Origin of the sequence: Pantoea sp. CCBC3-3-1, assembly GCF_007981265.1 — a bacterium.
Classification (GTDB): domain Bacteria; phylum Pseudomonadota; class Gammaproteobacteria; order Enterobacterales; family Enterobacteriaceae; genus Erwinia.
This window is the reverse complement of the sequence record NZ_CP034363.1, coordinates 4,359,339-4,416,539: the sequence shown is the minus strand read 5'-3', so window position 1 is coordinate 4,416,539 and position 57,201 is coordinate 4,359,339. Positions and strand designations below refer to the sequence as shown.

The 57,201-nt window shown below is 53.2% G+C and carries 54 protein-coding genes, 2 tRNA genes and 2 pseudogenes (2 of these 58 running past the window's edge); 35 read left to right on the top strand and 23 right to left on the bottom strand.

The genetic code is table 11. The annotated features are described in order from the left end of the window. Positions 1-53, bottom strand: partial view of an octaprenyl diphosphate synthase gene (gene ispB / locus EHV07_RS20640; protein ID WP_147199999.1) — the 5' end (the start) only. Its footprint begins 919 nt before the window's first position; only the first 53 of its 972 coding nucleotides appear in the window; it begins with the start codon at positions 51-53; its stop codon lies beyond the left edge, outside the window. 255 nt (positions 54-308) lie between these two features. On the opposite strand from ispB, the gene rplU reads away from it, so the two are divergent. The 5 genes from rplU (at position 309) to EHV07_RS20615 (ending at position 6,150) form a co-directional block, all read left to right on the top strand. After that, positions 309-620, top strand: a complete 312-nt coding sequence (gene rplU / locus EHV07_RS20635; protein WP_125287102.1) for a 50S ribosomal protein L21 — start codon at positions 309-311, stop codon at positions 618-620. Between the two features lie 15 nt (positions 621-635). Next, entirely contained in the window at positions 636-893 is a 258-nt protein-coding gene (gene rpmA / locus EHV07_RS20630) for a 50S ribosomal protein L27 (RefSeq protein ID WP_013204035.1), read from the top strand. 328 nt (positions 894-1,221) lie between these two features. Further along, on the top strand, positions 1,222-2,400 hold the full coding sequence (gene cgtA / locus EHV07_RS20625) for an Obg family GTPase CgtA (protein ID WP_147199998.1): 1,179 nt from the start codon (positions 1,222-1,224) through the stop codon (positions 2,398-2,400). A 179-nt stretch (positions 2,401-2,579) separates the two neighbouring features. Continuing rightward, positions 2,580-3,548 (top strand): Fe2+-enterobactin ABC transporter substrate-binding protein, encoded by a 969-nt coding sequence (fepB, locus tag EHV07_RS20620; protein ID WP_147199997.1) that lies wholly within the window; start codon positions 2,580-2,582, stop codon positions 3,546-3,548. A 379-nt stretch (positions 3,549-3,927) separates the two neighbouring features. Continuing rightward, positions 3,928-6,150, top strand: coding sequence for a TonB-dependent siderophore receptor (locus EHV07_RS20615; RefSeq protein WP_147200689.1), 2,223 nt, complete (start codon positions 3,928-3,930; stop codon positions 6,148-6,150). A gap of 105 nt (positions 6,151-6,255) precedes the next feature. Here EHV07_RS20615 and dacB read toward each other — a convergent pair whose 3' ends face one another. Further along, positions 6,256-7,689 carry a serine-type D-Ala-D-Ala carboxypeptidase gene (gene dacB / locus EHV07_RS20610; protein ID WP_147200688.1) on the bottom strand — a complete coding sequence of 478 codons (1,434 nt, stop codon included), beginning with the start codon at positions 7,687-7,689 and terminating at the stop codon, positions 6,256-6,258. 246 nt (positions 7,690-7,935) lie between these two features. Here dacB and greA point away from each other — a divergent pair, with 246 nt between their 5' ends. After that, entirely contained in the window at positions 7,936-8,412 is a 477-nt protein-coding gene (greA, locus tag EHV07_RS20605; protein WP_147199996.1) for a transcription elongation factor GreA, read from the top strand. 120 nt (positions 8,413-8,532) lie between these two features. Here greA and yhbY read toward each other — a convergent pair whose 3' ends face one another. Further along, positions 8,533-8,826, bottom strand: a complete 294-nt coding sequence (gene yhbY / locus EHV07_RS20600; RefSeq protein WP_125287107.1) for a ribosome assembly RNA-binding protein YhbY — start codon at positions 8,824-8,826, stop codon at positions 8,533-8,535. 127 nt (positions 8,827-8,953) lie between these two features. Here yhbY and rlmE point away from each other — a divergent pair, with 127 nt between their 5' ends. From rlmE to glmM, 4 genes are all read left to right on the top strand, one after another. Beyond that, entirely contained in the window at positions 8,954-9,583 is a 630-nt protein-coding gene (rlmE, locus tag EHV07_RS20595) for a 23S rRNA (uridine(2552)-2'-O)-methyltransferase RlmE (protein ID WP_147199995.1), read from the top strand. Between the two features lie 55 nt (positions 9,584-9,638). Next, positions 9,639-11,546 (top strand): ATP-dependent zinc metalloprotease FtsH, encoded by a 1,908-nt coding sequence (ftsH, locus tag EHV07_RS20590; protein WP_147199994.1) that lies wholly within the window; start codon positions 9,639-9,641, stop codon positions 11,544-11,546. A 109-nt stretch (positions 11,547-11,655) separates the two neighbouring features. Next, on the top strand, positions 11,656-12,489 hold the full coding sequence (gene folP / locus EHV07_RS20585; protein WP_147199993.1) for a dihydropteroate synthase: 834 nt from the start codon (positions 11,656-11,658) through the stop codon (positions 12,487-12,489). 4 nt (positions 12,490-12,493) lie between these two features. Further along, positions 12,494-13,828 carry a phosphoglucosamine mutase gene (gene glmM, locus EHV07_RS20580; RefSeq protein ID WP_147199992.1) on the top strand — a complete coding sequence of 445 codons (1,335 nt, stop codon included), beginning with the start codon at positions 12,494-12,496 and terminating at the stop codon, positions 13,826-13,828. A gap of 28 nt (positions 13,829-13,856) precedes the next feature. Here glmM and EHV07_RS24615 read toward each other — a convergent pair whose 3' ends face one another. Beyond that, positions 13,857-14,000 carry a hypothetical protein gene (locus EHV07_RS24615; protein WP_168199655.1) on the bottom strand — a complete coding sequence of 48 codons (144 nt, stop codon included), beginning with the start codon at positions 13,998-14,000 and terminating at the stop codon, positions 13,857-13,859. A gap of 90 nt (positions 14,001-14,090) precedes the next feature. Here EHV07_RS24615 and secG point away from each other — a divergent pair, with 90 nt between their 5' ends. The 14 genes from secG to EHV07_RS20510 all read left to right on the top strand — a co-directional run bounded on the left by secG (position 14,091) and on the right by EHV07_RS20510 (position 28,287). After that, entirely contained in the window at positions 14,091-14,420 is a 330-nt protein-coding gene (gene secG, locus EHV07_RS20575; RefSeq protein WP_147199991.1) for a preprotein translocase subunit SecG, read from the top strand. A gap of 56 nt (positions 14,421-14,476) precedes the next feature. Then, positions 14,477-14,563: transfer RNA gene (locus tag EHV07_RS20570), tRNA-Leu, on the top strand. Positions 14,564-14,622: 59 nt separating this feature from the next. Next, positions 14,623-14,699: transfer RNA gene (locus EHV07_RS20565), tRNA-Met, on the top strand. Positions 14,700-14,911: 212 nt separating this feature from the next. After that, the gene (rimP, locus tag EHV07_RS20560) at positions 14,912-15,364 is read left to right on the top strand and encodes a ribosome maturation factor RimP (protein WP_147199990.1); all 453 of its coding nucleotides are present in this window, start codon (positions 14,912-14,914) and stop codon (positions 15,362-15,364) included. 24 nt (positions 15,365-15,388) lie between these two features. Next, positions 15,389-16,876, top strand: a complete 1,488-nt coding sequence (nusA, locus tag EHV07_RS20555; protein WP_147199989.1) for a transcription termination factor NusA — start codon at positions 15,389-15,391, stop codon at positions 16,874-16,876. 24 nt (positions 16,877-16,900) lie between these two features. After that, positions 16,901-19,591, top strand: a complete 2,691-nt coding sequence (infB, locus tag EHV07_RS20550; RefSeq protein ID WP_147199988.1) for a translation initiation factor IF-2 — start codon at positions 16,901-16,903, stop codon at positions 19,589-19,591. 65 nt (positions 19,592-19,656) lie between these two features. Further along, the gene (rbfA, locus tag EHV07_RS20545) at positions 19,657-20,058 is read left to right on the top strand and encodes a 30S ribosome-binding factor RbfA (RefSeq protein ID WP_147199987.1); all 402 of its coding nucleotides are present in this window, start codon (positions 19,657-19,659) and stop codon (positions 20,056-20,058) included. Further along, entirely contained in the window at positions 20,058-21,002 is a 945-nt protein-coding gene (truB, locus tag EHV07_RS20540; RefSeq protein WP_147199986.1) for a tRNA pseudouridine(55) synthase TruB, read from the top strand. Before rbfA ends, truB begins: the two co-directional genes overlap by 1 nt. Positions 21,003-21,110: 108 nt before the next feature. Further along, a complete protein-coding gene (rpsO, locus tag EHV07_RS20535) occupies positions 21,111-21,380 on the top strand; it encodes a 30S ribosomal protein S15 (RefSeq protein ID WP_024966694.1) in 270 nt (89 codons plus the stop codon). Positions 21,381-21,686: 306 nt separating this feature from the next. Continuing rightward, entirely contained in the window at positions 21,687-23,816 is a 2,130-nt protein-coding gene (gene pnp / locus EHV07_RS20530; RefSeq protein ID WP_147199985.1) for a polyribonucleotide nucleotidyltransferase, read from the top strand. Positions 23,817-23,940: 124 nt separating this feature from the next. Beyond that, positions 23,941-24,825, top strand: a complete 885-nt coding sequence (gene nlpI / locus EHV07_RS20525) for a lipoprotein NlpI (RefSeq protein ID WP_147199984.1) — start codon at positions 23,941-23,943, stop codon at positions 24,823-24,825. A gap of 104 nt (positions 24,826-24,929) precedes the next feature. After that, complete coding sequence (gene yrbN, locus EHV07_RS25235) at positions 24,930-24,986, top strand: protein YrbN (protein WP_098053093.1); 57 nt, start codon at positions 24,930-24,932, stop codon at positions 24,984-24,986. A gap of 16 nt (positions 24,987-25,002) precedes the next feature. After that, entirely contained in the window at positions 25,003-26,937 is a 1,935-nt protein-coding gene (locus EHV07_RS20515) for a DEAD/DEAH family ATP-dependent RNA helicase (protein WP_147199983.1), read from the top strand. A 195-nt stretch (positions 26,938-27,132) separates the two neighbouring features. After that, positions 27,133-28,287: an MFS transporter gene (locus EHV07_RS20510; RefSeq protein ID WP_168199654.1), complete on the top strand. Its 1,155-nt coding sequence runs from the start codon at positions 27,133-27,135 to the stop codon at positions 28,285-28,287. 74 nt (positions 28,288-28,361) lie between these two features. On the opposite strand, the gene EHV07_RS20505 is transcribed toward EHV07_RS20510, so the two are convergent. From EHV07_RS20505 to EHV07_RS20495, 3 genes are all read right to left on the bottom strand, one after another. Continuing rightward, the gene (locus EHV07_RS20505; RefSeq protein ID WP_147199982.1) at positions 28,362-29,369 is read right to left on the bottom strand and encodes a luciferase-like monooxygenase; all 1,008 of its coding nucleotides are present in this window, start codon (positions 29,367-29,369) and stop codon (positions 28,362-28,364) included. 208 nt (positions 29,370-29,577) lie between these two features. Then, positions 29,578-30,456: a U32 family peptidase gene (locus EHV07_RS20500; RefSeq protein WP_147200686.1), complete on the bottom strand. Its 879-nt coding sequence runs from the start codon at positions 30,454-30,456 to the stop codon at positions 29,578-29,580. An 8-nt stretch (positions 30,457-30,464) separates the two neighbouring features. Beyond that, the gene (locus EHV07_RS20495; protein ID WP_147199981.1) at positions 30,465-31,460 is read right to left on the bottom strand and encodes a peptidase U32 family protein; all 996 of its coding nucleotides are present in this window, start codon (positions 31,458-31,460) and stop codon (positions 30,465-30,467) included. A 207-nt stretch (positions 31,461-31,667) separates the two neighbouring features. On the opposite strand from EHV07_RS20495, the pseudogene EHV07_RS20490 reads away from it, so the two are divergent. Together EHV07_RS20490 and EHV07_RS20485 are read left to right on the top strand one after the other, a co-directional pair. Further along, positions 31,668-32,191: pseudogene (locus EHV07_RS20490) on the top strand (SCP2 domain-containing protein). After that, the gene (locus EHV07_RS20485) at positions 32,185-32,688 is read left to right on the top strand and encodes a GNAT family N-acetyltransferase (protein ID WP_147199980.1); all 504 of its coding nucleotides are present in this window, start codon (positions 32,185-32,187) and stop codon (positions 32,686-32,688) included. The pseudogene EHV07_RS20490 and the gene EHV07_RS20485 overlap by 7 nt, the downstream one beginning before the upstream one ends. On the opposite strand, the gene EHV07_RS20480 is transcribed toward EHV07_RS20485, so the two are convergent. After that, complete coding sequence (locus tag EHV07_RS20480) at positions 32,675-32,977, bottom strand: GIY-YIG nuclease family protein (RefSeq protein ID WP_147199979.1); 303 nt, start codon at positions 32,975-32,977, stop codon at positions 32,675-32,677. The genes EHV07_RS20485 and EHV07_RS20480 overlap by 14 nt on opposite strands. A 122-nt stretch (positions 32,978-33,099) precedes the next feature. Between EHV07_RS20480 and EHV07_RS20475 the strand changes: the two genes are divergently transcribed. Then, positions 33,100-33,540 (top strand): YhbP family protein, encoded by a 441-nt coding sequence (locus EHV07_RS20475; RefSeq protein ID WP_147199978.1) that lies wholly within the window; start codon positions 33,100-33,102, stop codon positions 33,538-33,540. Positions 33,541-33,776: 236 nt separating this feature from the next. Here EHV07_RS20475 and EHV07_RS20470 read toward each other — a convergent pair whose 3' ends face one another. Further along, positions 33,777-34,298, bottom strand: a complete 522-nt coding sequence (locus tag EHV07_RS20470) for a type 1 glutamine amidotransferase domain-containing protein (RefSeq protein ID WP_147199977.1) — start codon at positions 34,296-34,298, stop codon at positions 33,777-33,779. A 166-nt stretch (positions 34,299-34,464) separates the two neighbouring features. Between EHV07_RS20470 and EHV07_RS20465 the strand changes: the two genes are divergently transcribed. Continuing rightward, positions 34,465-35,097 (top strand): NAD(P)H-binding protein, encoded by a 633-nt coding sequence (locus EHV07_RS20465; protein WP_147199976.1) that lies wholly within the window; start codon positions 34,465-34,467, stop codon positions 35,095-35,097. Here the strand turns inward: EHV07_RS20465 and nrdG are convergent. From nrdG to EHV07_RS20450, 3 genes are all read right to left on the bottom strand, one after another. Beyond that, the gene (gene nrdG, locus EHV07_RS20460; protein ID WP_147199975.1) at positions 35,088-35,558 is read right to left on the bottom strand and encodes an anaerobic ribonucleoside-triphosphate reductase-activating protein; all 471 of its coding nucleotides are present in this window, start codon (positions 35,556-35,558) and stop codon (positions 35,088-35,090) included. The two genes, EHV07_RS20465 and nrdG, sit on opposite strands and share 10 nt — an antisense overlap. Continuing rightward, the gene (gene nrdD / locus EHV07_RS20455) at positions 35,555-37,690 is read right to left on the bottom strand and encodes an anaerobic ribonucleoside-triphosphate reductase (protein ID WP_147199974.1); all 2,136 of its coding nucleotides are present in this window, start codon (positions 37,688-37,690) and stop codon (positions 35,555-35,557) included. Before nrdD ends, nrdG begins: the two co-directional genes overlap by 4 nt. A gap of 157 nt (positions 37,691-37,847) precedes the next feature. Beyond that, positions 37,848-38,588 (bottom strand): 3-oxoacyl-ACP reductase family protein, encoded by a 741-nt coding sequence (locus EHV07_RS20450; protein ID WP_147199973.1) that lies wholly within the window; start codon positions 38,586-38,588, stop codon positions 37,848-37,850. A gap of 105 nt (positions 38,589-38,693) precedes the next feature. On the opposite strand from EHV07_RS20450, the gene EHV07_RS20445 reads away from it, so the two are divergent. Both EHV07_RS20445 and EHV07_RS20440 read left to right on the top strand, forming a co-directional pair. Further along, positions 38,694-39,302, top strand: a complete 609-nt coding sequence (locus tag EHV07_RS20445) for a TetR/AcrR family transcriptional regulator (RefSeq protein ID WP_147199972.1) — start codon at positions 38,694-38,696, stop codon at positions 39,300-39,302. Between the two features lie 121 nt (positions 39,303-39,423). Next, positions 39,424-41,994, top strand: a complete 2,571-nt coding sequence (locus EHV07_RS20440; protein WP_147199971.1) for a DEAD/DEAH box helicase — start codon at positions 39,424-39,426, stop codon at positions 41,992-41,994. Positions 41,995-42,022: 28 nt separating this feature from the next. Here EHV07_RS20440 and treC read toward each other — a convergent pair whose 3' ends face one another. The 7 genes from treC to argF all read right to left on the bottom strand — a co-directional run bounded on the left by treC (position 42,023) and on the right by argF (position 47,760). After that, complete coding sequence (gene treC, locus EHV07_RS20435) at positions 42,023-43,693, bottom strand: alpha,alpha-phosphotrehalase (protein WP_147199970.1); 1,671 nt, start codon at positions 43,691-43,693, stop codon at positions 42,023-42,025. Between the two features lie 230 nt (positions 43,694-43,923). Further along, entirely contained in the window at positions 43,924-44,460 is a 537-nt protein-coding gene (cybB, locus tag EHV07_RS20430) for a cytochrome b561 (protein ID WP_147199969.1), read from the bottom strand. 164 nt (positions 44,461-44,624) lie between these two features. After that, positions 44,625-45,011 carry a 2-iminobutanoate/2-iminopropanoate deaminase gene (gene ridA / locus EHV07_RS20425; protein ID WP_147199968.1) on the bottom strand — a complete coding sequence of 129 codons (387 nt, stop codon included), beginning with the start codon at positions 45,009-45,011 and terminating at the stop codon, positions 44,625-44,627. Between the two features lie 78 nt (positions 45,012-45,089). Further along, positions 45,090-45,554, bottom strand: coding sequence for an aspartate carbamoyltransferase regulatory subunit (gene pyrI, locus EHV07_RS20420; RefSeq protein ID WP_147199967.1), 465 nt, complete (start codon positions 45,552-45,554; stop codon positions 45,090-45,092). 11 nt (positions 45,555-45,565) lie between these two features. Next, entirely contained in the window at positions 45,566-46,501 is a 936-nt protein-coding gene (gene pyrB, locus EHV07_RS20415) for an aspartate carbamoyltransferase (protein WP_147199966.1), read from the bottom strand. Positions 46,502-46,503: 2 nt separating this feature from the next. Next, positions 46,504-46,668 carry a hypothetical protein gene (locus tag EHV07_RS24610; protein ID WP_168199572.1) on the bottom strand — a complete coding sequence of 55 codons (165 nt, stop codon included), beginning with the start codon at positions 46,666-46,668 and terminating at the stop codon, positions 46,504-46,506. Between the two features lie 81 nt (positions 46,669-46,749). Then, entirely contained in the window at positions 46,750-47,760 is a 1,011-nt protein-coding gene (gene argF / locus EHV07_RS20410; RefSeq protein ID WP_147199965.1) for an ornithine carbamoyltransferase, read from the bottom strand. Positions 47,761-47,919: 159 nt separating this feature from the next. Here argF and rraB point away from each other — a divergent pair, with 159 nt between their 5' ends. The 4 genes from rraB (at position 47,920) to EHV07_RS20390 (ending at position 51,747) form a co-directional block, all read left to right on the top strand. Next, entirely contained in the window at positions 47,920-48,339 is a 420-nt protein-coding gene (rraB, locus tag EHV07_RS20405; protein ID WP_147199964.1) for a ribonuclease E inhibitor RraB, read from the top strand. Positions 48,340-48,476: 137 nt separating this feature from the next. Then, positions 48,477-49,241 (top strand): tRNA isopentenyl-2-thiomethyl-A-37 hydroxylase MiaE, encoded by a 765-nt coding sequence (miaE, locus tag EHV07_RS20400; RefSeq protein WP_147199963.1) that lies wholly within the window; start codon positions 48,477-48,479, stop codon positions 49,239-49,241. Positions 49,242-49,635: 394 nt separating this feature from the next. Next, positions 49,636-50,964 carry an OprD family outer membrane porin gene (locus tag EHV07_RS20395; protein ID WP_147199962.1) on the top strand — a complete coding sequence of 443 codons (1,329 nt, stop codon included), beginning with the start codon at positions 49,636-49,638 and terminating at the stop codon, positions 50,962-50,964. A 12-nt stretch (positions 50,965-50,976) separates the two neighbouring features. Next, positions 50,977-51,747 (top strand): histidine phosphatase family protein, encoded by a 771-nt coding sequence (locus EHV07_RS20390; protein WP_147199961.1) that lies wholly within the window; start codon positions 50,977-50,979, stop codon positions 51,745-51,747. 47 nt (positions 51,748-51,794) lie between these two features. Here the strand turns inward: EHV07_RS20390 and EHV07_RS20385 are convergent, their stop codons facing one another. Then, positions 51,795-52,298, bottom strand: coding sequence for a GNAT family N-acetyltransferase (locus tag EHV07_RS20385; RefSeq protein WP_147199960.1), 504 nt, complete (start codon positions 52,296-52,298; stop codon positions 51,795-51,797). Positions 52,299-52,501: 203 nt separating this feature from the next. On the opposite strand from EHV07_RS20385, the pseudogene EHV07_RS20380 reads away from it, so the two are divergent. After that, positions 52,502-52,648 (top strand): annotated as a pseudogene (locus tag EHV07_RS20380) (antibiotic biosynthesis monooxygenase); the annotation flags it as partial. Positions 52,649-52,789: 141 nt separating this feature from the next. On the opposite strand, the gene EHV07_RS20375 reads toward EHV07_RS20380, so the two are convergent. The 3 genes in view from EHV07_RS20375 to pepA are tightly spaced (at most 5 nt apart) and all read right to left on the bottom strand, a layout consistent with a single transcriptional unit that may run on beyond the window. Next, positions 52,790-55,645, bottom strand: coding sequence for a valine--tRNA ligase (locus tag EHV07_RS20375; protein ID WP_147199959.1), 2,856 nt, complete (start codon positions 55,643-55,645; stop codon positions 52,790-52,792). Between the two features lie 5 nt (positions 55,646-55,650). After that, on the bottom strand, positions 55,651-56,109 hold the full coding sequence (locus EHV07_RS20370) for a DNA polymerase III subunit chi (RefSeq protein WP_147199958.1): 459 nt from the start codon (positions 56,107-56,109) through the stop codon (positions 55,651-55,653). Between the two features lie 3 nt (positions 56,110-56,112). Next, positions 56,113-57,201 carry the 3' portion of a leucyl aminopeptidase gene (gene pepA, locus EHV07_RS20365; protein ID WP_147199957.1) on the bottom strand. Its footprint extends 423 nt past the window's final position, so 1,089 of the gene's 1,512 nt are visible here — the last part of the coding sequence; its start codon lies off the right edge, out of view; its stop codon occupies positions 56,113-56,115.

Here is a 57,201-nt window from a genome sequence, read left to right as displayed (position 1 = left end):
TTGACGTCCGCCATGTCCTGCGCGGTGAGTTCGTTTATCTGTTCTAAGTTCATCAGTCTGTTCAGCTATTGCTCAGTATGCTGCTATGATAAGCGTCTTTACCCGTGCCTGCGGCATGTAATGTATAACAGATTGTACTTGAAAATTGCGACTGTGAAACATTTGCCTGTGCTTTGCGTTTTTTTTCTGCAATACCCGCCATCAGGCACTTGTCTTCCCCCGCGAAGTTGCGTAGAATTCGCGCCCTATTGTGAATATTTATAGCGCAGCCTGAAACCAAGACGGCAAGCGCGAGAGCGGAGTTTTATATGTACGCGGTTTTCCAAAGTGGTGGTAAACAACACCGAGTAAGCGAAGGTCAGACCGTTCGCCTGGAAAAGCTGGACATCGCAACCGGCGAAACTATTGAGTTCGACCAGGTTCTGATGATTGCTAACGGCGAAGAAGTGACTATTGGCGCGCCTTTAGTTTCAGGTGGCGTGATCAAAGCAGAAATCATTGCGCACGGTCGCGGCGACAAAATCAAGATCGTTAAGTTCCGTCGTCGTAAGCATTACCGTAAGCAGCAGGGTCACCGTCAGTGGTTCACTGACGTGAAGATCACTGGCATCAGCGCATAAGAGGAGATCTGACAAATGGCACACAAAAAGGCTGGCGGCTCCACTCGAAATGGTCGCGATTCCAATGCAAAACGTCTGGGCGTTAAGCGTTTCGGCGGCGAATCTGTACTGGCAGGTAGCATCATCGTTCGTCAGCGTGGCACCAAATTCCACGCGGGCACCAACGTAGGCTGCGGCCGTGACCACACCCTGTTTGCAACTGCAAACGGCAAGGTCCAGTTCGAAGTGAAAGGCCCGAACAACCGTAAATACATCAGCATCGTTGCTGAGTAAGGTTTTCGTGCCTGAAAGCGGTACCTGATACCGCTTTTAGCAGCGAATCAAAAAGCCCCGCTATGATTGCGGGGCTTTTTACATTCTGCTTTTCAATCCGCATGGGGCTGTTTCCGCCAGCGGATTCGCAGCAAACAGGTTTTTTGCTGTACACTTTATATTCAGCTGCACGATGTCTTAAGGCGGATCCTCTTTCTGATTGCATCGCGAAGACCTTTGCAGCATCAGAACCCCTGTTTCCGTCATCAGGCCATCGTTCACGAGCCACGACGGATCATCCGACTGCAAGGTTGATCGGCAGCGGGCAAATGATTTACGGAGAAGTAACATGAAGTTTGTTGATGAAGCGACGATCCTCGTTGCTGCGGGTGATGGCGGCAATGGCTGCGTCAGCTTCCGTCGTGAAAAATATATTCCCAGAGGTGGTCCGGACGGTGGTGACGGCGGTGACGGCGGCGATGTTTACATGCAGGCTGATGAAAACCTGAATACGCTGATCGATTATCGTTTTGAAAAATCTTTCCGTGCTGAACGTGGCCAGAACGGCCAGAGCCGTGACTGTACCGGTAAGCGCGGGAAAGATGTGATCATCAAAGTACCGGTAGGAACGCGTATTATCGATCAGGGTACCGGTGAAACCCTGGGCGACATGATGACTCATGGTCAGGTGCAAATGGTCGCTAAAGGCGGCTGGCACGGCCTTGGCAACACGCGTTTTAAATCTTCCGTTAACCGTTCGCCGCGTCAAAAAACCATGGGTACGCCTGGTGAGAAGCGCGACTTGCAGCTTGAGCTGATGCTGCTGGCCGACGTGGGGATGTTGGGCCTGCCGAATGCCGGTAAATCTACCTTTATCCGTGCAGTCTCTGCGGCGAAGCCAAAAGTAGCGGATTATCCATTTACCACTCTGGTACCAAGCCTGGGCGTGGTACGTATGGACAGCGAACAAAGCTTCGTGGTCGCCGATATTCCAGGCCTGATTGAAGGCGCTTCTGACGGTGCCGGTTTAGGCATTCGCTTCCTGAAGCACCTCGAGCGCTGTCGCGTTCTGTTACACACTATTGATCTGGCCCCAATCGATGAATCCGATCCGGTTGAAAATGCCCGTATCATTTTGGCTGAGCTGGAAAAATATAGCGAAAAGCTTTTCAACAAGCCACGCTGGCTGGTTTTCAACAAAGTCGACCTGCTGGATCAGGAAGAGGCGGAATCCCGCGCGAAAGCTATCGCTGATGCGCTGGGCTGGACGGAGAAATATTACCTGATCTCTGCCGCCAATCGCGTCGGCGTGACCCCGCTGTGCTGGGATGTGATGTCCTTCATTAACGCCAATCCTAAAGAAGCGGAAGTGGAAGAGAAGCAGCCAGAGAAAGTGGAATTCATGTGGGATGATTACCACCGCCAGCAGCTCGAAGAAGCCGAAGTGGCGGTTGAAGAAGATGATGACTGGGATGAAGACTGGGATGATGAAGACGACGAAGGCGTCGAAATTATCTATCAGCGCTAAGCCAGTAAGGGACACAAATTTGTGTCCCTTTTCTTTTACGTCACGCTGGAAGATGGTTCACATTTCCCCGACGCACGGCAAATCCCCTTTCTAATAGCAAAGATAATCATTATCATCTTCGGTTCCGGATGTTTATCGGGGCAGTATGCTGCTTCGTTTCGCTGAATAGAGCTGACTCAATGATACGTTTCGCCAGACTAGTCGTTCCGCTGTTACTCTCTGCTTTTTCCGTCGTGCCCTTCACTCAGGCTCAGGCCGAGCAAGGCTGGCCGCGTCATATTCCTAACCGGGATGGCGAGCTGGTGATTAACCATCAGCCTGAACGCATTGTCTCTACCAGCGTGACGCTGACGGGCTCGCTGCTTGCCATCGGGGCACCGGTCGTTGCCAGTGGTGCAGCCATGCCGGGACATAAGATTACAGACCAGCAGGGTTTTTTCCGTCAGTGGGGCAAGACGGCGACGGAAAAAGGCGTTAAACGTTTATATACGGGTGAACCCAATCTTGAAGCGATTGCGGCGGAAAACCCCGATTTGATCATCGTTAGCGCCACAGGCAATGATTCTGCGCTGCCAATATACGAGCGTCTTTCGGCGATGGCTCCAACGCTGGTCGTCAATTACGATGATAAAAGCTGGCAACAGGTAGAACGTATTCTTGCGCAGGCAACCGGCCATGAAGCACAGGCTGAAAAGTCGATCCAGACGTATGCTCAGCGCGAAAAAGAAGTGAAAGCAAAGCTGGTGCTGCCGCCACAACCGGTTTCAGCGCTGGTGTTCAATGCCCATAGCCGGTTAGTGAATCTGTGGACCACTGAGTCTGCTCAGGGAAAATTGCTGGAATCCTTAGGCTTCACCCTGGCACAGCTTCCCGCGGTAAGCATCAAAGCCAGTCAGCGAATGAAACGGAAAGATATCGTTCCGCTAAGCGGAGAGAATCTGGTGACGGGACTGACGGGCAACACCGTAATGATGTTTGCTACCGGGGAAGAGGGTAAGGCTGCATTGCTGGCTGAGCCATTGCTTGCCGCAACACCGGCGGTAAAAAATAAGCAGGTTTATGCGTTAGGGGATGAGTCCTTCCGGCTTGATTATTATAGCGCCAGCAACCTGCTGACGCGGCTTGAACAGCTATTTGCTAAACAGTAACTGCCTGACCAGCCTCATGTCGGTGAGGCTGGTCTGTTCCCTCTGCGTCTTTTAAAGCGAACCCGCTCACAAATTTACTCTTTTCATTGCTGGCCCTGAACAGCCCATTTTTCTTATCGTTTACGCAATAACACAAGAAGTTAAATGAGAATGCGATGAATAATCGAATTGATAATTGTTTGTGTTTGCAATAGTGTATTGCCGCCTGGTTATCCATCTCTATTGCTGGACGCTGGCGGGGCGGATCCTAATGCCGTCTGGTTATCCAAATTTGCCTCAGATAACGTTGGTGAGGCGATCTCAGGGAATATGAATTTTGAACAAATTATCACGTTTATCATTAGCTATCCTGCTGGAACTGGGAATAGTCACAACGGCGATGGCAGCCACGGAAACCGCACCGGAAAACAGCACGGAAAAGGGTGTTTCAACGTCGACTCAGAGCACCGTTTCTCCTGAACAGGTAGACGCTGAAGGCGGGACGATGGTGGTAACGGCGGCTCAGCAAAATCTTCAGGCGCCGGGTGTTTCAACCATCACTGCCGATGAAATCAAAAAACGACCTCCGTCACGTGACCTTTCCGAAATCATTCGTACTATGCCAGGCGTAAACCTGACCGGCAACTCCACCAGTGGACAACGCGGCAACAACCGTCAAATCGACATTCGCGGTATGGGGCCAGAAAATACGCTGATCCTGATCGACGGCATGCCAGTCGCCAGCCGTAACTCGGTACGCCTTGGATGGCGTGGCGAACGCGATACCCGTGGTGATACCAACTGGGTGCCGCCAGAAATGGTCGATCATATTGAAGTCATTCGCGGACCCGCGGCGGCGCGCTATGGCAACGGTGCGGCAGGCGGCGTGGTGAACATCATTACTAAGCAAACCAGCAATGAGTGGCATGGCTCCTGGGATACCTACCTGAACATGCCTGAGCATAAGTCAGAAGGTTCCACAAAGCGTTCCAACTTCTCGCTTACCGGGCCGCTGGGTGATGATGTCAGCTTCACGCTGTACGGCAACCTCAGCAAAACTCAGGCCGATGCGCAGTTTATCAATCAGGGACATCAGTCGCTGAGAACCGGCAGCTACGCCGATACCGTGCCTGCCGGTCGCGAAGGGGTAGAAAACAAAGATATTCATGGCAAGCTGCGCTGGGAATTTGCCCGCAACCAGAATCTGGAATTCAGTGCGGGCTACAGTCGTCAGGGCAACCTTTATGCGGGTGATACGCAAAATACCAACACCAGCGCGCTGGTGCAGAGCAAATACGGCGATGAGACCAACCGACTCTATCGTCAGGATTATGCGGTTACCTGGACCGGCGCATGGGATAACGGCGTCAGTACCCGCAGCTATGCGCAGTACGAAAACACGCGCAACTCACGCATGAATGAAGGGCTGGCGGGCGGCACCGAAGGGATCTTCTCCGACAGCGGCTTTTCGACGATCGAGCTGAACGATGTCCTGCTGCACAGCGAAGTGAGTATTCCGATTGAATTGCTGGTTAATCAGACCCTGACGCTGGGAACCGAGTGGAATCAGCAGAAGATGAAAGATGGCGCCTCCAATACGCAGGCTCTGTCCGGCGGTGGGATTGATGGTATAAGCAGCACCAATCGCAGCCCTTACTCCTCGGCAGAAATCTTCTCCCTGTTTGCCGAAGACAATATGGAACTGACCGACAGTACCATACTGACACCCGGTCTGCGTTTTGATCATCACAGTATTGTTGGCAATAACTGGAGCCCATCACTTAATCTTTCCCAGACGCTGGCTGACGACTTCACGCTGAAACTGGGTATCGCACGCGCCTATAAAGCGCCAAGCCTGTATCAAACCAACCCAAACTACGTGCTTTACAGTCGTGGTCAGGGATGCGCTGACAGCGCCGGTGCCTGCTATCTGATGGGCAACGACGATCTGAAAGCCGAAACCAGCATCAACAAAGAAGTGGGCATTGAGTATAAGCATGAAGGCTATCAGGCAGGCCTGACGTGGTTCCGTAATGATTACCGCAACAAAATCGAATCGGGCTATGTACCAACCGGAACATCGACTACCGGCGCTGCGGACATCTACCAATGGGAAAACGTGCCAAAAGCGGTAGTCGAAGGGCTGGAAGGCACGGTTAACTTCCCGGTGACGGAAGCCATTACCTGGAACAATAACCTGACCTACATGCTGCAAAGCAAAAACAAAACCACCGGCGATCGCCTGTCGGTTATCCCGCAGTATACGCTGAACTCGACGCTGGCCTGGCAGGCAACACAGGATCTGTCGTTGCAGACCACCTTCACCTGGTATGGCCGTCAAACGCCGAAGAAGTATAACTACAAAGGTGAATCGGTTAGCGGCACCGAGAAGTCAACGGTCAGCCCTTATTCGATTCTGGGTCTGAGCGGAACGTATGACGTGAATAAATACGCCAGCGTGACTGTGGGTATCGAAAACCTGTTCGATAAGCGTCATTTCCGCGAAGGCAATGCGCAAACCACAGGTAACTCTACCACCAATGCGTATATGTATGGGGCAGGGGCGAATACCTACAATGAATCAGGCCGTACTTATTATATGAGTCTGAATACGCATTTTTAAGTCAGTAGTACTTGCGGGATACAATCCTTCACGGGCAGTATCCCCGAACAACAGCGAAGCCCGATATCGGGCTTCGCTGGTTTCACAAGTAGTGTACGTTGCTCGTCAGTTGTTCTGATAAACATCCTTATAGAGGCGGCTTTCAAAGCGCACCAGCGGAATACGACGCTGTTTCTGATCCTGAGGCGGAACGGCATAGCCTGAAAGATACTGCACAAAGGCAACCCGCTGACCACTGGCGGTGGTCATAAAGCCTGCGAGGTTATAAACACCCTGCAATGAACCCGTTTTAGCCGATACCTTGCCATCCACACCCGCTTCATGCAGGCCACCACGGTAACGTAGTGTTCCGTCATAGCCCGCCAGCGGCAGCATCGAGATATAATTCAGTTGCTGATCGTTCTGCGCAATATATTGCAGCACCTGCATCATGGTCGCCGGCGAAATCAGATCGTGACGCGACAGGCCGGAGCCATCAACCTGAATGCTGTTGCCGAGATCGATATTGGCTTTCTGCCGCAGGATCTGACGGACGGCATCAGAACCCGCACGCCATGTACCCGGTACGCCGAAACGCTCGTGGCCAATAGTACGGAATACGGTATCGGCAATCATGTTGTCAGACTTCTTCAACATAATTTTAAGCAGATCGTGCAGAGGGACTGATTGCGTTTCGGCTAATACCGTTGCAGGCTGGGTTGCCTGAGTCTGACGCACCAGATGACCGGTATAATCAATGCCCGCTTCCTGCAATTCCGCTTTTAACAGCGCTCCGGCATAGCTGGCGCCATCCTGAATCGCAAAGGCCAGCGGCAACGGTTCTGAACGCTGGGTCATGCAGCCGGTTAACGTAAAGCGGTTAAGCTCGCCGGGCACCACGTCCAGTTCACAATATTGTGCATCTGCCGATCCTCTCGCCAGCGTGCGAACCTGGCTGAACATATTGACCGGATAATAAGAGGCAACGCGGATAAAAGCGTTATCGCCGGGCGTTTGCGCACTGTAGAGGGAAACTGAAAAACAGTTACGATCAACAATCGCAGCAGCAGGTGGGGCGCTAAAACACTGGGTCATATCATTCCACGGCCAGCCCGGCGCTTTATCATGGCTGGCGAAGACCGACGTATCAATGACGACATTGCCCTGAATATGCTGCACGCCTTGTTTTTTCAGAGCGGTCACTAAGTTACGGAGATCCTGCCGGGTAAAGGTCGGATCGCCGCCGAACCTCGCCACCAGATCGCCGCGTAGCGTGCCGCCGCTAATCGAACCTTTGCTTTCCAGTTGGGTGTGAAAACGGTAATCCGGGCCCAGCTGTAACAGTGCAGCCAGCGCGGTAATCACTTTCATGGTACTGGCAGGCAACGCCATCTGCTTGCTGTGATAGTCAATCGAGGGCGAACTGGCGCCAACTTTTTGCACAATCAGCGCCAGGTTTGCGCCATCGGGCAGGTACTGAGTATAGTCTTCGACCGTGGCCGCATGGGCATTCAGCATAAATGCGCAGGCTAAGCCGGTAACAATTCGTGAAAATCGCATAATCTCGCGTTTACTGGCAGGTGATGTTGCCATACTACGGTGCATTAAGGTGGAAAGTAAACGATGACCCATAGAGAACTCTGGGTTAAAATACGTATCAAAATGCGAATCATCCAGGCCCTGGATATCCCCCGGGCTTGGTTTCTTTCGTTTGTAATTCAGTGGTAAGCGCCGCAGAACGCTTTTTCTGCATTAACCTGTCAGGATGACACAATTTTGCACAGGATCAGTTAACGAGGTGTTGAGATGAATCAGATTCCGATGACGTTGAGGGGCGCGGAGAGACTGCGCGAAGAGCTCGAAGAGCTGAAAACCGTTAAACGCCCCAGAATTATTGCCTCAATTGCTGATGCACGCGAGCACGGCGACTTGAAAGAAAATGCAGAGTACCATGCCGCCCGCGAAGAGCAGGGCTTCTGTGAAGGTCGTATCCAGGAAATTGAAGCCAAGCTGTCAAATGCCCAGGTGATCGATGTCACGAAAATGAATGCCAACGGGCGCGTCATTTTCGGTTCTACCGTTAGCGTGCTGAACGTGGACACTGATGAAGAGTCAACCTATCGCATTGTCGGCGATGACGAAGCTGACTTTAAGCAAAATCTGATTTCTGTTAACTCACCGATGGCGCGTGGCCTGATTGGTAAAGAAGTGGATGATGTGACCATCATCAAAACGCCAGGCGGCGATGTTGAGTACGAAATTCTTAAGATTGAATATATCTGATTTCCCCGGTCGGGTTTTTTCAGACATAGTGTAAAGAAAGGAAAAGGCCGCACCGCGGCCTTTTACTGACATCGGGAGCATGTCATTTTCTCCCGACTAAGTTTCAAATCGCGCCAGAACTTAACGTGGAAGCGCGATTTTACGTTCCTTCGTTGGACGGTACAGCACCAGCGTCTTGCCGATAACCTGCACGTTAGCAGCTTTGGTTTCGCGCACGATAGCTTCAACTACCAGGGTTTTTGTCTCGCGGTCTTCCGTAGCGATTTTCACCTTGATGAGCTCGTGGTGCTCCAGTGCTTGTTCGATCTCGGCCAGCACCCCTTCGGTCAGACCGTTGTTGCCTAACATGACGACAGGCTTCAGCGGATGGGCCAGTCCTTTCAGGTGCTGTTTTTGTTTGGTACTCAGATTCATCGTATTTTTTACTTACATTGGGATTGAAAACGGGTCATTCTACCGCCATCTCTGGTGTATCACCAAATCGGCATGCTGATTTGCGCGGTTTATTTATCGCATACGTTGAATCATAGTTGGAAATTGTATGACTGGTAAAAAGCGTTCGGCCAGTTCCAGCCGCTGGCTACAGGAACACTTTAGCGATAAATATGTGCTTCAGGCACAGAAAAAGGGGCTGCGCTCGCGCGCCTGGTTTAAACTTGATGAAATACAGCAAGGTGACAAGCTGTTTAAGCCAGGGATGACGGTTGTCGACCTTGGCGCAGCACCCGGTGGCTGGTCTCAGTATGTGGTGACACAAATTGGTTCCAAAGGTCGCGTCATCGCCTGTGATCTCCTGCCGATGGATCCTATTGTCGGTGTCGATTTCCTTCAGGGCGACTTTCGTGATGAACTGGTGCTGAAAGCCTTGCTGGAACGCGTTGGCGATGCGAAGGTGCAGGTTGTGATGTCAGATATGGCACCCAACATGACCGGTACGCCTGCTGTGGATATCCCAAGATCAATGTATCTCGTTGAACTTGCGCTTGATATGTGTCGTGATGTGCTGGCACCTGGCGGCAGTTTTTTAGTGAAAGTGTTTCAGGGAGATGGCTTTGAAGATTACCTCCGGGAAATTCGCTCCCTGTTTACGAAAGTGAAAATTCGTAAGCCGGACGCTTCGCGCTCTCGTTCGCGTGAAGTGTACATTGTAGCGACAGGGCGCAAACTATAGTACCCTACGCTGTCTGTTAACACAGTTGTAATAAGAGGTTAATCCCTTGAGTGACATGGCGAAAAACCTGATTCTCTGGCTAGTCATCGCAGTCGTGCTGATGTCTGTCTTCCAGAGCTTTGGGCCCAGCGAGTCAAATGGCCGTAGGGTTGATTACTCAACCTTCCTGTCGGAAGTGAACCAGGATCAGGTCCGCGAGGCACGTATTAACGGGCGTGAAATCAACGTTGTCAAAAAAGACAGTAACAAATACACAACCTACATCCCCGTCAACGATCCTAAGTTGCTCGATAACCTGTTGACTAAAAATGTAAAAGTGGTTGGCGAACCGCCTGAAGAACCGAGCCTGTTGGCCTCAATCTTCATCTCATGGTTCCCAATGCTGTTGCTGATTGGCGTCTGGATCTTCTTTATGCGCCAGATGCAGGGCGGCGGCGGCAAGGGCGCGATGTCCTTCGGCAAAAGCAAAGCCCGCATGCTGACAGAAGATCAGATTAAAACGACTTTTGCTGACGTCGCAGGCTGTGACGAAGCGAAAGAAGAAGTCGGCGAGCTGGTGGAATACCTGCGCGAACCAAGCCGCTTCCAGAAACTCGGCGGTAAAATTCCGAAAGGCGTACTGATGGTCGGTCCTCCGGGTACCGGTAAAACGCTGCTGGCGAAAGCTATCGCTGGCGAAGCCAAAGTGCCTTTCTTTACCATCTCCGGTTCTGACTTCGTTGAAATGTTTGTCGGTGTGGGTGCTTCCCGTGTTCGTGACATGTTCGAACAGGCAAAGAAAGCGGCACCTTGCATTATCTTCATCGATGAAATTGATGCGGTCGGTCGCCAGCGTGGCGCGGGTCTCGGCGGTGGTCACGATGAACGTGAACAAACGCTGAACCAGATGCTGGTTGAGATGGACGGTTTTGAAGGCAACGAAGGTATCATCGTCATTGCCGCTACTAACCGTCCTGACGTGCTAGACCCGGCACTGCTTCGTCCGGGCCGCTTTGACCGTCAGGTTGTGGTCGGTCTGCCGGACGTACGTGGCCGCGAGCAGATTCTGAAAGTCCATATGCGCCGTGTGCCGCTGGCTACCGATATCGATGCGTTAGTTATCGCACGTGGTACGCCAGGCTTCTCAGGTGCCGATCTGGCTAACCTTGTGAATGAAGCAGCGCTGTTTGCCGCACGTGGTAATCGCCGTGTCGTTTCTATGGTTGAATTCGAAAAAGCGAAAGACAAAATCATGATGGGTGCGGAACGTCGCTCCATGGTGATGACGGAAGCGCAGAAAGAATCTACCGCGTATCACGAAGCTGGCCACGCGATTATTGGTCGTCTGGTGCCTGAACACGATCCGGTGCATAAAGTGACGATTATTCCACGCGGCCGCGCATTAGGCGTGACCTTCTTCCTGCCGGAAGGCGATGCAATCAGCGCCAGCCGTCAGAAGCTGGAAAGTCAGATCTCAACGCTTTACGGTGGCCGTCTGGCAGAAGAAATCATCTACGGTGTGGAACGCGTTTCGACTGGTGCGTCTAACGACATCAAAGTTGCTACTTCTATTGCTCGTAACATGGTTACGCAATGGGGCTTTTCTGAGAAGCTGGGCCCGCTACTCTATGCGGAAGAAGAGGGCGAAGTGTTCCTTGGCCGTTCAGTAGCGAAAGCGAAGCATATGTCCGATGAGACCGCGCGCATCATTGACCAGGAAGTAAAATCTCTGGTTGAAGGTAACTACCAACGCGCACGCCGTATTCTGAATGAGAACATGGACATCCTTCACGCGATGAAAGACGCGCTGATGAAGTATGAAACCATTGATGCTCCTCAGATCGATGACCTGATGGCTCGCCGTGAAGTGCGTCCGCCAGCAGGTTGGGAAGATCCGGCCAGCAACAGTTCTGACAACGGTACGCCAAAGGCGCCACGTCCGGTTGATGAACCGCGTACGCCAAATCCTGGCAACACCATGTAATGACGGGACAGCAGTCCTGAGTCACAAGCAAACCCCGGCGATGACCGGGGTTTTTTTTATGAGTACATCGGCCAGACCGATCCGCACACTTCCAGGGAGAAGCGCCATCATGAAACTTTACGCCAGAGATTCCGTGCTCGATTTATCACATCCTCATGTGATGGGGATACTGAACATGACGCCGGATTCCTTTTCAGATGGCGGCAGGCATAACAGTCTGGTGCAGGCGCTAACCCATGCGAATGAAATGATTAACGCGGGTGCGACCATTATCGACATTGGTGGGGAATCGACCCGGCCAGGCGCCGATGAAGTGAGCGTTGAAGAAGAGCTGGACCGGGTGATCCCCGTTGTCGAGGCGATTGCACAGCGTTTCGAGGTGTGGATTTCTGTGGATACTTCCAAGCCGGAAGTGATCCGTGAAGCGGCAAAGGCCGGTGCGCATATTATCAACGATATTCGTTCACTTCAGGAACCTGGCGCGCTGGAAGCGGCGGCTGCAACCGGTTTGCCGGTCTGTATAATGCATATGCAGGGTGAACCTCGCACGATGCAGCAGGCACCCGGGTATAAAAATTTGCTCCAGGACGTAGATACTTTTTTTGTTGAGCAGATAGCGCGCTGTGAAGCTGCCGGTATTAAAAAAGATCGGTTGCTGCTCGACCCAGGGTTCGGTTTCGGTAAGAATCTCTCCCACAATTATCAATTGCTGGCGCACCTGGCTGATTTTCATCATTTCGGGCTGCCACTATTGGTAGGGATGTCGCGAAAAAGCATGATTGGGCAGTTGCTGAATGTTGGACCGTCTCAACGTCTTACCGGAAGCCTGGCTTGTGCCGTGATTGCTGCAATGCAGGGCGCACATATTTTACGCGTCCATGATGTTAAAGAAACTGTAGAGGCGATGCGCGTCGTCGAAGCAACCCTGTCAGCAAAGGAATAGTAGAATGAGCAACCGTAAGTATTTTGGTACCGATGGCATCCGGGGCAAAGTTGGCGAAACCCCGATCACTCCCGATTTCGTCCTGAAGCTGGGCTGGGCGGCGGGCAAAGTTTTGGCGCGCAACGGCTCCAAAAAAATTATTATCGGTAAAGATACGCGTATTTCCGGCTACATGCTGGAGTCCGCATTGGAAGCGGGTTTGGCCGCTGCCGGACTTTCTGCGGCGTTTACCGGACCGATGCCAACGCCAGCCATTGCTTATCTCACCCGTACCTTCCGTGCTGAGGCCGGCATCGTTATTTCTGCCTCTCACAATCCATTTGATGATAATGGCATTAAGTTTTTCTCCATCGAAGGGACAAAGCTGCCCGATGATGTAGAAGAAGCCATCGAAGCGGAAATGGAGAAACCTATTACCTGTGTTGAATCCGCCGAGCTGGGACGCGCCAGCCGCATTGTGGATGCCGCCGGACGTTACATCGAATTTTGCAAAGGGACGTTCCCCAGCGAACTGAGCCTCAACGGGCTGAAGATTGTGGTCGACTGCGCTAACGGTGCCACTTATCACATCGCACCTAATGTCCTGCGTGAACTGGGCGCTACGGTGATTACGCTTGGCGTTAATCCTGATGGTATGAACATCAACAAAGAATGCGGCGCAACCGACGTTCGTCAGCTCCAGGCTCGCGTACTGGCAGAAAAGGCAGATATCGGTCTGGCATACGACGGTGACGGTGACCGCATCATGATGGTGGATCATCTGGGCCACAAAGTAGATGGCGACCAGATCCTCTACATCATCGCTCGTGAAGGCCTGCGTCAGGGACAGTTACGCGGCGGCGTAGTCGGCACGCTGATGAGCAATATGGGTCTGGAGCTGGCGCTGAAACAGTTAGGTATTCCGTTTGCACGCGCAAAAGTGGGCGACCGCTATGTGTTGGAAAAGCTCCAGGAAAAAGGCTGGCGTCTTGGCGCGGAAAACTCCGGGCATGTGATCCTGCTGGATAAGACAACCACCGGTGACGGTATCGTAGCAGGTTTGCAGGTACTTACTGCGATGGTAAGGAATCACATGAGCCTCCACGATCTCTGTAGCGGGATGAAGCTGCTACCACAGATTCTGGTAAACGTTCGCTTCAGTGGCGAAACCGATCCGCTGGAAAATGCACAGGTGAAAGCCGTAACGGCACAAGTGGAAAAAGAACTGCACGGCCGCGGACGCGTGCTGTTGCGTAAATCAGGGACGGAACCGCTAATTCGCGTAATGGTAGAAGGTGAAGATGAGGCGCTGGTCACTGCGCTGGCGCACCGGATCGCTGATGCTGTAAAGGCGGTTTAAAGACAAAATAGTGACGGGCTGAACTTATTCAGCCCGTCAGAAAAAGTGTTGTACCTGGGTGATTTTTGGTGGTTTTTTCACCTTTATTTGCGGCGTTGCGGTTTTTTTCTGCAATCGATCGCGTCGCTGTAAATTGCCCTTGCGCTGACGAGCGGCTTTGGTTAGTATTCACACCCGCTTCTGATGGGTAGTGGTGACGCTATCTGCTGACTGGTTTTGAAGCTTTTGATGTGCGGTTAACGCGCAAGGAAACAGGTTGATTATGTACGAAGCTCTTTTAGTAGTTTTCCTTATTGTGGCAATCGGCCTTGTAGGTTTGATTATGCTTCAGCAAGGTAAAGGCGCTGATATGGGCGCGTCGTTTGGTGCAGGTTCTTCAGCAACACTGTTTGGTTCTAACGGTTCAGGCAACTTTATGACCCGTATGACTGCAGTGCTGGCGACTCTGTTCTTTATCATCAGCTTGATTCTGGGTAACCTCAACAGCAACAAGACTCAGAAAGGAAGCGAGTGGGAAAATCTGACTCAGCCTGCACAGCAGCAGAGCCAGCCAGCTAAACCGGCTACGCCGGGTAGCGATATCCCACAGTAAGCAGTAACGTAGTTGGGTTTCGACGCGACAGAAAACAAAAAGTCGCAATCTTTAGTGCCGTGGTGGTGGAATTGGTAGACACGCTACCTTGAGGTGGTAGTGCCCGCATGGGCTTACGGGTTCAAGTCCCGTCCTCGGTACCAAATCTCAGTTTTGCTTGCATTTTATGCAAGATCGGCGTAGTATTTGCCACGTTTTCGGACGCGGGGTGGAGCAGCCTGGTAGCTCGTCGGGCTCATAACCCGAAGGTCGTCGGTTCAAATCCGGCCCCCGCAACCACTTTCCCTTAGAGTTCTTTTTCAAATATACTGTATGCATCGAACGGCGCATTATCAGCGAATTTTGAAAAAAATTCTTTTGGATTGTGCCGAACCGCCATTTTATGGCGTACAGGGTCCAGTCGCATAAAGCCCCGATTTTTCGGGGTTTTTTGTTATCAGGAAACAGCATACTGGGCTATTAAGCCCTTTTTTTATGTCTTGGGGGTGGGCTTGTCCACATTAGAGCAAAAATTAACAGAGCTGATTTCAGCACCGGTAGAAGCGCTAGGCTACGAACTGGTTGGTATCGAGTTTGTACGCGGTCGCACATCCACGTTGCGCATCTATATTGATAGTGAAAATGGCATCAATGTTGACGATTGTGCTGATGTCAGCCACCAGGTCAGCGCTGTATTCGATGTTGAAGATCCAATTACCGTCGCCTATAACCTAGAAGTTTCCTCACCAGGCCTTGAGCGCCCACTCTTCACTGCAAAGCATTACACGCAATTTATCGGCGAAGAAGTGAGCCTGGTGCTGCGTATGGCCGTACAGAACCGCCGCAAATGGCAGGGCATCATCAAATCCGTAGAAGGTGAGATGATTACTGTTGCCGTTGAGGGTAACGATGAAGTGTTCGCACTGAGTAACATCCAGAAGGCGAACCTGGTTCCCCACTTTTAAAAGTCCGGATTGAGGCATACCAGGATGAACAAAGAAATCTTAGCTGTAGTCGAGGCCGTATCTAACGAGAAATCCCTCCCACGCGAGAAGATTTTTGAGGCGCTGGAGAGCGCTCTGGCAACGGCTACCAAGAAAAAATATGAGCAGGAAATCGACGTCCGCGTCAGCATCGACCGCCGCAGCGGCGATTTTGATACGTTCCGCCGCTGGGTTATTGTTGATGAAGTAACAATGCCTACGCGCGAAATCACCCTGGATGCCGCGCGTTTTGAAGATGAAGCGTTGAATCTGGGCGAGTACGTTGAAGACCAAATCGAGTCAGTCACCTTCGACCGTATCACGACTCAGACGGCGAAGCAGGTTATCGTGCAGAAAGTGCGCGAAGCTGAACGTGCCATGGTTGTTGATCAGTTCCGTGAGCAGGAAGGTGAGATCATCACCGGCGTGGTTAAAAAAGTAAACCGCGACAACATCTCACTGGATCTGGGCAACAATGCGGAAGCTGTTATCATTCGTGAAGACATGCTGCCGCGCGAAAACTTCCGTCCAGGCGACCGTATTCGTGGTGTACTGTATGCAGTACGTCCGGAAGCACGCGGTGCTCAGCTGTTCGTTAGCCGCTCCAAACCGGAGATGCTGATTGAACTGTTCCGCATCGAAGTACCGGAAATCGGCGAAGAAGTGATTGAAATTAAAGCCGCTGCGCGCGATCCAGGCTCACGAGCTAAAATCGCAGTGAAGACTAACGACAAGCGTATCGACCCGGTTGGTGCTTGCGTTGGTATGCGCGGTGCGCGTGTTCAGGCGGTATCCAGCGAGCTGGGTGGCGAGCGTATTGATATCGTGCTGTGGGATGACAATCCTGCGCAGTTCGTCATCAATGCCATGGCCCCAGCGGATGTCGCTTCTATCGTGGTGGATGAAGATAATCACACCATGGATATCGCTGTTGAAGCCGGAAATCTGGCTCAGGCGATCGGCCGTAATGGCCAAAACGTGCGTCTGGCTGCCCAGCTGAGTGGTTGGGAGCTGAACGTAATGACGGTCGACGATCTGCAGGCGAAGCATCAGGCTGAAGCCCACGCTGCCATCGGCGTCTTTACCAAACATCTCGACATTGACGAAGAGTTTGCCACCATGCTGGTTGAAGAGGGCTTCTCTTCACTGGAAGAACTGGCTTACGTGCCGATCAACGAGCTGCTGGAAATTGACGGTCTGGATGAAGAGACAGTAGAAGCGCTGCGCGATCGTGCGAAAAATGCGTTAACCACCCTTGCTCTGGAAAAAGCTGAGAGTCAGGGCGGCAATCAGCCGGCAGAAGACTTGCTGAGCCTGGAAGGTCTGGATCGTGAACTGGCATTCAAGCTGGCTCAGATCGGCGTTTGTACGCTGGAAGATCTTGCCGAGCAGGGTGTTGACGATCTGTCAGATATTGAAGGCCTGAACGATGAAAAGGCCGGTGAGCTGATTATGGCTGCACGTAATATCTGCTGGTTCGGCGACGACGCGTAATAAACTGTAGCAGGAAGGAACAGCATGACAGATGTAACCGTAAAATCGCTGGCCGCAGAGATACAGACCCCGGTAGAACGCCTGGTACAGCAATTTGCTGATGCAGGGATCCGCAAGTCTGAAACAGACTCTGTGACGCAGCAGGAAAAAGAGACGCTCCTGACCCATCTGAATCGTCAACAAAATGGCGGTTCTGGTAAACTGACTTTACAGCGCAAAACGCGCAGTACCCTGAATGTGCCCGGCACCGGTGGTAAGAGTAAAGCGGTGCAAATCGAAGTCCGCAAAAAGCGCACCTATGTAAAAGGCGATCCTGCTGAAGCTGAACAGGCTGAAGCAGAAGAGCAGGCACAGCGTGAAGCGGAAGAACTGGCTCGTCGCGAGGCTGAAGAAGCAGCTCAGCGCGAAGCCCAAGCAAAAGCGAAGCGTGAAGCCGAGGAGCAGGCCAAACGTGAGGCAGCTGAGAAAGCCAAACGTGAAGCAGCGGAAAAAGATAAAGTGAGCAATCAACATACCGACGAAGTAAGCCGGACCCAGACGTCCGATAAAGCCCGCCGCGAAGCGGAAGCCGCAGAACTGAAGCGTAAAGCCGAAGAAGAAGCGCGTCGCAAGATCGAAGAAGAAGCGAAGCGCGTAGCGGAAGAAGCACGCAAAATGGCGGAAGAAAAAGGTTCCGAGTGGGCAGAAGCCGAGAAAGAAGTTGAAGACACTTCTGACTACCACGTGACCACCTCCACTCATGCCCGTGCGGCTGAAGACGAGAACGATGCGCAGGTTGAAGGCGACCGTCGCACTCGTGCTGCTCGTCCTGCAAAGGCTCCTCAGCGTAAGAAAGGCAACAAGCATTCTGAAGCGAAAACCGACCGTGAAGAAGCGCGTGCGCAATTCCGTGGCGGCAAAGGTGGCAAGCGCAAGCCAAGCACTCTGCAGCAGGGCTTCAACAAGCCAGCTCAGGCTGTTAACCGTGACGTGATTATCGGTGAGACCATCACCGTAGCGGAACTGGCTAACAAAATGGCAGTGAAAGGTTCCCAGGTCATTAAAGCCATGATCAAGATGGGCGCTATGGCGACCATCAACCAGGTTATCGATCAGGAAACGGCTCAGATGGTCGCGGAAGAAATGGGTCACAAAGTGACGCTGCGCCGCGAAAATGAGCTGGAAGAAGCGGTAATGAGCGACCGTGATACCGATGCAGCAATGGAATCACGTGCGCCAGTTGTTACCATCATGGGCCACGTTGACCACGGTAAAACGTCCCTGCTGGACTACATTCGCTCCACCAAAGTCGCCTCTGGCGAAGCGGGCGGCATTACCCAGCATATCGGTGCATACCACGTTGAAACTGACAACGGTATGGTCACCTTCCTGGATACCCCTGGTCACGCCGCGTTTACCGCAATGCGTGCGCGTGGTGCTCAGGCAACGGATATCGTTATCCTGGTTGTGGCGGCTGACGATGGCGTGATGCCACAGACTATCGAAGCTATCCAGCATGCTAAAGCGGCGAAAGTGCCGGTTGTGGTTGCTGTGAACAAGTGCGATAAGCCAGAAGCCGATCCAGACCGCGTTAAAAACGAACTCACCCAGTACGGTATTATTCCGGAAGAGTGGGGCGGCGAGAACATGTTCGTTAACGTTTCCGCTAAAGCGGGTACCGGTATCGACGACCTGCTGAATGCAATTCTGCTGCAGGCTGAAGTTCTGGAACTGACTGCGGTTCGTCAGGGTATGGCGAGCGGTGTGGTTATCGAATCCTTCCTGGATAAAGGTCGTGGTCCGGTTGCTACCGTGCTGGTACGTGAAGGTACCCTGAACAAGGGCGACATCGTACTGTGTGGCTTCGAATACGGCCGTGTTCGTGCAATGCGTGACGAACTGGGTCGTGAAGTGATGACCGCGGGTCCTTCTATTCCTGTGGAAATCCTCGGTCTGTCAGGCGTGCCTGCTGCCGGTGATGAAGCGACAGTCGTTCGTGACGAGAAGAAAGCCCGTGAAGTTGCGCTGTACCGTCAGGGCAAATTCCGTGAAGTTAAGCTGGCTCGTCAGCAGAAATCTAAGCTGGAAAACATGTTTGCCAACATGACCGAAGGCGAAGTATCTGAACTGAACATCGTGCTGAAAGCCGACGTACAGGGTTCTGTCGAAGCGATCTCCGACTCCCTGCTGAAGCTCTCTACCGACGAAGTGAAAGTGAAGATCGTAGGTTCTGGGGTAGGTGGTATCACCGAAACCGACGCTACGCTGGCTGCGGCTTCCAACGCGATTCTGGTTGGCTTCAACGTTCGTGCCGATGCTTCTGCCCGTCGCGTGATTGATTCAGAAAGCCTGGATCTGCGTTATTACTCCGTCATCTATAATCTGATTGACGAAGTGAAGCAGGCAATGAGCGGTATGCTGGCGCCTGAGTACAAGCACCAGATCACCGGCCTGGCTGAAGTTCGTGACGTGTTCAAATCACCTAAGTTTGGCGCAGTTGCAGGCTGTATGGTGACTGAAGGTAATATCAAACGTCACAACCCAATCCGCGTTCTGCGTGACAACGTGGTTATCTACGAAGGCGAGCTGGAATCCCTGCGCCGCTTCAAAGATGACGTTAACGAAGTTCGTAACGGCATGGAATGTGGTATCGGCGTGAAGAACTACAACGATGTACGCGTTGGCGATATGATCGAAGTATTCGAAATTATCGAGATCCAGCGTACTATCGCTTAATGGTTGCCTGATCAACCTGTTCGGGAGGCCTTTGCGCCTCCCGTATTTATTTGGAGAGAATAATTATGGCGAAAGAATTTGGTCGCCCACAGCGCGTCTCCCAGGAATTGCAGAAAGAGATCGCAATTATTTTACAGCGTGAGATCAAAGATCCACGTCTGGGCATGATGGTTACCGTGTCAGGCGTAGACCTGTCGCGCGATCTGGCCTATGCCAAAGTGTTCGTCACCTTTTTAAATGATAAAGACGAAGCGGCTATCAAAGCTGGCCTGCGTGCGCTGGGCGATGCTTCCGGCTATATCCGCTCGCTGCTGGGCAAAGCGATGCGCCTGCGCATCGTGCCTGAGCTAACCTTCTTCTACGACAACTCGTTGGTTGAAGGGATGCGGATGTCTAACCTTGTCACTAACGTGGTGAAAAACGATGAAGAACGTCGTGGCCCCGCGGAAGAAGACAAGGAGGACTGATGAGTCGTCCTCGTCGTCGCGGACGCGATATCCACGGCGTACTGTTGCTGGATAAGCCGGGTGGCCTCTCTTCCAACGATGCGCTGCAAAAGGTAAAAAGGCTGTTCAACGCCAATCGCGCGGGTCATACCGGCGCCCTTGACCCGCTGGCTACCGGTATGCTGCCGATCTGTCTGGGTGAAGCGACCAAGTTCTCGCAGTATTTACTGGATTCCGATAAGCGTTATCGCGTCATTGCTCGTCTGGGCCAGCGCACTGATACGTCCGATGCGGATGGTCAGATTATTAGCGAGCGTCCGGTCAGCTTCACGCAGGAACAGCTTGAAGTCGCACTCGACAGTTTCCGTGGCGAAACCCAGCAGGTGCCGTCGATGTATTCGGCACTTAAGTACCAGGGGCGTAAGCTTTATGAATACGCCCGTGAAGGGATTGACGTTCCACGTGAAGCGCGCAGCATTGTGGTTTATGAACTTAAGTTCATTCGCTGGGAAGGCAATGAGCTTGAGCTTGAAATTCACTGCTCGAAAGGCACCTACATTCGTACCATTACGGATGATTTAGGCGAGCTGCTGGGCTGCGGCGCGCACGTTACTTTCCTGCGCCGTTTACAGGTTGCTACGTACCCGATAGCCAGCATGGTCACCCTTGAGCAGCTCAATGCATTGAGTGAAGAAGCTTATCGCAGCGAACGCGCGCCAGCTGAACTGCTTGATGCGTTACTGATGCCAATGGACAGTCCGGCAGCCGCTTACCCTGTCGTGAACCTGCCGGAAACGGTATCGGCCTACTTTAAGCAGGGGATGCCCGTACAGGCTTCAGGTGCGCCCGCTGAAGGTCTGGTTCGCGTAACTGAAGGAGCGGAAAGCAAGTTTATCGGCATGGCGGAGATTGCTGAAGACGGTCGCGTGGCACCACGGCGATTGGTTGTAGAATATTCCGACTAGCCATTTGCGAAAGCCCCCTTCTTAAGAGTAGAATGGCGCGGCTTTACACTGGGTTGCTGAATTAGAGATCGGCGCCTGTACATTTATCTTAAAATTTGGAGTTGTAATATGTCTCTAAGTGTTGAAACTAAAGCGCAGATCGTTGCTGATTACGGCCGTGATGCTAACGACAGTGGTTCTACCGAAGTTCAGGTTGCTCTGCTGACCGCACAGATTAACCATCTGCAGGGTCACTTCTCTGAGCACAAAAAAGACCACCACAGCCGTCGCGGTCTGCTGCGTATGGTTTCCCAGCGTCGTAAGCTGCTGGATTACCTGAAGCGTAAAGACGTTGCACGTTACACCAGCCTGATCGAGCGTCTGGGTCTGCGTCGCTAAGTCAAAGAATCTGCTATCGTTTCCTGAGGCGCAAGCTGGCAGGTAAAATGGTGAAAAGGCAGATTTGTGCGAGTTTCGCTAAAAAGGGGCCTTTATGGCCCCTTTTTTCAGGCCAGCCGCAGCAATCCAGGTCAAACTATTGTATTGTTGCTGAGTGTGATCTTCAGTTGCAGAGATTCGCGCGGCTAATGAGAGGCTTTGTCCCGGGCGGGATTAAGGGTTGTCATTAGTCGCGAGGATGCAGATGAAGATTTAAAGTCCACCCCGGCCGGGTCAGTGCCCTGCCGAGAAGTTAAGGATATAATTTTGCTGAATCCGATCGTAAAAAAATTCCAGTATGGTCAGCATACCGTCACGCTTGAAACCGGTATGATGGCTCGCCAGGCAACGGCAGCCGTAATGGTAAGCATGGACGACACCGCCGTGTTCGTTACCGTTGTAGGCCAGAAAAAAGCGAAACCAGGTCAGGGCTTTTTCCCACTGACCGTTAACTATCAGGAGCGTACTTACGCTGCTGGTCGTATCCCAGGCAGCTTCTTCCGTCGTGAAGGCCGTCCAAGCGAAGGCGAAACGCTGATCTCGCGTCTGATTGACCGTCCGGTCCGTCCACTGTTCCCTGAAGGTTTTGTTAACGAAGTCCAGGTGATTGCCACCGTGGTTTCCGTTAACCCACAGGTGAACCCGGATATCGTTGCGATGATTGGTGCTTCTGCTGCACTGAGCCTGTCAGGCCTGCCGTTCAATGGTCCAATCGGCGCTGCGCGCGTTGGTTATCTGAACGATCAGTACGTGCTGAACCCAACCACCGACGAGCTGAAAGAAAGTAAGCTGGATCTGGTTGTTGCGGGTACTCAGGGCGCGGTGCTGATGGTTGAGTCAGAAGCAGAACTGCTGAGCGAAGATCAGATGCTGGGCGCCGTGGTATTTGGCCACGAGCAGCAGCAGATTGTGATCGACCAGATCAATGCGCTGGTTGCCGAAGCGGGTAAACCACGCTGGGACTGGCAGCCAGAAGCTGTCAACGAAGCGTTACACGCTCGTATCGCCGCACTGGCTGAATCTCGCCTGAGCGATGCTTACCGCATCACTGAAAAACAGGAACGTTATGCTCAGGTTGATGTGATCAAATCTGAAGCAACCGCCGCGCTGCTGGCAGAAGACGAAAGCCTGGACGCTGCTGAAATCAGCGACATCCTGCATACGCTGGAAAAAAATGTGGTTCGTAGCCGCATCCTGCGTGGCGAGCCGCGTATCGATGGCCGTGAAAAAGATATGATCCGTGGTCTGGACGTGCGCACTGGCGTACTGCCACGTACTCACGGTTCAGCCCTGTTCACCCGTGGTGAAACTCAGGCGCTGGTCACGGCTACGCTGGGTACGGCACGTGATGCACAGAACCTGGATGAGCTGATGGGCGAACGTACCGACAGCTTCCTGTTCCACTATAACTTCCCTCCATACTGCGTCGGTGAGACCGGGATGGTCGGTTCGCCTAAGCGTCGTGAAATTGGTCACGGTCGTCTGGCGAAGCGTGGCGTGCTGGCCGTAATGCCTAAAGGCGATGCGTTCCCGTACACCGTGCGTGTGGTTTCTGAAATCACCGAGTCTAACGGTTCTTCTTCTATGGCTTCTGTCTGTGGTGCCTCTCTGGCACTGATGGATGCTGGCGTACCAATCAAAGCGGCCGTTGCTGGTATCGCGATGGGTCTGGTAAAAGACGAAGAAAACTTTGTTGTTCTGTCTGATATCCTGGGCGATGAAGATCACCTGGGCGATATGGACTTTAAAGTGGCCGGTAGCCGTGAAGGTATCACCGCGTTGCAGATGGACATCAAAATTGAAGGTATCACCCGCGAAATCATGCAGGTGGCTCTGAACCAGGCTAAGGGTGCGCGTCTGCACATTCTGGGCGTGATGGAACAGGCTATCAGCACCCCTCGCGGCGACATCTCTCAGTTTGCGCCACGCATCCATACCATCAAGATCAGCCCGGACAAGATCAAAGATGTGATCGGTAAAGGCGGCTCTGTTATTCGTGCGCTGACTGAAGAAACCGGCACCACCATCGAAATCGAAGATGATGGCACCGTGAAAATCGCAGCGACCGACGGTGACAAAGCGAAATTCGCTATCCGTCGTATCGAAGAGATTACCGCTGAAATCGAAGTTGGCCGTATCTACAACGGTAAAGTTACCCGTATCGTTGATTTCGGTGCTTTCGTTGCCATCGGTGGCGGTAAAGAAGGTCTGGTTCACATTTCTCAAATCGCTGATAAGCGCGTAGAGAAAGTGACCGACTATCTGCAGATGGGTCAGGAAGTGCCGGTTAAGGTACTGGAAGTTGATCGCCAGGGCCGTGTGCGCCTGAGCATCAAAGAAGCCGCCGAGCCGGAAACGGCTGAGGCAGCTCCAGCGCCAGCGCCAGAAGCAGAATAAGAATACCACAAGCTCTCTCTGCTGATGCAGGGAGAGCTGTATCATCGCGAGGGCAGGACGACACCTTGTGCACGGCAGGCGGATGAAAGGAGAGTCATCCCATTGTTTGTATTTGGGAGTGGAAATGAAGCCTTTTTTGCGCTGGTGTTTCGTTGCGACAGCTTTAACGCTGGCAGGATGCAGCAACTCGGATTGGCGTAAGAACGAGGTTCTGGCTGTTCCGCTACAGCCGACGTTGCAACAGGAAGTTATCCTGGCACGTATGGAACAAATTCTTGCCAGCCGGGCCCTGACCGATGATGAACGCGCACAGCTGTTATATGAGCGCGGAGTGTTGTATGATAGTCTTGGTTTGAGAGCACTGGCGCGGAATGATTTTTCACAGGCGCTATCTGTCAGACCCGATATGCCCGAAGTATTCAATTACTTAGGCATATATTTAACGCAGGCAGGCAATTTTGATGCTGCCTATGAAGCGTTTGATTCTGTACTTGAGCTTGATCCAACTTACAATTACGCGCATTTAAACCGCGGTATCGCCCTGTATTACGGCGGAAGGTTTAAATTAGCGCAAGATGATCTGCTGGCGTTTTATCAAGACGATCCTAACGATCCTTTCCGTAGCCTGTGGCTCTATCTCGATGAACGCGAGATGAACGCCGACCAGGCAAAAGTAGCGCTACAACAGCGGTACGATAAAGCGGTCAGGGATCAATGGGGATGGAATATTGTCGAGTTCTACCTGGGACACCTCAGCGAAAGCAAGCTGATGGAGAGTCTTAAGGCGGACGCAACGGATAACACCTCGCTCGCTGAACATCTCAGTGAAACCAACTTCTATTTAGGTAAGCACTACCTAAGTCTGGGGGAGAAGGACAGCGCAGAAGCGTTGTTCAAGCTGACGGTCGCCAACAACGTACACAACTTTGTTGAGCATCGATATGCATTGTTGGAGCTGGCGCTACTCGGCCAGACACAAGACGATTTATCAGAATCTGACCAGCAATAGCTGACGAACTTTTATTGCCCTGATTTTAGAAAGGTCATCATCTTAACGGATGAGGGCTTTTTTGTTCGTCGAAACCACTAATTTGAGCCGGTTCACACTTTTTGATGAAAATGACTGAAAGTTTTCACGACGAGTTATGTAGACTGGCCGCCGCAATCTAAGAGGCACGTGTACTACATGACTGATATTGAAACCACTTTTGCTGACCTTGGTCTGAATGAATCCATTCTCGAATCACTTAACGGCATGGGCTATGTAAAGCCATCTCCGATCCAGGCTGAGTGTATTCCTCACCTGCTGGCGGGCCGTGACGTGTTGGGTATGGCACAGACCGGGAGCGGTAAAACAGCAGCGTTCTCGCTGCCACTGCTACACAACATTGACAGCAACCTGAAAGCACCACAGATCCTCGTGCTGGCACCAACTCGTGAGTTGGCGGTTCAGGTTGCAGAAGCCGTAACTGAATTCTCTAAACACATGCGCGGTCTTAACGTGGTGGCCCTTTACGGCGGCCAGCGTTATGACGTACAGCTGCGTGCTCTGCGTCAGGGTCCACAAGTTGTTGTGGGTACACCTGGACGCCTGTTGGACCACCTGAAACGCGGCACGTTAGACCTTTCTAACCTGCGCGGACTGGTGTTGGACGAAGCTGATGAAATGCTGCGTATGGGCTTTATCGAAGACGTTGAAACGATCATGGCTCAGATTCCAGCCGATCATCAGACTGCTTTGTTCTCTGCAACCATGCCAGAAGCGATTCGTCGTATTACGAAACGCTTCATGAAAGATCCACAGGAAGTGCGTATTCAGTCAAGCCTGACCACGCGTCCTGATATCAGCCAGAGCTACTGGACCGCTTACGGTCGTAAGACTGACGCGCTGGTTCGCTTCCTGGAATCAGAAGATTTTGATGCGGCGATCATTTTCGTCCGTACCAAAAACGCCACGCTGGAAGTGGCCGAAGCGCTGGAGCGCAGCGGTTACAACAGTGCTGCTCTGAACGGCGACATGAACCAGGCACTGCGCGAGCAGACGCTGGAGCGCCTGAAAGATGGCCGCCTGGACATTCTGATCGCAACCGACGTTGCGGCCCGTGGTCTGGACGTTGAGCGTATCAGCCTGGTGGTAAACTACGACATCCCTATGGATGCTGAGTCTTACGTTCACCGTATCGGCCGTACCGGCCGTGCGGGTCGTGCTGGCCGTGCGCTGCTGTTCGTTGAGAACCGTGAGCGTCGTCTGCTGCGTAACATTGAACGCACCATGAAGCTGACCATTCCAGAAGTTGAGCTGCCAGGTGCAGAACTGCTGGGTCAACGTCGTCTGGCTAAGTTTGCGGCTAAAGTTCAGCAGCAGCTGGAAAGCAGCGATCTGGAACAGTACCGTGCGCTGCTGAGCAAAATGCAGCCTGCGGAAGAAGAGCTGGATATCGAAACGCTGGCTGCCGCGCTGCTGAAAATGGCTCAGGGCGAACGCCCACTGATCGTGCCAGCCGACCCGGCTCCACGTCCACGTCGCGAATTCAAAGATCGTGACGATCGTCGCGATGACCGTCGTGGCGATCGCCCGGACCGTGGTCCACGCGAAAGCCGTGACGGCGAGCGTCCACGTCGTGAACGTCGTGACGTTGGCGATATGGAAGTTTACCGTATCGAAGTTGGCCGTGATGATGGTGTTGAAGTTCGTCATATCGTTGGTGCTATCGCTAACGAAGGCGACATCAGCAGCCGTTACATCGGTAACATCAAGCTGTTTGGTACGCACTCAACTATCGAGCTGCCGAAAGGCATGCCGGGTGATATTCTGTCTCACTTCACCCGTACGCGTATTCTGAACAAGCCGATGAACATGCAGCTGATCGGTGATGCGCAGCCTCGCAGCAACGAACGTGGTGCTGAACGCGGCGGCGAACGCCGTGGCGGTGGTGCAGGTCGTGGCGGTTTCGCTGGCGGTCGTAGCGAAGGTGCACGTCCTGAAGGCGGTCGTCGCTTCAGCAACGAGCGTAGCGGTGGCGGTGAGCGTCGTGGCGGTGGTTTCAGCCGTGACGGTGGCAGCCGTGGCCCACGTCGTGAAGAAGCGGGCAGCGCGCCAACACGTCGTCGTGACGCGTAATTGCCCGGGCGTTTAACACGCCCGCTATAGAAATGCCGGTCATGCAAATGACCGGCATTTTTTTTGCCTGTTGATTGGGTAAGCGTCGGTAAATAAGTTCACGACCTGAGATAAATTACGCCAATTAAATAAAAAATCCCGTCAGTCCGATTACACTTCCCTTGAAGCTAACAACTCATGAACTAAGGGAAGCCCGTGTCTGAAAACAACCTCGCAATGACTAACAGCCATGCCAGTCGTCTTACTACCAGAGCGATATTTTTTGTCACCGGAATGGCTATGGGTCTTTGGGCGACGCTGGTGCCTTATGCTCAACAGCGTACCGGGTCAGCGGCGGGCGAGCTTGGGCTACTTTTGCTCTGTCTGGGTGCGGGTTCGCTGCTCTCAATGATCGGTTCGGGCCGTTTGATTGGTCGTTTTGGCTGTCGCAGCGTGATTGTGGGGTCAGTGTTAGTTTATTGTCTGATGCTTCCCTTCCTTGCTACGCTTGACGATTTGCGTTTGCTGGCGCTAAGTCTCTTTATCTTTGGGATGGGAATTGGTCTGGCTGACGTCGCGATGAACGTACAGGGCTCGCTGGTGGAACAGGCGTCCGATAAACCTCTGATGTCCGGTTTTCACTGTATGTGGAGCGTGGGGGGCATTGCGGGCGCAGCAGGGGGAGCAATGCTGTTTAGCGCAGGTCTGACGCCGCTACAAAGTACCTGGATTACCAGTGGTTTCATTGTGCTAATACTGCTGCTTTCTTTTAATGCGCTTCTCCCTTTCGGTAACCATGAGCCAGAAAACCACTCTGCTGGTAAGGCCCGACCTAACTTCCGCCTGATCCTGATGGCGATAATGGCGATGATCTCTTTTATGGCCGAAGGCGCGGTCATTGACTGGAGCGGAGTATTTATGACGGATAACCGCGGAATGGCGGTCGCGCATACCGGATGGGGGTTTGCGATCTTTGCTTCAGCAATGTCGCTAATGCGTTTGACTGGCGATGCGGTGGTTACCCGGCTGGGCCGTAAACGCGTGCTGATTTATGGCGGACTTGCCGGGCTGGCTGGCTATATGATGGTAGTCTTATTACCCGGCTGGCTGCTGTCGCTGTGCGGGTTTGCGCTGATTGGTATTGGCGCGGCCAATATTGTCCCGGTGCTTATTACCCTTGCCAGCCAGGAAAAAGTAATGCCGGTTAACATGTCTGTCTCAATGGTGGCAACGCTTGGCTATCTTGGCGTATTGGGCGGACCTGCGCTGCTCGGCTGGATAGCGCACATCTCCAGCCTTTATGTTGCCTTTACGCTGGTCGCCGCCGCATTTTTAGTGATTGTTTTTGGTGCCGCTAAGCTGCGCTATTAATCGTTGATAAAAAGAAGGCAGTGAACCTGACGGACTCACTGCCTTTATCCTCTTCAGCTGAAGATATCTGCCGCTCAGAGCGACTGGTGCGCTTCCATTGCCAGCTCGAAAGAGCGCAACCGCGCCTGCTGATCGAAAATCTGCCCGTTAACCATAATCTCATCGGCCTGCGTTTCACGGATCAGGGAAGCCAGCCCATGACGAACTTTATCGCCATCACCGACGATCGACATACTTAACGCCTGCTGCACGCCATACTGTTCGGACGGAGACCAGAAGTTATCCATGTTTTCTACTGGCGCAGGCAGCGGACCCGGCCTGCCCCGACGCAGATTAACGAACTGCTGCTGCATTGAGGTAAACAGGAAACGTGCGTCATTTTCACTGTCAGCCGCCACCACGTTGACACACACCATTGCATGCGGTTTTTCAAGGCGAGCGGAAGGCTTAAAGTTTTCACGATACAGATGCAGCGCCTGGAACAGCATATCCGGCGCGAAATGCGAAGCAAAAGCAAACGGCAGGCCAAGCTTAGCCGAGAGCTGGGCGCTGTACAGACTTGACCCCAACAACCAGACAGGGATCTTCAATCCCAGACCAGGCACAGGCTGTACCGCTGGCTGAGCTGAACCTTCCGCGTCAAACCAGGCGATCATCTCAGAAACATCGGCAGGAAAATTATCAACGTGGCCGCCCATATGACGACGCAGCGCCATCATGGTGCGTTGATCGGAGCCTGGCGCACGGCCAAGGCCTAAATCGATTCGGCCCGGATAGAGTGATTCGAGCGTACCGAACTGCTCGGCGATAACCAGTGGCGAATGGTTAGGGAGCATAACGCCGCCGGATCCAAGACGCAGAGTGGTGGTGTTTGCCGCCAGATAGCCAATCAGCACCGAAGTCGCGGCGCTGGCAATACCCGTCATATTATGATGCTCAGCCAGCCAGTAGCGGTTAAAGCCGAGCTTTTCCGCCTGTTGTGCCAGCGCCAGCGAAGAATGGAAAGCATCGCGCGCGCTCGCACCTTGCGGAATAGGGGCCAGATCCAATACCGACAGAGGAACAGTTTTTTTATCAGACATAAATTGCTCACTTATTCGAAGGGCGGCGGTAGCGCCAAAACAAACACACAGCCTAAGCGATCTTTCGCTCACCAGATTGGCAGTTTGCAGCACTTTCATGGCCGAAACTGCGGAGCGCCCAGGGTGTAGCTACCTGTCAGTATATCAACCTGTAACCATAATAATTGCATTTATTTTGCCACAGGCAGGCGCAAGGCCTGCTCAGGGATCATTCGATCAATTCAAGCCCGGCGACCTGGCGCCAGTAGCCGTTGCACTGCTGATGCGGAGTAAGAGGTAGCGGATATTCCCCTTTTTCGTTCGCACGGAAATCGTCAATAAGCGAGAACGTTTCGCTGCTTTGCGCAGAGAGCCGAACAATATCGACGATGCCCTGCATGGAGAGCAGATCGTTGCCCAGGTTATAGCAGTAGCCGCTCATGGTCTGGATACCGTTAAGTACGAACACCTGCTGATCTTCCTGAGTTCGCAGGCTCCTGCCGTTGGGAAAGTTAATGCAGCAGGTCTGGCAATCGTCCTTGCCGCGATTTTCTGCTCTGGCGGTAAAACAGCGGGCAGAGAGCGCCAGCGGCAGATGGCCATAGCTCAATACTTCCACCTCGAACTGGTGGCGAATCCCTAACTCCTCGCACTGATTCAGCAGATTCACCAGCCAGTCTCGTGAAAGCTCAACCGGCATGCACCAGCGGATCATCCCCAGCTTGTGCAGCAGGCGCAGCGTGACGGCGTTATAGCAGTTCAGCGCATGGCCGGCGACAAAGGGCAGGCCCGCTTCCGCTGCCATATTCACCGTCCCGATGTCGTTGGCTTCAATCAAAAACTCGCCGTTATCGACATAGCGTTTCAGTTCGGTCAGTTCAGAAGGTGACTCCACCAGGGCAAGGGTGCTCAGCACGACTTGTTTACCGGCGGCGGCCAGCTCTTTTGCCATTGCCATCCAGTCGGCAAACCTGACGGCGCGCCGCTTACTGCATACCGCTTCGCCAAGATAGATGATATCAGCCTGGCTGGTGGCGGCCTGTTGGTAAAACGTCTGTAAGGTTTCTTTCGGCCAGTACCAGAGCACTGGACCCAATGCATATTTCATCATATTCCCTACTGCCATTCACGGTGATAGGCGCCCAGCGTGGTTTGGGTGCCTTCGCTCAGCGCACTCAGCGCCGACATCCAACTTTGCTGGGGGATAAACGCGTGTGGATTGCTTTTGCAGCGATCGATCGCCTGGCGCCAGATACGGGTGACCTGCTCGACATACGCCGGGCTGCGCTGGCGTCCTTCAATTTTCACCGAAGCGATATTCGCCCCAAGCAGCTCAGGCAGCAGTTCGAGAGTATTCAGGCTGGTGGGCTCTTCCAGCGCGTGGTAGCGCTGTTCATCAACCTTATAGCGGCCCTTACATAAAGTGGGATAGCCAGCATTCTCATCCCGTCCGTAGCGATCGATAAGCACTTCGTTCAGGCGTGATTCCAGTCCATTGGGCGTTTGCTGCCAGCGGACAAAGCGCGCCGGAGAGCAGGCACCTACGGTATTCGGCGATTCGCCCGTCAGATAGGAAGAGAGATAGCAGCGGCCTTCAGCCATGATGCACAGGCTGCCGAAAGCGAAAACCTCCAGCGGTACCGTGGTCGTGCGGGAGAGCTGGCGAACCTGATGAATGGAAAGTACGCGGGGCAGCACAACGCGAGCGACATCAAAATGACGTTGGTAAAATTTGACCGCTTCGGCGTTGGTTGCTGAAGCCTGAACCGAGACGTGTCGCTCAATTTGAGGATAGCGACGGGCGGCATATTCCAGCATGGCAATATCGGCCAGAATCAGCGCATCGACCCCGGCATTGGCGGCCATATCAATAGCGCGTTCCCAGCGCTGATAGCCGGTTGGATGGGCAAAAGTATTGATCGCAACATGCAGTTTGCGGCTATGCTGATGAACATAGCGGGCGGCTTCCTGCAGGCGTTTTTCAGTGAAGTTAAGACCAGCAAAATGGCGGGCGTTGGTATCATCTTTGAGGCCGATATAGACGGCATCAGCGCCGTTAGCAATCGCCGCTTTCAGCGCAGGCAGATTACCGGCAGGACAAAGCAGTTCCATATTAGGCAATTCCGGATTAAAAAAAGAACCCTTAATGCTAATCTGACCAGTAACAGCAGTTTTTGATTTAAGGCAGTTAAACGCGTTTTGAACGGATATAACCGGCTAAAAAAGGCCCGGTGTTCGGCTACTTTATTGATCCAACTGCCCGCTGAAAACTGACACTGTGGCAAAATAGCTGAAATTTTCTCAACAGGAGTGATGATGGTGTTGAACCCGTTACGCGCGCAGATTGTCCGTAAAGGCCCGAAATTCTTGCGCCTCCCGCTGCAACTGACTCCCTTCAGCCTGAAAAAACAGGGCCTGCAACAGCTGCTGAATTGGCAATTTCATCATGCTCTGGCTGAAGGTGAGTTAAACTTTCTGGAAGGGCATGGATTAGGTATTGAAATCCGTGACCTCGGCCTGTGCTGGGTAACCACTGTTGAGCAGGGAAAATTGCAGATAGCCGATCGGGCCGATGCGGACGTGTGGTTCCGCGGTGATGCCAACGATCTGCTGCTGATCGCAGCGCGCAGGCTGGATCCTGATACCCTGTTTTTCCAGCGTCGCCTGATTATCGAAGGTGATACTGAACTGGGGCTTGAGGTGAAAAATTGATGGATGCCATTGAGCTGGAACGCATGCCGACGCCATTGCGCGTTGTGCTTATGCAGCTGGCTGATTTTGTAGAGGCAGGACTGACTGAGGACGCGACTTCCACGGTTGATCGCGCAGGTGCATCATGTTAATTCGTACGGAGATCGGGGTTGATGCGGCGAGTATCGACAGCCTGTTACGCCGCTGTTTTACTACTTCCGCTGAAGCGGAGCTGGTTCAGCAACTGCGTGAAGATGGTTTGCTGACGCTTGGCGTTGTGGCAACCGATGATGAAGGACAGGTATTGGGCTACGCAGCCTTCAGCCCGGTAACGCTGAATGGCGAAGATCATCAGTGGGTAGGATTAGCCCCGCTGGCGGTAGATGAAAGCGTACGTGGCCAGGGACTGGGTAAACAGCTGACTTATGAAGGTCTGGACACGCTGAATGAGTTTGGCTATGCCGCCGTTGTGGTGCTCGGCGATCCCGCTTATTTCGGACGTTTTGGTTTTGAACCTGCGGCACGCCATCAGCTGCGCTGTCGCTGGTCAGGTGCCGAAGCGGCTTTCCAGGTCTACAAACTGGCCGATAATGCGTTCAATGAGGTCGAAGGGCACATCGACTATTCCATCCCGTTTAACCATGCCTGAGCGCTTCCAGCCAGGCGCTTAACAAATCAGGCTGGTGAGCAACCAGCCTGATTTTATCCTGCCTCTTCAGCTGTTTTACCTGATATTCGAGCTTTGATGCGCTGGAGCGATCGCCTGCCTCACAATAAAACAGCAGGGTCAGCGGCCCTTTGCCACGTAATGCCTTCGCCCCTTTTCCGGTCTGATGCTGGCTAAAGCGCCGCGCCACATCGTTAGTGATACCGGTGTAGAGCATGCCTTTGGCCGTTTGCACAATATAGAGATGCCACGGTGCTTCTTTGCCGTCCATTCAATCCAGCCTCAGTCGATCAGAAACGGAATTCTACCAGTTACGTGGCGGTCTGAAAGGCATTTCATTTTGTATGCGGGCAAAGGAATGTGGCAAAGTACCCTTTTTCCAGGGAGGTTTCGATGTCAGATTCTCAACCGCTTAAAGCCATCACTCGCTATCTGCAAAAGCAGCATGTTCTCTCCGTCTGCGGCGGCGATCCTGTCTGGTGCGCTAACTGTTTTTATGTCTTCAATGCAGAGAAGGTCGCTTTCTGGCTAATGAGCGAGGAAAGCACGCGGCATGGCGCGCAGTTCGTCGGCGATCCCCGCGTAGCGGGCACGGTTAACGGCCAGCCTAAATCGGTGTTGCTGATCAAAGGCGTGCAGTATGCGGGCCGCATTCGGTTACTGGAAGGCGAAGAGAAAGAGCAGGCGCGTAAAGCCTATATTAAGCGCTTCCCGATAGCGGCTACGGTTTCGGCACCCTTATGGGAGATCCTGCCGGATGAGCTGAAAATGACTGATAATGCATTAGGGTTTGGTAAAAAACTGCACTGGCTGCGGCAAGATGAAACCCAATAGCAGGCATGAAAAAGGTCAGGAAAACCTGACCTTACAGACAGCGAACAAACTCAAAGCGCGAGGAACATGAGCCTGGAACAAAGCGTCCTGGGCCATGGACGGCCCAGGCCGAGCTGGCAGGGAAGCCGCTTTTTGCGTCTTTGTGGAAGGCTCATGTTCCTCGCGCCGGCACTATGTCAACATCCAAAAAGGCCAGGAAAACCTGGCCTTTTTCATATTATCAATTTCGAGGCTAATCAGGCGGTCTCAAGAATGCGCAGCGATTCGCGGTTAAAAGCGGGTAAGTCATCTGGCGTGCGGCTGGAGACAAGCTTGTCGTTATCCACCACCACTTCTTTATCGTAAAAATCAGCACCCGCGTTTTTTAAATCAATCGCGATGGCTTTCACCGACGTCATCTTACGACCGCGCACAGCGTTGGCGCTGATCAGCAGCTGTGGGCCGTGGCAAATAGCAAAGATGGGTTTGCCGAGCTCAACAAACTGCTTAGTGAAATTCACAAAGCGATCGTCGCCACGCAGGCTGTCTGGCGAGTGTCCACCCGGCAGCAGCAGCGCATCGAAATCGGCTGCATTGACGTGATCGATATCTTTATCAATCTTCACTTTCGCTTTGCCCTGTTTACCCGTTACGGTAACGCCGGCTTTCTTATCAATGGTGATGACCTGGTGACCCGCTTTTGTATAGGCGTCGGCGGGGGAAGTAAATTCGGAGTCTTCGAATTCATCAGTGATTAGTACAGCAATCTTCTTACTCATCTTTTCCTCCGGTTATAATTTTGATGTCGGATTAAGTGTGGTCGGTAATCCTGAAAAATCAAGGAGCTCTGATGTAATACGCTACAGGCTGCTGATAAACATAGTGGTTCATCTGTCTGATGGCGGGCGAAACGGCAGGGTCTACACTTAGCAAAAAGGAGAGGATATGAGTCGAGTATTGATCACGGGTGCGACGGGGCTGGTAGGCCGTCATCTGCTGCGTTTATTGATTGCCGATCCTCGAGTCAGCGAAATCATCGCGCCGACGCGACGGAAATTACCCGAGATGAATAAAGTCACCAATCTTGTCGAAGCCGATCTGACGGACGTGCTGGGGCCGTTACAGACGCCGCTGGATCTGGTGTTCTGCTGTCTCGGCACCACCCGGCGTCAGGCGGGCAGCAAAGAAGCCTTTGTGCATGTGGATTACACGCTGGTGTTGGATACGGCAATTGCCGCACAGCGTCTGGGCGCAAAACATTTGCTGGTCGTCAGCGCTCATGGTGCCAACACCCGTTCACCTTTTTTCTATAGTCGGGTGAAAGGCGAAATGGAAAATGCGCTGAAGAAAGAGCGCTGGCCGCGCCTGACGCTGATTCGGCCCTCTTTATTGCTTGGTGAACGGGAGAGCAGCCGCGCGGGAGAATCGATAATGGCGCCGCTGTTTAAGCGGCTTCCCGGCAACTGGCGGGCGGTAAAAGCGAAAGATGTCGCTGCGGTCATGATGCGGGAAGCTTTCACCCCCGCGCGACAGGAGATAACGGTAATTGAGTCGGGCGATATTCCCCGTCAGGCCTGACGCAAATAGTGGATGACCTGATTGCTGCTTCCCCGCCAGCGCAGCGCGGGATCTTTCAGTGCCTGAATAAATTTACCATCCACCAGCACGTTAATCTGCTGTACCACGCGCTGCTGTTCAGCCGTCAGGTCCGCCAGGCAGTAGCCGGTCCAAAGCCAGATATCTTTTCCCACACAGTCACGCCGAACGCGTTTGACCAGCCGCAGGACGTCGGCAACATTTGCGGGGTGGAGCGGGTCGCCGCCGGACAGCGTCAAGCCCTGGCGGGGAATGCGGGTGTCAGTGAGGTCGGCAATCAGCTGTTCTTCCATCTGCAAAGTGAAAGGATGGCCTGAGTTCAGCCGCCAGGTGCTTTTGTTATAACAACCCGGGCACTGGTGTTCACATCCCGCCACAAACAGCGTGCAGCGCGTACCCGGCCCGTTAACAATATCGACCGGGTAGTATTGATGGATATTCACCCCAAAGGCCCGGCAAGATGTTTCACGCGGCGCTTCACTTCTTCCTGCTTGCCTGCGTTAAAAGGCCGCGCATCCGGGCTGCCCAGATAACCACACACGCGGCGTGTAACCGAGACGCGCGAGGCATCATGATTACCGCATTTTGGGCAGGTGAAGCCTTTGCTGGTGCATTCAAATTCGCCGGTAAAACCGCAGTCGTAGCATTCATCTATCGGCGTATTGGTGCCGTAATAGGGCACGCGGCTGTAGCTGTAATCCCAGACATCTTCCAGCGCCTTCAGGTTGTGCTGGATATTGGGATATTCGCCGTAACAGATAAAACCCCCGTTGGCTAACGGCGGATAAGCCGCTTCAAAGTCGAGCTTATCGTACGGGTTAACCTTCTTCTCCACGTCGAGATGAAAACTGTTGGTGTAGTAGCCTTTATCGGTCACGCCGGGCACCACGCCAAATTCAGCCGTATCCAGACGACAGAAGCGGTCGCACAGATTTTCACTTGGCGTGCTGTACAGGCTGAAACCGTAGCCGGTTTCCTCTTTCCAGCCGTCAACTGCATCACGTAAATGGCTGACGATAGCAACGGCTTTTGCCCGTAGCTGTTCGTCATCATAAAGGTGGGTCGCACCGCCGCTCAGTGCGTTAATCGTTTCATGAATGCCGATATAGCCCAGCGAAATCGAGGCGCGGCCATGTTTGAAGATCTCCGCTACGTTATCATCCGCCGCCAGACGAACGCCGCAGGCACCTTCCATATAAAGGATTGGCGCAACGCGAGCTTTAATATTCTCCAGGCGAGAAATGCGGGTCATCAGCGCTTTTTTCGCCAGGCGTAAACGCTGATCCAGCAGATCCCAAAAGCGGGCTTCATTACCTTTGGCCTCCAGCGCGATGCGCGGCAGGTTAAGACTAATGACGCCGATATTATTGCGGCCATCATGTACCAGCTCGCCATTCTCTTCCCAGGTGCCTAAAAAGCTGCGGCAGCCCATTGGGGTTTTAAACGAGCCGGTGACGCTAATCACCTGCTCATAGTTGAGGATATCGGGATACATTCTCTTGCTGGCACATTCCAGCGCCAGCTGTTTGATATCGTAATTGACATCATCCGGCGAGCGGTTTAACCCCTCTTTGATAGCAAAAACCAGCTTGGGAAAAACGGCGGTTTTATGATTTTTCCCCAGCCCGGCAATGCGGTTGCGCAGAATGGATTGTTGCACCAGACGTGCTGACCAGCAGGTGCCCAGCCCAAAACCGAAGGTGACAAAAGGGGTCTGACCATTCGCGGTATGCAGCGTATTGACCTCATATTCCAGCGACTGGAAAGCATCAAAACACTCTTTCTCGGTACGGCTTTGCGCATAGCCTTCGGCATCGGCAATGTGCCACTCTTTTGCCGTCTGACGATGCTTTTCAAGGCTGGCCTCAACGAAGGGTGCCAGCACCTCATCAATGCGGTTGATCGTTGTTCCGCCATAGATATGGCTGGCGACCTGAGCAATGATCTGGGCGGTAACGGCGGTGGCGGTAGAAATGGATTTTGGCGGTTCAATTTCCGCGTTGCCCATTTTAAAGCCGTGCGTCAGCATGCCTTTCAGATCGATCAGCATGCAGTTAAACATGGGGAAGAAAGGCGAGTAATCGAGATCGTGATAATGGATCTCGCCTCGTTCATGTGCCAGTACCACGTCTCGCGGCAAAATATGTTGAGTGGCATAGTGCTTAGCGACGATCCCGGCCAGCAAATCGCGCTGTGTTGGGATGACTTTGCTGTCTTTATTGGCATTTTCATTCAGCAGTGCCGGATTGCTTTGCTCAACCAGCCCCTGAATTTCTTTATTCAGTTTGCCACGGCGTTCGCGGGCGATATCCCGGTCGTGGCGATATTCGATGTAGGTGCGTGCCAGTTCGGGATAGCGACCCGCCATTAACGTGTTTTCAACCGCTTTCTGAATATCGTGAATATCCACGCTGTTATGCTGCTGTAGCTGCTGGCAAATCTGACGGGTCACCGCCGCGCAATAGTCGCTGTCTTTTATAGACGCCGCTTCTGCCGCGCCTTTGATCGCCTCCAGGATACGCGCTTCATCAAAGACGCTTTTGCAGCCGTCACGCTTAATTACTGTCGACACCATGACTTCATTCCTGTGAAGAAACTATATGTAGATACCTTCTGGTATGATAGTCGCTACATGTAGTGTTTTCGTTTTTTTAACTGCAACTGTTTTGACCTGAAACAAAGAATGAAAAATGTCGAAGCAAAGTTAAGCACTTAAAAACGGCAGAATTTTGTCAGGCGTTCGCGCCGCCATCGACGGTAATTCCCGTGCCGGTGATCTGTTTTGCCGCCGGACTGGCGAGAAAGCTCACCGCGGCAGCAACGTCTTCTGCCGTACCATAGCGACCCAGCGCGATAAACTGCCGCTGGGCTTCGGCGCCTTCACCTTCTGCCGGATTCATATCACTGTCGGTAGGGCCGGGGTGAACAAGGTTGACGGTAATTTCTCTTGAGCCCAGATCGCGAGCCAGGCCCTGGGTAAAAGAGAGCAGAGCGGACTTCGTCATCGAGTAGACCGTAATACCTGGCATCGGAACGCGATTTGCCAGGCAGCTGCCGATATTGATGATCCGACTGCCTTTAGCAAGGTGCGGAAGCGCAGCCTGGGTCGTAAGAACCACGCCGCGCACGTTAACGTTAAGCAGGTCATCGATATCGTTCAGCGACATCTCTTCCAGCGGGCCGCCACGCGCAATACCGGCATTGTTGACCAAAATATCCAGTCCTCCCAGCGCGGCGAGGGTTTCCTCAACCGAGCGGCGGGCATCTTCAGGTATGGCGCTACTGGCCTGAATAGCAACGGCGTGACGGCCTGACGCTTTGATTTCTGCAACAAGCGCTTCGGCTTTGTCCGCCGATTTTTCATAAGTGATAGCGATATCCGCGCCCTGTTCGGCAAGAGAAAGGGCGATTGCTTTGCCTAATCCACGGCTGGCACCTGTAACCAGCGCACGTTTTCCTGACAGAATATTCATGATAACCTCAATTATGTGTTGATCGATACAGAATCATCCTGCGGGCGATTGCATCACGCTGTCAACCGGATTATTATAACGATCGGCACAAAATGAGAAATGACGATGGCAGGCAGAGGAAGACCCAGAAGTTTTGATCGTGAGACCGCGTTGAAAGCCGCAATGTGTGTGTTCTGGCAAAAAGGCTATACCGCAACATCCATGACCGATCTTTATCAGGCGATGGGCATCAATTCGCCAAGCCTATACGCGGCATTTGGCAGTAAAGACGATCTGTATGAGGAAGTGCTCGCCTGTTACACCAGCCATATTGGCCCGCAGATCTGGCAGCCGCTGGCCGCAGCGGAAACCGCGCGTGCAGGCGTTGCGGCCTGGCTGGCGCGTTCAGCAGAAGTTCTGACGCAGGCAGGCTATCCGGCAGGCTGCATGATTACCCTTTCGACGGTCGCCAGCGAAGGCAACGAACGTTTAGGCGAAATCGTTACCCGTACTCGTCTGGAAGGCCAAAAACTGATTGCCAGACTGTTGGATCAGGGTGTCGCGAAGGGCGAACTTCCCGCGGACACCAACACCAGGGCGCTGGCGCAGCTTTACGTTACCCTGCAACAGGGCATGTCAGTGCAGGCGCGTGACGGAGCGAGCCGCGAAGCACTTCAACACGTTGCCCGTCTGGCGATGAACCTGTGGCCAGCAAGCGCGCAACAATCCGCCTGAACACGTTTTTTGCCGCCTGATTGACGTCACAGAGTTGCAAAGACCTGCCGTGAATCCATATTATTGCCTGTTATGCGCAGCGATTACGTGTCTGCTCAGGTGATTCCGGGATACAAGTCTGATGCCTTCTGTGACGTACAATGAAAAACAGGTCAGCCGCTGGACGGGCGCACGCACCGTGGCCAGAGCAAAAGGTCTGGTGGAAAAAGCGCAAAATATTCAGTGGCAAAACAATCTGTTAACCGGTGAGGTACCGGGCAGTAAAATCGAACCTTTCCAGGTGATGGTGCATTTCAGCCGTCCGCAGGGCAAGCTGCATGCCAGCGGAGAATGCACTTGTCCGGTCAAAAATAACTGTCGCCACGTCGCGGCGGTGATGCTCGCATACTTGCAACAGCAACCGGCAAAACCGACTCAGGCAGTTAAAAGCCTCGCCGTCGATCCTGTGCCTCAGCTGCGTCTGGAATCCCGGGCAAAATTTATCAGTGGCTTTGGCCGCTATGGCCACCGGCAAAAGCGTCTCGATTTTGCTGCCGTCTATTTCGATTATGCGGGTGTACTGGTTGCGGCAGGCAGTAACGGCGAGCAGTTTGCCGATCGCCACGGCATACTGTTTCATATCGAACGTCAGCACGATCTTGAGCAGGTCTGGCTGCGGGAAATTAACGCCGCGGGGCTGAATACCATCCCTTCCACCCATATTTACACGCCGCATTCCGCGCCGCTGCCGCCGTCGATTTTCGCGCCGGCGGTGCCAACGCAGTGGCGTAAATTTATTCGGGTCATGCTGCCCAAATTACGCAAGCGTGGCTGGGATATCAGCATGGACGATGACTTTACCTGGAACGTGACGGATATAGAATCCATTGATGGCCGCGCTGTGCAGGGGCATGACGGCTGGTTTGCGCTCGACATCGAAGCCAATACTGGCGGTCGACAGCTAAAGATGCAGCCGCTGCTTAGCGGACTGCTGCAAAAAGATCGCCGCTGGTTGTCTGGCGATCTGTCACCGATCCCGGATGATGAAGTGATTGAGCTGCGCAGCGACCGCAATGAACGCCTGCATATTCTTGCTGGTCGTCTGAAGCCGCTCATCGGTAGCCTGATTGATTTATGGAGCCAGGGCAGCGAAACGCCGCTCCGTATTGCGCCTTTTGAGGCGGGCAGACTGACGGCGCTGAGCGATACGGGCCGCTGGGAGTTTCACGGCGAAACGGGCGTGGTGCAGCTGGCGGAGCGGCTTCGTTCTGCTAATGGCATTCAGCCTGTTGCGCCGCCAACAGGATTAAAGTCGCAGCTACGGGATTATCAGCAGCAGGGAGTGAACTGGATGCAGTTTCTGCGGGCGCAGGATCTGTCAGGCGTGCTGGCTGACGATATGGGGCTGGGAAAAACCATCCAGACGCTGGCGCACCTTTTACTGGAAAAAGAGGCGGGGCGGCTGGATCGTCCCGCTTTGATCGTGGTGCCGACCACGCTGGTCTATAACTGGACGCAGGAAGCCAGTCGCTTTGCACCGGATCTTAACGTGCTGGCGCTAACCGGCCCACAGCGTAAAGATTTTTATGAGCAGATTGAACGCTATGACGTCGTACTGACAACCTATTCACTGCTGTGGCGCGATCAGCCTCAACTGCTGGCTTATAGCTATCATCTGCTGATTTTGGATGAGGCACAGTACGTTAAAAACAGCGCTTCGCGGGCTGCAAATGTGATCCGTTCTCTCAAGTCGCGTCATCGTTTGTGTCTGACCGGCACGCCGTTAGAAAATCACCTTGGCGAGCTGTGGTCCCAGTTTGACTTCCTGTTGCCGGGTTTTTTAGGCAGCGAAAAGCAGTTTACTCAGGAGTGGCGTATCCCGATAGAACGCAACGGCGATCGGGTTCGGCGCGATCTGCTGGCACGGCGCGTGCGGCCTTTTATGCTGCGTCGCCGCAAGCAGGAAGTGGCCAAAGAGCTGCCGCCAAAAAATACCATCGTGCGTTCGGTTGAAATGGAAGGCACACAGCGGGATCTGTATGAATCGGTGCGCAGCGCGATGCAGGATCGCGTCCGGCTGGCCGTTGAACAGCAGGGTGCCGGACGCAGCCATTTGCTGGTGCTGGATGCGCTGCTTAAGCTGCGACAGATCTGTTGCGATCCGAGGCTGGTGAATACTGACAAAGCGGCAAAGGTAAAACATTCGGCCAAGCTAACGCTACTGCGCGAAATGCTCAGCGATCTGCTGGCGGAGGATCGACGCATCCTGATCTTTTCTCAGTTCACCAGTATGCTGTCGCTGATCGCCGAAGAGTTACAAAAAGCGCGTATTCCGTATGTGATCCTCACGGGCAGCACGCGCGATCGTACCGAGCCGGTCAGACGCTTTCAGAATGGCGAAGTGCCGGTATTTTTGATCAGCCTGAAGGCGGGCGGTGTCGGCCTGAATCTCACCGCTGCCGACACGGTGATCCACTACGATCCCTGGTGGAACCCGGCCGCAGAAAATCAGGCAACGGATCGTGCTTATCGTCTGGGGCAGGACAAACCGGTTTTCGTCTACAAGCTGATTGCCGCTGGCAGCATTGAAGAGAAAATCGTCGCGTTGCAGCAGCAGAAAGCAGAGCTGGCTGGCGGCATTCTTGAAGACGAGCTGAGCGAACCAGGCAGCTTTAGCAGCGACGACCTGGCCGCGCTGTTTGAGCCGCTCTAAAAAAGCCCGCACGAGGCGGGCGTATTTATTATTCCATACCCCAGCGCTTCTGATACCACCATACGGCCTCCCAGGGCCGCAGCATCACTTCGCCAGGCGTGACATGCGTATCGGGATAGTTGCTGATTAACACTTCCCAGCGGCCGCTGTAGGCAGGCGGGTGCCAGACCTGCGTATCGCCGCTGAAGTTGGTGGCGACCACTAAGGTTTCTTTGCCATAGCGGCGGCAGTAGCACCACAGATAAGCGTGATCCGGCAGCAGATCGAGATAATCGCCCCAGGTAAGGATCGGATAGCGTTTTCTCAGCTTGATCAATTGCTGGTAGGTATAAAACACGGAATTTTCATCCGCCAGCGCCGCCTCGGCATTGATCGTTTCCAGATTGTCACTCATGCCAATCCACGGCGTGCCGGTAGTAAAACCGCCGTTCTCGCCAGCGTTCCACGGAATGGGCGTGCGGCCATTATCGCGCGATTTACTGGCAAGAATTTCCAGCAGATTATCGCTGTCGCGCCCCTGCGAACGCAGTTCAGCGTACATGTTATGGCTTTCGATATCGCGGTAATCGATGATACGGGTAAAATGTGGGTTGGTCATGCCCAGCTCTTCACCCTGAAAAATATAGGGCGTACCCTGCATCCCGTGCAGCACCATCGCCAGCATTTTTGCCGACTGCACGCGATATTGTCCTTCATCACCCCAACGCGAAACCACGCGCGGCTGATCGTGGTTACACCAGAACAGCGCGTTCCATGCTTTATCGTGCATGCCATGCTGCCAGTGGGTAAAAATCGCTTTTTGCGCCACCAGATCCAGCGGCGTTAACGTCCATTTTTGGCCGTTCACAAAATCCACTTCGACATGATCAAAGCTGAAAACCATCGATAACTCTTCGCCGTCCAGCGAGCCATACTGCTGACAGTGTTCAAGGGTGGCCGAAGACATCTCACCGACGGTCATTAACTCGCGCGGACGAAACACATCGCGGCTCATCTCACGCATATATTCATGGATGCGCGGCCCGTCGGTATACAGGCGCAGCCCGTCACCGTTCGGATCGTCCGGGAAATCCTGATGTTTGGAAACCAAATTCACCACATCCAGTCTGAGCCCATCGATACCGCGATCTGCCCAGAAGTTGACGATCTGCTTCAGTTCCGCGCGAAGATTATCGTTTTCCCAGTTCAGCTCTGCCTGCTCCGGCGCCCATAAATGCATATAATACTGGCTACTTTCCGGATGCCACCGCCAGGCATGGCCGCCAAATTTCGATAACCAGTTGTTTGGCGGTTCGGTCGGCGTACCGTCTCGCCAGATATAATAAGATCGGTAAGGGCTCTCCTTATTCAGCGCTTCGTGAAACCAGTGATGCTGGGTTGAGCTGTGGTTAAAAACCATATCCAGGATAAGCCGCATCCCACGCCGGTGGGTTTCTTCTACCAGATTGTCAAAATCGTTCAGCGTGCCATAGCTCGGATCGATAGCAATATAGTTCGCCACGTCATAGCCGTTATCCACCTGCGGGGAGAGGTAAAACGGCGTCAGCCAGATAGCATCCACGCCCAGCGTTTTTAAATAGTCGAGACGCTGGATAACGCCAGCGAGATCGCCTGTTCCGCTGCCGGTCGTGTCCTGAAAACTCTTGGGATAAATTTGATAAATAACGCCGTTCTGCCACCACGGTGGAATTTTAGTCATTGCTCAATCCTGATATCAGGTGAAAGGGGTCAGGCTGAAGGCTCGCTGCCTTTTTGTTCTCCCCTAAGGTTAGCCATTAACTGGCAAGGTGAAACGGTGAGAATAGGGGGAAAAGCGAAAATAATTGTTAGCGCCCGACAGGAAAAGGGCAACTTGATAGCAGAATCGTAGCGGGAAGAGGATTTACTCGTCCGGCGAGCATCTACGCGTGCTCGCCGGAGGCCCGGCCGCTAGCGGATCCGGCGTGAAGGCATCATCCGCAGCAGCGTATTATCTTTGAGAAAATAGTGATGGAACAGCGCAGCAGCAGCGTGAAGGCCAACCAGCCAGTAGCCAAGAGGCGCAAGCGTTTCGTGCCACTGGATTAACGACCGTGCCAGCTCCAGATTGGGCTGCGACGCCACCGGCATATTCATGCCAAACAGCCACCAGTCCCGGCCTCGCAGGTAGCGCGAGGTGATGCCCAAAACCGGCAGGATAAGAAACAAAGCATAAAGGCTGGTATGCACGGCATGAGACAAGCCTGTTTGCCAGCGTTGCAGCGGCGGAACAATGTCGGGACTGCGCCGACGCGTGCGCATCATAAGCCGCATCAGCATAAGGAGCAGAATGCAAAATCCGGCACTGAAATGGGTGATGATCATGGCGAATCCCTGCCACGATCCACGCTGTGTAAAGCCGCGAAGCTCCATGGTGGCGTAAGCAACGATCAGTAAAACAGCGGTAAGCCAGTGTAGGGCGATCTGCGGAGCCGTGTATTTAGCCATAGCCTTTCCATGCGTAAAGGTAACAAGATGTAAACATACCATGTTTGCTGGAAAAAGCGGGAAAGGTAAATGCTGTAGCGCAGCAAAAGCTTGCTTGCTGGTGGGGAAAGGTGGCGTGGCGGCAGGGCAGGATATTCCTCTCCCGCAGGGAGAGGAAGGGGGGCTTAGCGACGAACGGCGATGGCCTCGATTTCGATTTTCACATCTTTCGGCAGGCGTGCCACTTCCACACAGGAGCGTGCCGGGAAGCTGGCATTGTGCTCGGTGAAGAAGGCTTCATAAGCGGCATTCACGGTAGCGAAGTCGTTAAGATCTTTAACGAACACGGTAGTTTTAACGATATCGCCCACTTTCAGCCCGGCGGCTTCAACGATCGCGCGGACGTTTTCCAGCGACTGGCGAGCCTGTGCGCTAACGTCATCAGCCACGTCGCCGGTTTTAGGATCGACCGGGATCTGACCCGAGGTGATAATCATGCTGCCAAGATCGACGCCCTGCACATAAGGGCCAATGGCGGCGGGGGCGCTTTCAGTACTGATTTCGCGAGACATAATTTCTCCGTATTAACCTGATTAGCGAAGGCGGCTGCGGTGCCGCCAAACGGCTTATTATAAGCCGCGGTATACTGATTACCAGTTTGCCAGCACCACGTGATGGGCAAACTCTTTTTCACAGTATTTGCATTTTAACTGTACGTCTTCATTACGTTTTCTGACCGCGAAGCTGGAATTAACCGGCTCGCTACGGCTGATGCAGTTACTGTTTGGACAGGTCAGCACGCGGTCGATATTTTCCGGCAGCGTCGGGGAAATTTTGCCCACCACATCGTAATTATCAATGCGGTTTACCGTGGCGTGTGGCGCGTACACGGCCAGCTGATTGATCTGATCGTCGGTCAGAAACGTATTTTCAATCTTGATCAGATCCTTGCGGCCCATTTCGCCGGAAGGCAGATTCAGGCCGATGGTAATGCGCTGATCGGTTTCCGTCAGCCGGAACAGCGACAGCAGCTTAAAACCAATCTGTGCCGGAATATGGTCGATTACCGTGCCGCGTTTAATCGCTTCGACCTGCAATTTATTATCCTGAGTCATGATCGTTCCCCTTACAGAGCCAGTTCGCTGTTTAATACCAGCGCCAGAAGCGCCTGGCGAGCATAAATACCGTTACCCGCCTGTTGGAAATACCAGGCGTAAGGTGTTTTATCCACGTCGGTGGTGATCTCATCAATACGCGGCAGCGGATGCAGCACTTTCATATTGTCGCGAGCGCCAGCCAGATCGGCAGCACGCAGGACAAACTGCGCTTTGACATTGGCGTATTCAGAGGGGTCGAGACGCTCTTTCTGCACCCGCGTCATATAGAGAATATCGACCTGCGGCACCACTTCTTCGATGCTGTCGTGGCGGCTCCAGGCGATGCCTTTCTCGTCAAGCACGTCGGTAATATAGGCTGGCATCGCCAGCGCATCGGGCGCGATAAACAAAAAGCGGTTGCCGTTAAATTTCGCCAGTGCCTGGGTGAGCGAATGCACGGTGCGGCCATATTTCAAATCGCCGACCATGGCGATATTCAGGTTATCGAGACGGCCCTGTGTTTCCTGAATGGTGAACAGATCCAGCAAGGTTTGTGTTGGATGCTGGTTGGCACCATCGCCGGCATTCAGAATGGGTACGCCGTTGGAAAACTCGGTGGCCAGGCGGGCGGCACCCTCTTGCGGATGACGCATAACAATCGCGTCCACGTAGGTACCAATCACTGAGATGGTATCAGCAAGGGTTTCACCCTTTTTCCCCAGTGAAGTATTACTGCCGTCGGCAAAGCCCACGACGGAAGCGCCAAGGCGATGCATGGCCGTCTCAAACGACAGGCGGGTACGCGTGGAAGCCTCAAAGAAGCAGCTGGCGATAACGTTATGCTTCAGCAATTCCGGCTGCGGCGTCGCTTTCAGGCTGGCTGCGGTACGCAGCACCAGTTCCAGCTCATCGCGGCTGAGATCGTTAATTGAGATAATGTGTTTGTGATATAGCGGGTTAGCCATGTTCACTCTCCTCTTGAGCTGAGCCGGTAAGCGGAAAAATGGGCAAAAAAAAGCCCCTCAATGAGGGGCTTTCTTTGCAGATCGGTGAAGCCAGCTAAGGAAAAACGGCGCTGCCCGCCTGCGGTCAGGCGTGACGTCATGGTCATGTCAGCAGTGCTCAGTTTCATGCATCCTCCAGGCAAACGGGGGGCATTATACGCGTTCGTCACTCGCCGGCAAGCAAAAGTAATCGTTTGCCTTCAACCAAATTATGGCAGCTTAGCCAGCGTCGCCACCATTACCGCTTTGATAGTATGCAGGCGATTTTCTGCCTGATCGAACACCACGCTGTGCGCGGACTCAAACACGTCATCGGTCACTTCCATGCCGCCGTGCAGATCGTACTGCTCCGCCATCTGCTGGCCCAGCGTGGTCTGATCGTCATGGAAAGCGGGCAGGCAGTGCAGGAATTTAACCTGCGGATTGCCCGTCAGCTCAAGCATCGCGCTGTTGACCTGATAAGGGCGTAACAGGGCGATACGTTCCTGCCAGACTTCTTTTGGCTCACCCATCGAGACCCACACATCGGTATAGATAAAATCGGCCCCGTGAACACCTTCGGCAATATCTTCCGTCAGCGTAATTTTGCCGCCGGTTTTCTCCGCTGCCTGACGACATTCCGCCACCAGCGCCTCGTCTGGCCAGCAGCCTTTTGGTGCCACCAGACGCAGATCCAGACCAACCAGTGCAGCCGCTTCCATCATCGTATTGCCCATATTGTTATGCGCATCGCCAACGTAGGCGAACGTCATCTCGCTAAAGGCTTTTTCCGGCAGATGTTCCTGCATGGTCAATAAATCGGCCAGCAGCTGCGTGGGATGAAACTCGTTAGTCAGGCCATTCCACACCGGTACGCCAGCATGTTCAGCCAGTGCTTCGACCAGCTCCTGACCGTGGCCGCGATACTGAATAGCGTGGTACATCCGGCCCAATACGCGAGCCGTATCCTTCATCGATTCTTTATGGCCAATCTGGCTGCCGCTTGGGCCGAGGTAAGTGACATTAGCGCCCTGATCGTAAGCGGCAACTTCGAAAGAGCATCGTGTACGGGTCGAGTCTTTTTCGAAGATGAGCGCAATATTTTTGGCTTTCAGGTGCTGAACTTCTTCGCCATTTTTCTTATCGGTCTTGAGATTGGCGGCCAGCGCCAGCAGTGCGGTGATTTCAGCCGGGGTAAAATCCAGCAGCCTGAGAAAATGGCGTTGAAATAAGTGACTCATAAAGCACTCCGGAGGGTTTTATGTGAATTAAAATTCAATTTAACCGTATGAATATTCATTTTCAACCCCGGCGTGCAGAAACTTTTGTATAAAGGTAGTGGCGCGGAGGACACTGTGGGAAAATACTTACCAGAGATGCCACACACAGAGGAACGGATCATGGCAAATGAAGCATTGCTGGAAGAGCAGCGTGAAGAAACACGACTGATTATTGAAGAGCTGTTAGACGACGGCAGCGACCCGGATGCGCTCTATACCATCGAACACCACCTCTCCTGCGACAGCTTCGACGCGCTGGAAAAGGCGGCGGTAGAAGCGTTTAAACTGGGTTACGAAGTCACCGAGCCGGAAGAGCTGGATCTCGAAGACGGCACAAAAGTGATGTGCTGCGACATTCTGAGTGAGGCAGCGCTGAATGCTGAATTAATCGATGTTCAGGTAGAGCAGCTGGTCGATCTGGCCGCCAAATTCAACGTTGATTACGATGGCTGGGGCACCTATTTTGAAGATCCTGACGCTGAGGATGAAGACGAAGAGGGTGACTTTACCGATGAAGAAGATGACGGTACCCGTCACTAATGCATCCGGGCGGAATTTATTCCGCCCAAGCGTTCCGCGACTGTTTTCTTAACGGAGAGTGAAGTCAGCTCTCAGGCGCGCCTGCCGCGCTGTAAACCCGCCTGTCTGACTCTATTTTCTACGGATTGTTTACCCGCATGAATATCGACACGCTGCTTGCCCCCGTTCATTCTTTTCTGCACTGCCGTACGCCACAGGCCTGGATTGATGAAGCCCGCAAGCCCGAAAACCTGCCGCTGCTGCTAACGGATCATCTGGTCTGCGAACTGAAAGCCGCTCAAACCGCCATGTGGCTGATCCGCAAATATGTGGCGGATAAAGAAAGTGGCGATGCGCTGCTGGCCTGGTTAAAGCCGTGGGAGCAGTTCGTCCATAGTGAAAACGCCGATCTGGCGTTCCTTGAGCAACACAAAGGCTTGTCGAAAGCCATCATCAGCCGTGCCGACGTCGCTTATGGCGACGCGCTGGTAGATAAAATGGTGTTGCTGATCAAAGAAGAGCTTCATCACTTCTATCAGGTGCTGGAAATTATGCAGGCGCGTAACATTCCCTACGTGAAAATTACCGCCAGCCGTTACGCCAAAGGCCTGTTGCGGGAAGTCACCACCCATGAGCCGCAAACGCTGGTGGATAAGCTGATTTGTGGGGCTTATATCGAAGCGCGTTCGTGCGAGCGTTTTGCCAGCCTTGCACCTTATCTCGATGACGAACTGGCGGCATTTTACATTTCGCTTTTACGCTCCGAAGCCCGACACTATCAGGATTATCTGGCGCTGGCGGCTCAAATTTCAGCGAGCGATATTACGCACCGCGTACGTAAAATTGGTGAAACGGAAGCGAAGTTGATTACTGAACCCGACGGCGAGCTGCGCTTTCACAGCGGCGTACCGCTTTGGTCTTGATTTTATGTCAGGAGCCGCACGGGTTTTCGGCTCCCTAAATAAACATTTTATTACCCAGATAAAATTAACAATAAACGTAACTTTATTCAGTTATTTATTTTCTAATTATCCCCTTCCGTTTTATTTCTTAAGTAAGTAAAAGGTTCGTTAATTAACGGGTGCGTTTTTTATATGCTGACTTTAATTTGCGTGACAGCTCACAAAATAAAATTTTCAGGCTGGTGGTCTTATTTCTGCTGTGTATATTTATCGGGCAGTAAAAATGCATGGGATTTAACGCAAGCTGCATCGGATAAGCAGAACGCGAACCCAACTAAAATTTTTTGCGCTTTATTTTTGGACGTTATTTAAAATCAACTCGCCTTCACCAGGGCTTTTGACAAAGGAATGTCATATGAAAAACAGTCATGTTTTTATCGTGTCATTGTTAAGCGTGTTGTATTCGACAATGGCGCAGGCAGAAAAGTCTGACACCATAAACAAGATCGTCGGTAACGCCTTTTTTAATGATGCGCATCTGGATCTCACGCTGCGCAATCACTGGAAATACCTGAAAGAAAACGAAGCTCAACCGAAAGCAGTCCATAACGCCTGGGGACAAGCCGCCACGCTCTCATTTCGTTCGGGATATTTTAACGATGTCATTGGCTTTGACGCCGCGTACAGCAGAGCCGTGAAGCTTAGTGCCAGCGACTATTTTGCCACGCGCGGACTGCTTTATAACCACGGTAGCGGATACGAAAAACAGAACGCAGGCGGCTTCGGCCGTTTCGGCCAGCGTTACGTTAAGATGAAGTTTGGTGATGAGGCGCTGGGCCTACACGCGAAAAGCGGCTGGCATGAGCTGAAAAACGTTGGGGTGATTACCGATGTTTATCGTCTGGCTAAAAACAGCTACTTCGGCTACAGCGGTTCGCTGCACTGGCTGAATTTTAGCGCAGATGCGGCTTACGTAACGCGTTCTGTTATGCAGGACTCGCCCGACCGCGTGCATTTTCTTACCGCCGATAACAAAGAGATTGAGTCTGTTTTTACCACCGGGCTGAATTACCGCGATCGGGGCGAATCCTTTTCCTGGGCATATGGTGAGTCAAAAGATTATCTGCGCCGACATCTGGTTGAAGTCGTCTGGCCTGTCACCGGGCAATGGACGCTGGCTTCACAAATTTATGCCAGCTATGCGCTGGATAATTATAAAGCCATGCCTGCGGGAAAAAGAGAGTTTGATAACAACGCGTGGCATTATGCCGGTGAAATTCGCTGGCAGGAAAATAAATGGAAGCAACGTTTTGGTTTCGCCTGGACCCGTGCAAAAAAACAAAATGCCGTCGGCTATTACGACCGGTTTATGGGTAAAAACACCCGGGGCCGTTTTAACGCCTTAACATCCGCAGGGAAAGATTATATGCGGGATGGTGAGTTGGCGTTAACAACGCTAACGCAATATGAATTGTATCAAGGCCTGTCGGCGGGGATACAAATTAACTATGGTCAATTTACCTGGAAAAATAATACCGTCCGCACCGGTGAAGTGACGCTGTTAAATCTTTGGAAACCGACTGATGAGCAGCTGAAGGGGCTTACGCTGGCGACGCAGTTCGGCTACGGATGGTCATATAAAAACAACAAATCTACGCCACTGCTGAATGCACAAGGCGATTATATGCGTTCACCGAATCTTTCAGCAGAAGTCGGCATCGAATATAAATTTGGGCTGTTTTAAAACGGGGGATATATGAGAAATCGTTCAACCATTTTTGCCGCGTTCTTTCTGCTGCTGTTTAGCGCAGGCGAGTGCTTCGCTGCCGATGTTTATCTCTACGTGGCGCGACATGGCAAAACGTTGTTTAACACGGTGCATCGCGCACAGGGCTGGTCCGATACGCCGCTGACATCGGAAGGTGTTGATGTGGCGCGTAAGCTGGGAGAGGGGCTTAAATCAGTAAAATTTGCTACTGCATGGAGCAGTGATTCAGGCAGAGCCAGAGAGACGGCATATTGGGTAATGAAGCCCAATTATAAGCCGGTGCCGCTGAAGGAACAGCGTGATTTAAGAGAGGTGTTCTTCGGTCATTTTGAGGGGGATACAAATGAAAATATGCAAACGGCCGCGGCCATACAGGCGGGATATTCGTCATCAGCCGAGCTGCTAGCTTCTTTTGCCAGCGGGAAGATGAATATCGTGCAGGTCATTGATATGATTAAGGCCGCCGATAAATCGGGCCAGGCAGAAAGCTATCAGCAGGTTGCTCAGCGGATGAAAAAAGCGGTGACGGCGATTGCTCGCGAGGCGCAACAGAAGGGCGGTGGCAACGTTTTGATTGTCAGCCATGGAATGGCAATTATGTCGCTGCTGCATGAGCTGGGCGACAGATCTGTGGTTTCTCAGCTCGAAAACGCCAGCGTGACGAAAATCCGTTATACCGATGCCGGAGAATTTGTTATCGAATCGATTGGCGACATGCGTTTCGTTGAACGCGGAGCAAAACAGGCATCCGGTAATTAACTGCGCTGGCGAAAAAGCCTGCCCCCAGGCCTTTTTCACGCAAAGCCTTACAGGTTTTTCAGCATCGTTACTTCACAATCTACATGGCCGGTGCAGCCCATCGGCCCATCGATATGCTTAAAGCCTAAGTGCTCGTACAGACGGATGGCGCGGGTTAGTGAAGCGGTGGTTTCCAGATAGCAGCGCTTAAAACCGCGTTCGCGGGCGTAATCCATTGCCAGCATCGCCAGCTCTCGCGCCATGCCCATGCCACGAATAGCAGGCATAAAATACATTTTTTGCAGCTCGCAGATATCCGCCTCGCTGCACTGCAAAGGCGCTACGCCGCCGCCGCCGACAATCTTGCCATCCAGCTCAACCACCCAGTAGGCGCTGTTAGCTTCGCTGTACAGCTCAAACAGGCGATCGAGATTAGGATCGGCCACCGTAAAACCTTTATCAGCGGTCAGGCCAAACTCTGCCGAAACATCACGGATCACTTTGGCAATATGGGGATTATCATCAGACTGCACAGGACGAACCCGCAGATTGGTTAAAAGAGTATTAGTCATAATGCTGTGCCGTATTTTTACTGTTTTGCAGTGTAATAGCATTCGTAGCGCACGGATGCAATCCTCAGCTTTTGCTCCGTGTTTCCTGCGGCGGCCTGACGAAGCAAAATAATTACCCGGACGGGCATATTTCGTCTGCCGTCGAAGCATCAACTTTTCAGCATCCTATAGTGGCATCAACAAGTGCCGATGGAGGAAATTTGATGATTGCCGTACTTTTTGAGGCTGATATCCAGCCAGATCAACAACCGCGTTATTTACAGTTGGCAGCACAACTCAAGCCGCTGCTGGCTGAAATTGAAGGCTTCATTGCTATTAAGCGCTTTCAGAGTTTGGCTACGCCAGGAAAATTTTTTCGCTCTCCTGACAGAAGGCCGCTCGGCGTTTAAACGCCTGTTTCATATTGACGTGAGCCGCTGAAAAGAAGCAATGTACAGGCATAAAAAAACCCGGCAGAACCGCCGGGTTTTTAGCGTGTAAAGCCTGGAAGCTTACAGCGCGCTGATCACCGCCTGTTGCTCAATCAGCTTCACTTTTGCCTGCTCGAACTCGGCCATGCGCTCACGCTCTTTCGCCACAACGGCCTCTGGTGCGCGAGAAACAAAGCCTTCGTTAGAAAGCTTGCCTTCGATCTTGCCGATTTCGATTTCCAGCTTGTTCACTTCCTTCGCCAGACGCTCCAGCTCGGCCGCTTTGTCCACCAGACCCGCCATTGGGATCAGCAGCTCAGCACCGTCGATGATTTTTGTCACCGAAACCGGGCCTTTTTCATCAGCGGTCAGACAGGTCAGGCTGTCCAGACGCGCCAGCGTTTTCAGGAAGTTGTGGTTATCGTTAACGCGACGCACCACGTCAGCGCTTGCGCCACGCAGCATCACGTCCAGCGGTTTGGAAGGCGACAGGTTCATTTCAGCACGAATATTACGCACTGCCACAATCGCCTGCTTCAGCCATTCGGTATCGTTCAGCGCAGCTTCATCCACTTTCGCCGTATCGAACGCCGGCATCGGTTGCAGCATGATGGTGTCATCGCTGATGTTCTTCAGCACTTTCACCTGCTGCCAGATGGTTTCGGTGATAAACGGAATGATCGGATGCGCCAGGCGCAGCAGCGCTTCCAGCACAACCACCAGCGTATTACGGGTGCCGCGCAGCTGGGCCTCTGAACCGCCGTTCATCACGGGCTTAGCCAGTTCCAGATACCAGTCGCAGAACTGGTTCCAGGTGAACTCATACAGTATATTGGCGGCTATATCGAAGCGATAGCTGTCCAGCGCGCCACGGTATGCTTTGACCGTCTGGTTGAATTCAGCGAGGATCCAGCGATCCGCCAGCGACAGTTCCAGCTCGCCGCCGTTAAAGCCGCAATCCTGATCCTGCGTGTTCATCAGCACGAAACGGCTGGCGTTCCACAGCTTGTTACAGAAGTTGCGATAGCCTTCCAGGCGCTTCATATCCCAGTTGATATCACGACCGGTAGAAGCCAGCGCTGCCAGCGTAAAGCGCAGGGCATCGGTGCCGTGCGGCTCAATGCCGTTCGGGAACTGCTTCTCGGTACGCTTACGGATTTTCTCCGCCAGCTGCGGCTGCATCATATTGCCGGTGCGTTTTTCCAGCAGATCTTCCAGCGAAATGCCGTCAACCATATCCAGCGGATCGATGACGTTGCCTTTCGACTTGGACATCTTCTGGCCTTCCTCGTCGCGGATCAGACCGGTCATATAGACGGTTTTGAACGGCACCTGCGGCTTGCCGTCTTCATCTTTGATGAAGTGCATGGTCAGCATGATCATGCGGGCAATCCAGAAGAAGATGATGTCGAAGCCACTGACCAGCACGCTGGTCGGATGGAAGGTGCTCAGATCCGGCGTTTTTTCTGGCCAGCCGAGCGTGGAGAAGGTCCACAGGCCGGAAGAGAACCAGGTATCCAGCACGTCTTCGTCCTGGTTCAGCACAACTTCTGCACCCAGGCTGTTTTCCGCACGCACTTCTTCTTCGGTACGGCCAACGTAGACGTTGCCATCAGCATCGTACCAGGCCGGAATGCGATGACCCCACCACAGCTGACGAGAGATGCACCAGTCCTGGATATCACGCATCCAGGAGAAGTACATGTTTTCGTACTGCTTCGGCACGAACTGAATATCGCCTTGCTCAACGGCTTCAACCGCAACTTTCGCCAGCGGCGCGGTGCGCACGTACCACTGGTCGGTCAGCATTGGCTCAATCACTACGCCGCCGCGATCGCCGTAAGGCACGGTCAGATCGTGTGGTTTGATTTCATCCAGCAGACCCAGCGCGTCGATGGCGGCTACGATAGCTTTACGCGCAGCGAAACGTTCCAGATTCTGGAACTCTGCCGGGATAGCCGAATCGTACACGTCAGACTCTTCACCGTTAGTGTCATAAACCTGCGCCGCGTCGCGGATATCGCCATCGAAGGTCAGGATGTTAATCATCGGCAGGCGATGACGACGACCTACTTCATAGTCGTTGAAGTCGTGCGCAGGCGTGATTTTCACGCAGCCGGTGCCTTTTTCCATATCGGCATGTTCATCGCCAACGATGGGAATACGACGATCGACGAACGGCAACACCACAAATTTGCCAATCAGGTCTTTATAGCGTGGATCTTCCGGGTTAACGGCCACGCCGGTATCGCCCAGCACCGTCTCAGGACGGGTAGTCGCGACCACCAGGTAATCTTTACCTTCAGCGGTTTTTGCGCCGTCGGCCAGCGGATAGCGGATATGCCACATGGAGCCTTTCGACTCGCGGTTTTCCACTTCCAGATCGGAGATAGCGGTACGCAGTTTTGGATCCCAGTTCACCAGGCGCTTGCCACGGTAGATCAGGTTCTCTTTATACAGGCGCACAAACACTTCTTTCACGGCATTGGACAGGCCATCGTCCATGGTAAAGCGTTCGCGCTCCCAGTCCACGGAGTTGCCCAGACGACGCATCTGACGGGTAATGGTGCCGCCTGATTCCGCCTTCCACTGCCAGATTTTTTCGATAAAGGCGTCGCGACCGTAGTCTTTGCGCGTTTTGCCTTCTTCCGCCGCGATTTTACGCTCGACCACCATCTGGGTGGCGATACCGGCATGGTCGGTGCCCGCCTGCCACAGGGTATTTTTTCCCTGCATACGCTGGTAGCGGATCATGGTGTCCATGATGGTTTGCTGGAATGCGTGACCCATATGCAAGCTGCCGGTGACGTTCGGCGGCGGGATCATGATGCAGAAGCTTTCCTGGCTGGTGTCGCCACTTGGCTTGAAGTAGCCCTGCTCTTCCCAGTGCTCGTAAAGCGGCTGTTCGATATCTTGCGGGTTATATGTCTTTTCCATTTCTGCTATGTCGTTGAGGGCGTGGGCGGCGTTGCCGTAGTCAATTGGAATCCAACGCTGCGATACGCTTTATAGCGGTCGCGCGCCAGCTGTTTCAGAGAATCTTCGTAAGGAACGAAGTCTATCACTTCATGGAAAGCGGTGGCAAAATCTGCAAACTGTGGCAGCAGGCTGATCAGCAAATCGCGCGGCGCATTGCCGCGACGTTGCGGCCAGGCAAGCTCCACTGGCGCGCCATATTTCGGCCCTTCGCCCGCAAGATTATGCGGCACAAAAGCATTGGCCGGGCGCTGCCATAACGCTTCATCCAGGCGAATAGCCTGCGCTTCGTCTTCGCAGGCTATCAGCACTCGCGCACCGCCTTTCCAGCGCGCTTCCGCTAAGTCGCAGACCAGCGCCTCAAGGGCGCTGATCCCATCAACCGGCGTATCGCTTTCCAGCAGGTAGAAGGTGGCGTTTTTCATGGTTTAGTCGTCGCCGTTTAAACCGGCGCGGTTCAGCAGGAACTGCGACAGCAGGGCAACAGGACGCCCGGTTGCGCCTTTGGCTTTACCGGAGCGCCATGCGGTACCGGCGATATCCAGATGTGCCCAGTTATATTTACGGGCGAAACGCGCCAGGAAGCAGGCGGCGGTAATCGCACCGCCAGGACGGCCGCCAATGTTCGCCATATCGGCAAAATTGGAGTCCAGCTGTTCCTGATACTCATCGGCCATCGGCAGACGCCATGCGCGATCGCCAGCCTGTTCGGAAGCGCCAATCAGCTCGTGAGCCAGCGGGTTATGGTTCGACAGCAGGCCGCTGATATGGTGGCCCAGCGCAATCACGCAGGCACCGGTCAGCGTAGCAACGTCGATGACCACGTCCGGATCGAAACGCTCAACGTAGGTCAGCGCGTCGCACAGCACCAGACGACCTTCCGCATCGGTATTCAATACTTCCACCGTCTGGCCGGACATGGTGGTCAGTACGTCGCCCGGACGATAAGCGCGGCCGCCAGGCATGTTTTCACAGCCGGCCAGCACGCCTACCACGTTCAGCGGCAGGTTAAGTTCAGCGACCATGCGCATCACGCCATAAACGGACGCGGCGCCGCACATGTCATATTTCATCTCGTCCATGGCTTCGCCTGGCTTGATGGAAATACCGCCGGAATCAAAAGTGACCCCTTTGCCGACCAGCACGATAGGGCGCACGTCCGCATCCGGGTTGCCTTTGTATTCAATCACCGACATCAGCGATTCGTTCTGCGATCCCTGGCCGACCGCGAGATAGGCATTCATGCCCAGCTCTTTCATTTGCTGCTCGCCAATCACGCGCGTGGTGACGTTTTTGCTGTAGGCATCCGCCAGCTGACGGGCCTGAGAAGCCAGATAGGCGGCGTTACAGATGTTGGGCGGCATATTGCCAAGATCTTTGGCTGCCTTCACGCCGGCAGCAACGGCCAGACCGTGCTGGATTGCGCGCTCGCCGCTGGTTAATTCACGACGCGTTGGCACATTAAAGACCATTTTACGTAATGGGCGACGCGGCTCGACTTTGTTGCTTTTCAGCTG

Excerpts from the sequence above, each read along its gene's own strand:
- infB (WP_147199988.1), top strand. The coding sequence starts at position 16,901 with ATGACAGATGTAACCGTAAAATCGCTGGCCGCAGAGATACAGACCCCG.
- cgtA (WP_147199998.1), top strand. The coding sequence starts at position 1,222 with ATGAAGTTTGTTGATGAAGCGACGATCCTCGTTGCTGCGGGTGATGGC.
- ridA (WP_147199968.1), bottom strand. The coding sequence starts at position 45,011 with ATGTCTCGCGAAATCAGTACTGAAAGCGCCCCCGCCGCCATTGGCCCT.
- folP (WP_147199993.1), top strand. The coding sequence starts at position 11,656 with ATGAAACTTTACGCCAGAGATTCCGTGCTCGATTTATCACATCCTCAT.
- EHV07_RS20475 (WP_147199978.1), top strand. The coding sequence starts at position 33,100 with ATGTCAGATTCTCAACCGCTTAAAGCCATCACTCGCTATCTGCAAAAG.
- treC (WP_147199970.1), bottom strand. The coding sequence starts at position 43,693 with ATGACTAAAATTCCACCGTGGTGGCAGAACGGCGTTATTTATCAAATT.
- EHV07_RS20390 (WP_147199961.1), top strand. The coding sequence starts at position 50,977 with ATGAGAAATCGTTCAACCATTTTTGCCGCGTTCTTTCTGCTGCTGTTT.
- greA (WP_147199996.1), top strand. The coding sequence starts at position 7,936 with ATGAATCAGATTCCGATGACGTTGAGGGGCGCGGAGAGACTGCGCGAA.
- pyrB (WP_147199966.1), bottom strand. The coding sequence starts at position 46,501 with ATGGCTAACCCGCTATATCACAAACACATTATCTCAATTAACGATCTC.
- EHV07_RS20445 (WP_147199972.1), top strand. The coding sequence starts at position 38,694 with ATGGCAGGCAGAGGAAGACCCAGAAGTTTTGATCGTGAGACCGCGTTG.
- rlmE (WP_147199995.1), top strand. The coding sequence starts at position 8,954 with ATGACTGGTAAAAAGCGTTCGGCCAGTTCCAGCCGCTGGCTACAGGAA.
- rplU (WP_125287102.1), top strand. The coding sequence starts at position 309 with ATGTACGCGGTTTTCCAAAGTGGTGGTAAACAACACCGAGTAAGCGAA.
- truB (WP_147199986.1), top strand. The coding sequence starts at position 20,058 with ATGAGTCGTCCTCGTCGTCGCGGACGCGATATCCACGGCGTACTGTTG.
- fepB (WP_147199997.1), top strand. The coding sequence starts at position 2,580 with ATGATACGTTTCGCCAGACTAGTCGTTCCGCTGTTACTCTCTGCTTTT.
- EHV07_RS24610 (WP_168199572.1), bottom strand. The coding sequence starts at position 46,668 with ATGAAACTGAGCACTGCTGACATGACCATGACGTCACGCCTGACCGCA.
- nlpI (WP_147199984.1), top strand. The coding sequence starts at position 23,941 with ATGAAGCCTTTTTTGCGCTGGTGTTTCGTTGCGACAGCTTTAACGCTG.
- EHV07_RS20495 (WP_147199981.1), bottom strand. The coding sequence starts at position 31,460 with ATGGAACTGCTTTGTCCTGCCGGTAATCTGCCTGCGCTGAAAGCGGCG.
- pyrI (WP_147199967.1), bottom strand. The coding sequence starts at position 45,554 with ATGACTCAGGATAATAAATTGCAGGTCGAAGCGATTAAACGCGGCACG.
- EHV07_RS20515 (WP_147199983.1), top strand. The coding sequence starts at position 25,003 with ATGACTGATATTGAAACCACTTTTGCTGACCTTGGTCTGAATGAATCC.
- EHV07_RS20465 (WP_147199976.1), top strand. The coding sequence starts at position 34,465 with ATGAGTCGAGTATTGATCACGGGTGCGACGGGGCTGGTAGGCCGTCAT.
- secG (WP_147199991.1), top strand. The coding sequence starts at position 14,091 with ATGTACGAAGCTCTTTTAGTAGTTTTCCTTATTGTGGCAATCGGCCTT.
- EHV07_RS20485 (WP_147199980.1), top strand. The coding sequence starts at position 32,185 with ATGTTAATTCGTACGGAGATCGGGGTTGATGCGGCGAGTATCGACAGC.
- rpmA (WP_013204035.1), top strand. The coding sequence starts at position 636 with ATGGCACACAAAAAGGCTGGCGGCTCCACTCGAAATGGTCGCGATTCC.
- glmM (WP_147199992.1), top strand. The coding sequence starts at position 12,494 with ATGAGCAACCGTAAGTATTTTGGTACCGATGGCATCCGGGGCAAAGTT.
- EHV07_RS20440 (WP_147199971.1), top strand. The coding sequence starts at position 39,424 with ATGCCTTCTGTGACGTACAATGAAAAACAGGTCAGCCGCTGGACGGGC.
- EHV07_RS20385 (WP_147199960.1), bottom strand. The coding sequence starts at position 52,298 with ATGACTAATACTCTTTTAACCAATCTGCGGGTTCGTCCTGTGCAGTCT.
- EHV07_RS20375 (WP_147199959.1), bottom strand. The coding sequence starts at position 55,645 with ATGGAAAAGACATATAACCCGCAAGATATCGAACAGCCGCTTTACGAG.
- rraB (WP_147199964.1), top strand. The coding sequence starts at position 47,920 with ATGGCAAATGAAGCATTGCTGGAAGAGCAGCGTGAAGAAACACGACTG.
- EHV07_RS20395 (WP_147199962.1), top strand. The coding sequence starts at position 49,636 with ATGAAAAACAGTCATGTTTTTATCGTGTCATTGTTAAGCGTGTTGTAT.
- EHV07_RS20505 (WP_147199982.1), bottom strand. The coding sequence starts at position 29,369 with ATGTCTGATAAAAAAACTGTTCCTCTGTCGGTATTGGATCTGGCCCCT.
- EHV07_RS20450 (WP_147199973.1), bottom strand. The coding sequence starts at position 38,588 with ATGAATATTCTGTCAGGAAAACGTGCGCTGGTTACAGGTGCCAGCCGT.
- EHV07_RS20615 (WP_147200689.1), top strand. The coding sequence starts at position 3,928 with ATGGCAGCCACGGAAACCGCACCGGAAAACAGCACGGAAAAGGGTGTT.
- EHV07_RS20480 (WP_147199979.1), bottom strand. The coding sequence starts at position 32,977 with ATGGACGGCAAAGAAGCACCGTGGCATCTCTATATTGTGCAAACGGCC.
- miaE (WP_147199963.1), top strand. The coding sequence starts at position 48,477 with ATGAATATCGACACGCTGCTTGCCCCCGTTCATTCTTTTCTGCACTGC.
- rbfA (WP_147199987.1), top strand. The coding sequence starts at position 19,657 with ATGGCGAAAGAATTTGGTCGCCCACAGCGCGTCTCCCAGGAATTGCAG.
- ftsH (WP_147199994.1), top strand. The coding sequence starts at position 9,639 with ATGGCGAAAAACCTGATTCTCTGGCTAGTCATCGCAGTCGTGCTGATG.
- EHV07_RS20370 (WP_147199958.1), bottom strand. The coding sequence starts at position 56,109 with ATGAAAAACGCCACCTTCTACCTGCTGGAAAGCGATACGCCGGTTGAT.
- dacB (WP_147200688.1), bottom strand. The coding sequence starts at position 7,689 with ATGCGATTTTCACGAATTGTTACCGGCTTAGCCTGCGCATTTATGCTG.
- nrdD (WP_147199974.1), bottom strand. The coding sequence starts at position 37,690 with ATGGTGTCGACAGTAATTAAGCGTGACGGCTGCAAAAGCGTCTTTGAT.
- EHV07_RS20500 (WP_147200686.1), bottom strand. The coding sequence starts at position 30,456 with ATGAAATATGCATTGGGTCCAGTGCTCTGGTACTGGCCGAAAGAAACC.
- yhbY (WP_125287107.1), bottom strand. The coding sequence starts at position 8,826 with ATGAATCTGAGTACCAAACAAAAACAGCACCTGAAAGGACTGGCCCAT.
- nusA (WP_147199989.1), top strand. The coding sequence starts at position 15,389 with ATGAACAAAGAAATCTTAGCTGTAGTCGAGGCCGTATCTAACGAGAAA.
- cybB (WP_147199969.1), bottom strand. The coding sequence starts at position 44,460 with ATGGCTAAATACACGGCTCCGCAGATCGCCCTACACTGGCTTACCGCT.
- rpsO (WP_024966694.1), top strand. The coding sequence starts at position 21,111 with ATGTCTCTAAGTGTTGAAACTAAAGCGCAGATCGTTGCTGATTACGGC.
- argF (WP_147199965.1), bottom strand. The coding sequence starts at position 47,760 with ATGAGTCACTTATTTCAACGCCATTTTCTCAGGCTGCTGGATTTTACC.
- EHV07_RS20470 (WP_147199977.1), bottom strand. The coding sequence starts at position 34,298 with ATGAGTAAGAAGATTGCTGTACTAATCACTGATGAATTCGAAGACTCC.